Origin of the sequence: Anaeromyxobacter sp. Red801 (assembly GCF_049201065.2) — a bacterium.
Taxonomy (GTDB): domain Bacteria; phylum Myxococcota; class Myxococcia; order Myxococcales; family Anaeromyxobacteraceae; genus Anaeromyxobacter.
Genome location: NZ_CM181236.1, coordinates 1459785 through 1517455 on the forward strand (window position 1 = coordinate 1459785; position 57671 = coordinate 1517455).

Genomic DNA, 57671 nt, shown 5'->3' on the forward strand with positions numbered 1-57671 from the left:
GCCGTCAGGTCACGCGTCGAGGCATCGGAATACGTGCCGGTGGCCGTGAACTGCTGGGTGCCGCCGGCGGCAATCGACGGGTTGGCCGGCGCGACCGCGATCGACGACAGCGTCGCGGGCGTGACCGTGAAGGTCGTGGAGCCGGTGACCCCGGAGAGCGTGGCGGTGATGGTGGTGGTGCCGGCGGCGAGCGCGGACGCGAGGCCGGTCGCGCTGATCGAGGCGATCGCAGGAGCAGAGGACGTCCAGGTCACCTGCGTGGTGAGGTCACGCGTCGAGCTGTCGGAGTAGGTGCCCGTTGCAGTGAATTGCTGCGTTCCGCCAGCGGGGACGGATGGGTTGGCCGGCGTGACTGCGATCGACGCCAGCGTGGCGGGCGTGACCGTGAAGGTCGTGGAGCCGCTGATACCGGAGAGGGTGGCGGTGATCGTGGTGGTGCCCGCGACGAGCGCGGAAGCAAGGCCGTTGGCGGAGATCGTCGCGGTGGTGGGCGCAGACGACGTCCAGGCGACCTGAGTCGTCAGGTCGCGCGTCGAGTTGTCGGAGTACGTGCCGGTGGCCGTGAACTGCTGGCTGCCGCCAGCGGCGACCGACGGGCTGGCCGGCGCGACGGCGATGGATGCCAGCGTCGCGGGCGTGACCGTGAAGGTCGTGGAGCCGGTGACCCCGGAGAGCGTGGCGGTGATGGTGGTGGTGCCGGCGACGAGCGCGGACGCGAGCCCGGTCGCGGAGATGGTCGCGGTGGCAGGCACCGACGACGTCCAGGTCACCTGCGTGGTGAGGTCACGCGTCGAGCTGTCGGAGTAGGTGCCCGTTGCCGTGAACTGCTGCGTGCCGCCGGCGGCAATCGACGGGCTGGCCGGCGCGACGGTGATCGAGGAGAGCGTGGCCGGTGTGACTGTGAAGGTCGTGGAACCGCTGATGCCGGAGAGCGTGGCGGAGATGGTGCTGGTGCCGGCGACGAGCGCGGACGCGAGACCGACTGCAGAGACGGTCGCCGTGGTGGGCACCGACGACGTCCAGGTGACCTGGGTCGTCAGGTCGGCGGTGGTGCCGTTCGAGTAGGTGCCCGTTGCCGTGAACTGCTGGGTGCCGCCGGCGGCGGCGGATGCATTGGCCGGCGCGACGGCGATGGACGCCAGCGTGGCCGGCGTGACGGTGAAGGTGGTGGACCCGGTGACGCCGGAGAGCGTGGCGGTGATCGTGGTGGTGCCCGCGACGAGCGTGGACGCGAGCCCGGTCGCGGCGATGGTCGCGGTGGCGGGCACCGACGACGTCCAGGTGACCTGGGTCGTCAGGTCGGCGGTGGTGCCGTTCGAGTACGTGCCCGTTGCGGTGAACTGCTGGCTACCGCCAGCGGCGACCGACGGGTTGGCCGGCGTGACGGCGATGGACGCCAGCGTGGCGGGCGTGACGGTGAAGGTCGTGGAGCCGGTGACCCCGGACAGCGTGGCGGTGATGGTGGTGGTGCCCGCAACGAGCGCGGACGCGAGGCCGGTCGCGCTGATCGAGGCGATCGCAGGAGCAGAGGACGTCCAGGTCACCTGCGTGGTGAGGTCGCGCGTCGAGCTGTCGGAGTAGGTGCCGGTGGCCGTGAACTGCTGGCCACCGCCAGCGGCGGTGGATGGATTGGCTGGCGTGACCGCGATCGACGCCAGCGTGGCCGGCGTGACAGTGAAGGTCGTGGAACCGGTGACGCCGGAGAGCGTGGCGGAGATGGTGGCGCTCCCGGCGGCGAGCGCGGAAGCGAGGCCGTTGGCGGAGATGGTCGCGGTGGCAGGCAACGACGACGTCCAGACGATCTGAGTCGTGAGGTCGGCGGTGGTGCCGTTCGAGTAGGTGCCCGTTGCAGTGAATTGCTGCGTTCCGCCGGCGGGGACGGACGGGTTGGCCGGCGTGACTGCGATCGACGCCAGCGTGGCGGGCGTGACCGTGAAGGTCGTGGAGCCGCTGATACCGGAGAGCGTGCCGGAGATGGTGGTGCTTCCCGCGGCGAGCGCGGAAGCGAGGCCGTTGGCGGAGATAGTCGCGGTGGCAGGCAACGACGACGTCCAGACGACCTGAGTCGTGAGGTCGGCGGTGGTGCCGTTCGAGTAGGTGCCCGTTGCAGTGAATTGCTGCGTCCCGCCGGCGGGGACGGACGGGTTGGCCGGCGTGACTGCGATCGACGCCAGCGTGGCGGGCGTGACCGTGAAGGTCGTGGAGCCGGTGACCCCGGAGAGCGTGGCGGTGATGTTCGTGGTGCCCGCGGCGAGCGCGGACGCGAGGCCGGTCGCGCTGATCGAGGCGGTGGCGGCCGCAGACGACGCCCACGTTACCTGGGCTGTCAGGTCACGCGTCGAGGCATCGGAATACGTGCCGGTCGCGGTGAACTGCTGGGTCCCGCCCGCGGCAATCGACGGGTTGGCCGGCGTGACGGCGACGGACGCCAGCGTGGCCGGCGTGACGGTGAAGGTCGTGGAGCCGGTGATCCCGGAGAGCGTGGCGGAGATGGTGGTGGTGCCCGCAACGAGCGCGGACGCGAGGCCGGTCGCGCTGATCGAGGCGATCGCAGGAGCAGAGGACGTCCAGGTCACCTGCGTGGTGAGGTCGCGCGTCGAGCTGTCGGAGTAGGTGCCGGTGGCCGTGAACTGCTGGCCACCGCCAGCGGCGGTGGATGGATTGGCCGGCGTGACGGCGATGGACGCCAGCGTGGCGGGCGTGACGGTGAAGGTCGTGGAGCCGGTGACCCCGGACAGCGTGGCGGTGATGTTCGTGGTGCCCGCGGCGAGCGCGGACGCCAGGCCGGCTGCGTTGATCGAGGCCGTGGCAGGCACCGACGACGTCCAGGTGACCTGGGTCGTCAGGTCGCTAGTGCTGCCGTTCGAGTACGTGCCCGTCGCGGTGAACTGCTGGGCTCCGCCGGCGGCGACAGCCGGGCTGGCCGGCGTGACCGCGATGGACGCCAGCGTGGCCGGCGTGACCGTGAAGGTCGTGGAGCCGCTGATGCCGGAGAGCGTGGCGGTGATGGTGGTGGTGCCAGCGACGAGCGCGGACGCGAGACCGGCTGCAGAGACGGTCGCGGTGGTGGGCGCGGACGACGTCCAAGTGACCTGTGCGGTGAGGTCGGCGCTCGTGCCATTCGAGTAGGTTCCGGTCGCCGTGAACTGCTGGGTGCCGCCGGCGGCAATCGACGAATTGACCGGCGTGACTGCGATGGACGCCAGCGTGGCCGGCGTGACCGTGAAGGTCGTGGAGCCGGTGACCCCGGAGAGCGTGGCGGTGATGTTCGTGGTGCCCGCGGCGAGCGCGGACGCGAGGCCGGTCGCGCTGATCGAGGCGGTGGCAGGAGCAGAGGACGTCCAGGTGACCTGGATCGTGAGGTCGGCGGTGGTGCCGTTCGAGTAGGTGCCCGTTGCCGTGAACTGCTGGGTGCCGCCGGCGGCGGCGGATGCATTGGCCGGCGCGACTGCGATCGACGACAGCGTCGCGGGCGTGACCGTGAAGGTCGTGGAGCCGGTGACCCCGGAGAGCGTGGCGGTGATGTTCGTGGTGCCCGCGGCGAGCGCGGCGGCGAGGCCGGTCGTGCCGATCGATGCCGTGGTGGGCACCGAGGACGCCCAGGTGACCTGGATCGTCAGGTCGGCGGTGGTGCCGTTCGAGTACGTGCCCGTTGCGGTGAACTGCTGGCTACCGCCAGCGGCGACCGACGGGTTGGCCGGCGTGACTGCGATGGACGCCAGCGTGGCCGGCGTGACGGTGAAGGCCGTGGAGCCGGTGATGCCGGAGAGCGTGGCGGTGATGGTGGTGGTGCCGGCGGCGAGCGCGGACGCCAGGCCGGTCGCGTTGATCGAGGCCGTGGCAGGCACCGAGGACGTCCAGGTGACCTGGGTCGTCAGGTCGGCGGTGGTGCCGTTCGAGTACGTGCCCGTTGCCGTGAACTGCTGGCTACCGCCAGCGGCGACCGACGGGTTGGCCGGCGTGACCGCGATGGACGCCAGCGTGGCCGGCGTGACGGTGAACGTCGTCGAGCCGGTGATCCCGGAGAGCGTCGCCGAGATCGCGGTAGTTCCGGCGGCCACCGTGGTCGCGAGCCCGTACGGCGAGATCGTCGCGGCAGCCGTGTTGGACGAGGCCCAGGTGACCTGCGTCGTCAGATCCACGCTGCTGCCGTTCGAGTAGGTGCCCGTTGCCGTGAACTGTTGCGTGCCGCCGGCGGCCACGGACGCGCCGATCGGCGTCACGGCGATGGACGAGAGGGTCGGGGCGGTGACGCTCAGCGTGGCGGTGCCGGTGACGCCGGACTGGGTGGCCGAGATGGTCGCCGTGCCGGGCGAGAGGGCCGAGGCGAGCCCGCCGGCGGCAACCGTCGCGATGGAGGTGTTCGACGAGGTCCAGGTCGCCTGGCCCCCGAGGTCCTGGGTGCTGCCGTCGGAGTAGGTCCCGATCGCGGTGAACTGCTGCGTGCCGCCCGCGGGAACCGCCGGGCTGGCCGGCGTGATCGCGATCGACGTGAGCGTCGGCGCGGACCCGGTCGTGAAGACCACGTCCACCCAGTAGTTCGCGGCCAGTGCCGCATCGGAGGGGAACGCGCTCGTCGCGCCGTAGGCGAACACGCCGTTTCCGCCCGAGGTCCCGTTCGGCAGCGCGTGGAGCGGCGGGTTGTCGTACCCGGACGTCGAGAAGTAGTTGAGGTCGCGGGCGTAGTGGCCCACCGGCGCGTGGTACGACGCCACGTAGGTCGTGTTCGCCGCGATCGGCACCGGGGTCGCGAACGTCACCTGCTGCCACCCGGACGAGGTCTCGTTCGTGAACGTCGCCGTCGCGAGCCGCTGCCCGGTCCCGCTCCACAGGTTGCCGACGTGCGTGCCGGTGTTGGCGCCCGACTTGTAGAACCGGATCCCCGTGACCTGCCCGGCCACGTCGGACCGGAACTTCACGCCCAGCTCGATCGACGAGTCCGCGCCGCGGTCCGCGGTCGCCGGGGCGGCGCCGGCCGGCCAGATGCTCACGCCGCCGGCGGGCGGCGCTGCCACGGCGATGCTCAGCGCAGCGCCCGCGGTGGCCATGGCGGCGTCCGTCACGGTTGCGGTGAAGGCGAACGTGCCGCTCGCGGTGGGGGTGCCGGAGATCGCGCCGCTCGCTGCGAGCGCCAGCCCGGGCGGCAGCGCGCCCGCCGTGACCGTCCACGCGTACGGCGGCGTGCCGCCCGTCGCCTGGAGCGCGGCGGAGTAGGCCTGGTCACGCTGGCCGGAGGGCAGCGAGGAGGTCGTGACCGCCAGCGGGGCCGGCTGGACCGTGAGCGTGGCCTGACCGCTGACGCCCGCGAGCGTCGCGCCGATGGTGGCGGAGCCGGCGGAGACGGCCGTGGCCAGGCCGGTCGCGGAAACGGTTGCGACCGCCGGGCTCGAGGACGTCCAGGCGGCCTGCGCGGTCAGCTCCCGGCTGCTGCCGTCGGCGTACGTGCCGGTGGCGGTGAACTGCTGCGCTCCGCCGGCGGTGACCGTCGCGGTGGCGGGCGCGACCGCGATGGAGGTGAGCGCCGGCGCCGTCACGGTGAGCACGGTGCTGCCGGTCACGCCGGAGACCGTCGCCGAGAGCGTCGCGGTCCCCGACGCGAGCGCCGTCGCGAGGCCGGAGGCATCGACCGTCGCGACCGCGGGGGCGGAGGACGCCCAGCTGACGAGCGTGGTGAGGTCCCGGGTCGAGCCGTCGGCGTACGTGCCGGTCGCGACGAGCTGCAGGGTAGCTCCCGCGAGGAGGGCCGGGCTGGCCGGCGTCACGGCGATGGACGACAACGCCGGCGTGACCGTCAGCGTGGAGGAGCCGGTCAGGCCCCCGTAGGTCGCGGTGAGGGTCGCCGTCCCGGCGCTCACCGCGGTGGCGAGACCGCCGGCCCCGACGGTGGCGACCGCCGGGCTCGAGGAGGCCCAGGCCACGAGCGCGGTGAGGTCCTGCAGGCTCCCGTCCGAGTAGCTCCCCGTGGCCCGCAGCTGCACGGTCGCTCCCGTCTGGAGCGTGGCGCTCGCCGGCGCCACCGTGATGGCCTCCAGGATCGGCGTCGTGCCCGGCGCGAGCTGCCGGGTGATCTGCGTGCTCCCGGAGAACGCGGGGACGCCCGCCCACGCTTGCTGCACCTCGCCGGACTGCTCGGTGAAGACCATGAACTGGGTGGCGACGTCCGTCCGCCCGGTGACCACGGTGGTCAGGACCTGCGTGACCGGGTCGAAGACGCTCGAGGCGATGCGCGAGTCGTGCTTCGCGCGGAGGTACTCGCAGGCCTCGTCGAGCGTGACGTACACCGGGGTGTAGCCGGCCACGTTCCCGAGGATGGTCTGCAGCGACGTGCGCCAGTCGGTGGGCGCGAACGACTGGATGTACGGCTCGTGCGTGAACAACGTCGCGAGCGCCATCGAGTCGAGCGCGCGCCTGAGCTGCCGGGTGCCACGGCCGACCGTGCCGGGCACGTCGGTGGCGTCGGGGTACCACTCGTAGCCCGCGTCGTCCCGGATCTCGGTCAGGCAGTTGAAGAACTGGCCCGAGAGCTCCGGGTGTCCCGGGACCGTGACGTAGTCCGCGTAGGCGACGGGCGCGGCGTCGTCGGAGGCGCCCGCCTCGTAGACGCGAAACGGCTTCAGCATGAGCCAGGGCGCGCCATAGGGCTCGCCCGGCGTCATGTGGGTGGCCACCGAGCGCACGCCCCATGTCTGCAGCCACGGGAACGCGTTGGGCCCGATCTCGTAGAAGTGCGGGACGACGAGCGAGGAGATGGGGATGCCGCGCTGCTGGTGCCAGTCGGTGGCGTCCTGAAAGTACGCGGCGAGCGTGGCGTCGGAGAAGGGCGCCTGGGCGAAGTGGTCGTAGTAGAAGAACCCGGGCGCGTCGCCGTGCACCGACGCGGTGGCCTGGCCGGCGGCGGTGAGCGCGGCGAGATCGGCGGCGTTCGCCTCGGAGATGCTCTTGTAGAAGAGGCCGAGCCACGGCTTCAGCTGGAGGTCGTTCGCGATCTGCACCCACCAGAACCCGCCGATCACGTCGTCGACGCGCATGGTGAGGAAGTTCGGCAGGCCCTGCATGACGAACGGCTTCCGCGCCGCCCAGGCGAGGCTCCGCCAGACGAGGTCGTCCAGGCCGCGCAGCGGGCCGCGGATCGAGCGGGACATCCACTCGTAGCTGGTGAACTGGACGGCGCGGCCCTGGCCGTACGCGGTCGCGACCAGGAACGGGTCGTTCGAGTCCCAGTAGCGAGCGAGCACGGTCGCGCCCGGGCCCGGGATCACCGAGGCCGCCGGCATCTGCCGCGCCCACACGATCTCGCCGGCCGAGTGGCGGTTCGTCACCCACTGAGAGGGCGCGCCGCTCGGGAACAGGATGCCCTCGCCGCTGGTGTTCCAGCCGTAGCCGAAGCCGAACAGGTCGGTGACGAACTGGTAGCGCGCCGTCCGGCTCGAGGTGGCGAGGTCGAAGTCGAAGTTGACGAGCCCGCAGCCACCGCGCACCGCGGCCTCCAGCGTGGACTGCTCGCCGGCGGAGAGGTACTGGCCGGTCGGGTCGATGCTCGCGTGCCCGATCACGATGAGCGCGTGGTTCGCGACCTCGGGGCCGAGCTCGGTGGTGGCGAGGTCGAGGATGGAGTACGGCACCCCGAGGTGATCGAGGTACGGCTGGATCCGCTGCTGCGCGTCGGCGTACCGGGCGCTCGCCGAGTTCACGACGAGGACGGCATCCGCACGCTGCTGCGCTACCGCCGCGTGCGCGGAACAAAGCAAGAGCGTCGCCACGAGGACGCGGGACGAAGACACGATGGAGAACCCCCCGGTGTGCTGCAGGTAGGACATCATCGCCCGCCGGCGGACAAGGCCCCACTCCCGAGACCTCGGGACGGATGTCGGGTACGGGAGCTTCGCCCCACGCCGGGCGCGCGACGTCGTCGCGGTCGTTCGAGGGCCGGGAGGAGCCCCTACCGAAGACCGGGGCGGACGGTACTTGAGGCGTTCCTCCATCGCGCCGACAATGCGCCCCGGGTGGTCGCCGCGGGGGTGGCGCCGGGGGGAAGACAGTGATTCCGTTCAACAAGCCGGTGTGGCTGGGCACCGAGATCCAGCGCATCACCGAGGCCATCACCACGCATGGGCACGTCGCCGGCGGAGGGCCGTTCGCGCGCGCATGCGAGGAAACCCTCGCGCGAATGCTGGGGCAGCCCGCCCTGCTGGTGACGTCGTGCACGCATGCGCTCGAGATGGCGGCGCTGCTGCTCGACCTGAAGGAGGGAGACGAGTTCATCGTCCCCTCCTACACGTTCGTCTCCAGCGCGAACGCGTTCGTCCTGCGCGGCGCGCGCCCCGTGTTCGCCGACGTGGATCCGAACGGGAACCTCGACCCGCGGGAGGTCACGCGCCTCCGGACGCCGCGCACCCGCGCGGTCGTCGCGGTCCACTACGCCGGAAGCTCCTGCGACATGGACGACCTGCTGGAACGCTGCGGCCGGATCCCGGTGGTCGAAGACGCCGCCCAGGCGCTCGGGGCCACGTTCCGGGGAAGGCCGCTGGGTACGTTCGGCGTCTCCGCGGCGATCAGCTTCCACGAGACGAAGAACGTGGGCTGCGGGGAGGGCGGCGCGCTCACCGTATCGGACCCCGCGCTGCTGGAGCGGGCCGAGTACCTTCGCGACAAGGGCACCAACCGGCGCCGGTTCCTGACCGGCCTCGTGGACAAGTACACCTGGGTGGACGTGGGCTCGAGCTACGCGCTCTCCGATCTGAACGCTGCGTACCTGGCGGCGCAGCTCGACGAGCTGGAGCGCATCCAGGCGCGTCGCGCGGCGTTGCACGACCGGTACTCCCGCGAGCTGGAGCGCGCGGTCGAGCGGAAGGGTGGATACCTCGTGCACCCGCACCCGCAGAACCGTCCGAACCACCACCTCCTCGGCGTGGTGTTCCGCGCGCGCGAGCAGCGCGACCGGTTCATCGCGCACATGAAGGCGCACGGGATCATCGCGCCGTTCCACTACGTCGCGCTCCACCTCTCGCCCATGGGCAAGCGCTTCCACGGCGGCGAGCCGCTGCCGGGCGCGGAGCGGCTCACCGACTGCCTCGTCCGCCTGCCGCTGTTCTTCAACATGACGGACGCCGAGCAGGACGAGGTCATCGCGCGAACGAAGGAGTTCCTCGATGGACTCTGATGGCCTGCTCTCGGTGGTGATCCCGGTCTATCGGTCCGAGGCGTACCTCGCCGAGACGGTGCGGGCATTCGTGGCGTTCCTCGAGCCGCGCACCCGCTTCGAGGTCGTCCTGGTGAACGACGGCTCGCCGGATCGCGTGGACGACGTCATCCGCGATCTGTGCGCGGCCGACCCGCGCATCCGCGCCATCACGCTGGGCCACAACATCGGCCAGCACCGGGCCACCCTGCGCGGCTTCGCGCTGACGCGCGGCGAGGTCGTCGTGACCGTGGACGACGACGGGCAGAACCCGCCGCAGAGCGCGTGGGCGGTGGCCACCGCGCTGGTGGATCAGGATCTCGACGTGGTGTACGGGCGCTTCCAGTCGGTGGAGCAGAGCTTGCCGCGCCGGCTCGCGTCGCGCCTGAACCGCTGGCTCTCGCGCCGGACGATCCACAACGACCGCGACGTGGCGATCACCAACGTCCGCGCCCTGCGGGGCGACCTGGCGCGCGCGCTCGGGGCGGTGCAGTCGCCGTACCCCTACATCGACGCGCTCGTCTTCCGGATGACCCGGCACGTGGGCGAGGTGCCGGTCGAGCAGCGCGCGCGGGAGCGCGGGCAGTCCACGTACAGCCTCTCGAGGCTGTTCGCGCTCTGGATCTCCCACCTCACCAGCCTGACGGTGCTCCCGCTCCAGTTCGCGATGGTGGGCTCGTTCTCGGTCTCGGCACTGGGGTTCCTGATCGGGATCGCGCAGCTGGTCCGGGTCCTGGTGGAGCAGCGGGCCCCGGCAGGCTGGCTCTCGCTGTTCGTCTCGGTGACGTTCCTGTTCAGCGTCCTGTTCGCGTTCCTCGGGATCATCAGCGCGTACCTGGGCCGCATGTACGTGTCGCTCAACGAGCGCGACCTGGTCTGGACCCGCACCGTCCACCCGTCCCGGGGCGCGGCGGAGCTGCGGCAAGGCGCGCGCCGCGACGCAGCCGGCAGCGGCGGCTGAGCCGAGCGCCGCCGAACGGAGGTCCTCATGGTCTCGCTCTCAGCCCTCGACCGCGAGCGGTTCGGCGTCGTCACCGCTCGTGATCCCTCCTTCACGGCCGAGTCGCTCGCCGGGGTCCTGCGGTTCTGCGCCGAGCACGGCGTGCAGATGCTGATCGCGCGCTGCGCCGCCGAGGATCTGCGCGCGGCGCAGGCCATGGAGGCGGCGGGCGGCCGGATCATGGACACGCTCGTCTACTACGCCCGCGTGCTCGACCGGCCCTTCCCGGACGATCGCCCGGCGACCCCGGTCCGCGCGCTCCGGACGGAGGACGTGCCGGCGGTGCGCCGGGTCGCGACCGAGTCGTTCCGGGGCTACTTCGGCCACTACCACGCGGATCCGCGCCTCGACCGCGCCAGGTGCGACGAGACCTACGCGTCCTGGGCGGAGCGCTCGTGCGTGGACGTGACCGCCGCCTCGAAGGTCCTGGTGGCCGAGCACGAGGGGCGGGTGGCCGGGTTCCTCACGCTGCTCGCGCACGGCCCGGAGGAGCAGGAGATCGTGCTGAACGGCGTGGACCCCGCGGTGCAGCGCCACGGCATCTACCGCGCCCTGGTGCTCGCCGCGATGCACGAGGCGCGCGGCGCCGGCGCGCGGCGGCTCATCGTCTCGACCCAGCTCATCAACCTGGGCGTGCAGAAGACCTGGACGCGGCTCGGGTTCGAGCTGGCGCGCTCGTACTATACGTTCCACCGCTGGGCCGACGCCGCGCCCGCGAGCTAGCGCCTGAGGTAGAGGCCCGACTCGCCCACCGTGCGCACGCGGCGGTAGTGCTCCCCCAGGTAGCGCTCCAGGAACGTGATCGACGGCGGCACGGGCGGCGTCCCGTCCAGCTCGCCCTCGTTCACCACGCAGGCCTGCGGCGCGTGCGCGGTGACCTCGTCGCGGAACCAGCCGTTCCACTTGTCGGCGAGCCGCGCAGGCAGGTAGCGGCGCATGATGGTCACGTTGTGGTGGAAGCGCGTCGGCTGCGGACGCTCGGCCAGGAAGTTCACGACGTTCGCGCGGCCCCACACCAGGATGGTCCCGCCGGGCGGGATGGCCGCCTTGAGCTCCGCCGCGAGCGCCATCGCCTGCGCCGCGCTCATGCCGTCGCCCGCCCCGAACGCGCCATAGTGCGTGGCCGCGTCGATGCGACCGGTGAGCCACGCGACCGACGAGCGGAACTCGCCGGTCCACTTCTTGGCGGTGCCGAGCACCGGGACGGCGAGGAGCGCGGCCACCGCGACGGCGCGCCCCCTCGGCATCCCCGGCGAGAGCGACAGCAGGCCCAGGCCGGAGCAGAGGATGGGCACGGTCGCCGCGTAGGCGACGCCCAGCGTGTACCCGAGGGCCTGGCCCTGCGCGAGGTAGGTGACGATGCCGGTCGCCCAGAGCGTGGGGAAGAGCAGGTTGCGCGCGGCGCCCTCCGGCTCGCGCCGCGCCAGCCGGGCGGCGAGCCCGGCGATCGCCCCGGCGGTGATGAAGTGCCAGCTGCGCAGGAAGTTCTGGAGCGCCATCGACAGGAAGGTCGCCCCGCCGACGGTGTCGCTGCCGTACCGGATCACCACCGACTGCACCGCGAGCTCCCAGAACTGGCGGAGGTCGGCGCCCTCGGCGATCAGCGCCGCGAAGCCCGCCAGCACGCCCCCGACCGCCGCCGCGCCGGCGACCGCCACGTGCGCGATCCGCTCCCGGAGCGGGCGCATCGACCCCGGCACCGCGCCCAGGCAGTGGAGCGCGAGCAGCGGGCCGAAGGCGGCGAAGGTCGGCTTCACCAGCGCGGCGAGCGCGATGAGCGCGCCCGTGCCGAGCTGCCAGCGGGCCCGGCCGCGCACCAGCCCGCTCCAGTAGAACCAGATCGCCACGAACAGCAGGTGGGCGCCGACGATGTCGCGCTCGCCGGCGAACCAGCGCCCGAGCACCACGTAGAGCGGCGGATAGAGCCCGAGCAGCCAGCGACCCGCCCTCGGGCCCCAGAGGCTCCGCGCGGTGGCGGCCGCGAACGCGACCGCGATCACCATCAGGGCGAAGTCGAACACGCGCCAGGTGTACGCGGTGTTGCCGAGCAGGAGCACCGAGAGGGCGTGGAGCCAGTGGCTGCCCGGCCAGTTGCCGTCGGCGAACCCGGTGTACGGCACGTCGCCCTCGGCGAGGCGCCACCCGGTGTAGCCCAGGAACCACTGGTCCGGGCTGGGCGGCAGGGTGGCGTAGAGCACGCCGCTCGCCAGCGTCACGACCGCGATGGCCGCCCATGCGAGCGTGGCGGGGCGGGTGCGCGCGCCGCTCATCCGGTCGCCCCGGCGGCCAGCGCGGCCGGCGGCGCCGCGATCGCGACGCGATCCGGCGAGAGCGGCGGGGCCGCGCGCTCGCCGCGGCACTGGGCCAGGAAGTGGCGCAGGCTGAGGAGCACGCCGACCAGCTTCGCACGCCCGTCGGCACCGGCCTGCAGCTCCCGCCAGATCCGCTCGCCGGATCGACGGTCGAAGACCTCCCAGTGCGGACCGTCGCCGTCGAAGAGGGCCGCGCGGATCGACGGCGCGAGCGGGCCGCGGAACGCCCTGGCCAGGCGGGCCACCGGGTAGGGGCTGCGCAGCCTGCCGCGGGAGAGCCGCTCGACCGCCCCGAGCCCGCGCCGGAGGACGACGCCCGCGGGTCGGAAGACCTGCGGCGGCCACGACGCCGGGAACCCGGTGGTCTGCCAGCCCACGCGGGCGACGTCCGGGAACGTGCCGAGGAGCACCTTGCGATAGAAGCGATGCTCGGTGCGGGCGTCCGGCCGCACCGAGGCGACCAGATCGAAGAAGTCGTTGTCGTAGAACGGAGCGCGCGAGACGAGGCGCGCGCGCAGGAGCTGGGTGCCGAAGCTCGTCCACCGGCGGATGCGCGAGTCGAGCAGGAACGCGTCCAGGGTCCCGAGCGGATCCTCCTGGCGGTGCGCCTCGAAGCACGCCGCGAACGAGGCCGGCAGGTCCCGGGCGACCTCGCGCGTCGGCCCGTGCGCGATGGCGTCGAGCTCGCCGAGCGGCAGCGCGTCGTTGCGCTTCGCGAACGTCCCGGCCGCGAGCCCGTCCGGCGAGAGCCCCCTGACGCGCCGCCAGTGGAAGTTGCCGCCGAGCAGCGCGTCGCCGGCGAAGCCGTTCAGGATCACGTCGGAGCCCGCCGCGAGATCCTCGAGGAAGGGCAGGATGTGGAAGTCGGTGGCGCCGGCCAGGCCGTCGGTGATCCACGCGCCGCGCGCCGCGCTCGCCACGAGGGCGTCGTAGCGGTAGTCGAGGTCGACGTGGCGGACGCCGCAGCGGCGCGCCGCGTCGGCGGCGAACGCGCGGTCGAGACAGCCGCGGTCACCCCAGGTGTACGTGGTCACGTCGTCCCGGCGTGCGGCGGGGACCGCCGCCATGCACAGGCGCGAGTCGAGCCCGCCGGAGAGCGGGATGCCGATCCGCGGCGTCCCCGCCGTCTGCCGGTCCACCGCGCGGACGAAGCGCCGCCCGGCCTCGCGGGCCGCCCGTCCTCGCCGTCCGGCGGGACGGCGCACGTGTAGCGGACCTGCCACCAGCGCTCGATCCGCGGCGGTCCCCCGGACGACCGGAGCAGCGCGGCCGCGGGCGCGACCCGCGCGTCGGCGAGGAGCGTGGTGTCGGAGAAGTGCTCGCCGAGGAGCAGGAACGTCGCGAGGCCCTCCGGATCGAGGGCGCGCCCCGCCCCCGGGACGGCCAGCAGCGCCTTCAGCTCGGAGGCGAACGCGAACAGCCCGTCGCGCTGCGTCCAGTAGAGGGCGTGGAGGCCGTACCGGTCGCAGGCGAGCGTGGCCTCCCCGCTGGCGGGATCGACGGCCGCGGCGGCGAACTGGCCGTTGGCCCGGGCCAGCCGGGCCGGGTCGCCCGCCGCGAGCGCGGCGAGGAACGCGGGCCGCGGGGAGGCAGGCGGGACCGTGGCTGCGTCGCCCGACGGATACACCTCCCCCGTCACGACCGACCAGGCCCCCGAGGCCTTCGCGGGCTCGGGGTCCTGCTGGAGGCCCGGCGTCCAGGTGGCGCCCAGCGCCCATCGCGGGCCGACGACGGCGCTGGCCCGCTGCCCCTCGTGCGACGAGAGCAGCGCGCCCATGGCGCGCGCCAGCGCCGCGCCGTCGGCGAGCGGCCGTTCGGAGACGAAGCCGAAGATCCCGGGCACGTCGATCCCCCTCAGCCCGCGGCGCGCCGGCGCGCCAGGTACTGCACCGCGCCGACGAACAGCGGGAGCCGCAGGAACGAGAGATGTGCGAGGTACAGCGTCCGCAGGCGCGCGCTCGGGATCCGGCGCCGGAGCGCGCCGAACTTCCAGGCGAGCCGCGCCGCCGCGAGCGCCGCCAGCACCGCCAGCCCCGTGGCGCCGAACGCCAGGCCCACCGCGACGGCGAGGAGCAGGGCCGCCGGCAGGAACGTCAGGTTGCGGACGAGCTCCCGCAGCCACATCGGGTCGGTCGTCCGCGCGAACCGCAGCCCGATCTGCGCGTACGCGTAGCCGCTGCGGACCGCCCGCCGCCAGTAGGCGCGGAAGCCGGTCATGCCGAGATCGTGGTGGCCCATGACCGCGGCGTCGCAGACGATCCGCCAGCCCCGCTGCCGCAGCCGCCAGCAGAGGTCCGCCTCCTCGCCGGCGGCGAGCTGCTCGTCGGAGCCGCCGATGTCGCGAAGGGCCCCGAGCCGGAACAGCGCGTTGCCGCCGCACATGCGCCAGTCGCCGGGAGGGACGTACCAGTCGCAGCCACACACCTCGTTGAAGAGGCTGCCGGACGGGTTCGCCTCCCGGAGCTGGCCGAACAGGCAGGCGATGCGGTCGTCGGCCTGGATGGCGCGGGTGGCGCGCTCCAGCCAGTCGGGCTCGAGGACCGTGTCGGAGTCCACGAACTGGACGAGCGGCGTGCTCGCGGCGCGCCAGCCGGCGTTGCGGCCCTTCGCGGCGGTGGGGCGGTCGGTGCGGAGCTCGATGACCTCGGCCGACTCGCGCCGGGCGATCGCGACGCTCGCGTCGCGCGAGCCGCCGTCCACGTAGAGGACGCGGGCGGGCAGCCCGGCTCGCTCCACGGCGCGGTGCACCGATCGCAGGCAGGCCTCGAGCGTCGCAGCGGCGTTCAGGCCGATCACGACGACCGTGAGGTCGCCTGCGGCGATTCGTCCGTCCATCGTCCCCCCGGTGCTCCGGCCGGTGGACTATATCCGGCTCGGCGGCGCGCCACGGCCGCGCGAGCGAGGGACACGCGTCGGGTCACCCTCCGCCGGCCGTCACGCGCCGGTGCTGACCGCGGGCGGCGGCACGGCGGGACGCGGCGCCGCGACGCGCCGGCGGCGCTCCGACCACGCCGCCGCCTGGAACGTCAGCGTCCCGCCCGACATGGCCAGGAACACCGGGCTGGTCATGGCGTTGAACAGGCAGTCCACCGCGAACAGGACCGTCCCCAGCGCGACCGCCGCCACGGGGGCCAGCGCCGGATGGTCCCAGTGGCGCGCCGGTGCGCGCCCGAGCAGCAGCAGGGTGGGCGCCAGCAGCAGGGTCGCCACCGAGAGCAGGCCCACCAGCCCCATCGTGCCGAGCAGGATCACCCACAGGCTGTCGGTGACCGAGACGTCGCGCCCATCCTCGTCGTACACGCGCGAGCGGCCGAAGCGCCCCCAGCCCAGCCCCGGGTGCTCCATGGCCTTCTCGATCAGCATCTGCTCGTTCCGGACGCGGAACGCGAGCGAGTCGGCCCGCTCCGGCTGGATGCGCTCCGCCCCGCTGATCACCTCCGCCCCGGTCCAGCCCGAGAGGCGGGCCGCCACGAACGCGACCGGCAGGAGCGTCACCGCGAGCACGAGCGCGGGGCGGCGCAGCCACCGCGTTCCCTCCAGGATGCCGATGCCCGCCGCGAGCAGGATGATCGCGCCGGTGGACTTCACGAGCACGGTCGTCGCCACGAGCGCCGCGGTGCACCAGGAGGCGGGCAGGCCGCCGAACCGGGTCACCGCGCGCGTGCGCCACAGCCAGTACGCGACGAGGGTGCCCGTCGCCATGAACGTCCCGACCATCAGGCCGAACTGCATGAAGACGGTCGGACGGTACCCGCCGTAGCGCACCACGAAGGCGAAGCTGGAGAAGGTGTGGAACCCGTAGATCTGCCGGTGCAGCTGCGGGCTCATCCGGATCTCCCACAGGCACAGCGGCACGTACACGAGCGCGCCGCCCACCAGCCAGACGGCGAGGTCGCGCATGCCCCGGGGCTCGCCGAAGTAGACGCGGCCGACGAGGTACGGCGCGGCCCACGCGAAGAACGCCTGCAGCGCGGCCGACGCGCCCTCGTAGGCGCCGAGGCCGTTGACCATCGCGGTCGCGAAGGGGCCCGCGCAGATCGCCACGGCCGCGAGGTCCACCCAGTGGAACCGCAGCTGCAGCCAGCGCTGCGAGTCCGCCGCCAGGCTCACGATCAGGACGGTCGCGGCGACGAACGTCAGCTTCCCGGTGAGGAACGGCAGGTTCACACGGCCGTCGAACACCGGCAGGAACATCCAGCCGCCGAGCAGCGCCGCCAGGACGCCGCGGCGGGGCCCGAGCGACTGCATGAGCAGGTAGATCGCCGGGACGAACAGCGCGAGGGCGACCGGGACGAGGACGTTCGCGGAGGGCATGCGGGAGGCGGCGCGTCGCGCGCCCCGGCCACCGCGCGCGGGGAGGGACGCGCCGCCATCAGGCCACATCGCGCGCCCGGATTCCAGCGAGCGACCGGCCGCCGGCCGCCTGTCGTTGCTTCGAGGGGCAGCGGGCGTCACTTGTTCGTGGGCGCCCCATCGAGCCTCGCCGTGCGCGGCGCGGCCCGGCGCATGTTGCGCTCCCACGCGGAGGCGTGGGAAGCACGAGTGACCGGCGCCCGGCGCGGGCGCAGCGCGAGAGGAGCCGTCGGGGGATGAAGCTGCTGGTCGCGATCCTGAACTTCCGGACCACCGATCTGACCATCGACTGCCTCCGCTCGCTGGAGCCGGAGGTGGTGCGCACGCCCGGGATCCGCGTGGCGGTGCTCGAGAACGGGAGCGGCCAGGAGGATGCGTTCCCCCGCCTGCAGCGCGCGATCGCGGAGCACGCCTGGGGCGCATGGGCGGCGGTGACCGCCTCGCAGGCGAACCTCGGGTTCACGGGCGGGAACAACCTCCTCATCCGCCGCGCGCTCGCCTCGGACGATCCGCCCGAGTACGTCCTCCTGCTCAACTCCGACACGCGCGTGGAGCCGCGGGCGCTCGGCGCGCTGGTCGGTCACATGGACCGGACGCCGGCCGCCGGCATCGCCGGCAGCACGCTCCTGTCCGCCGAGGGGGAGATCCAGGCCTCGCCGTTCCGGTTCGGCAGCATCGCGGCCGAGCTGGATCGCGGCCTGCGCCTGGGCGCGGTGTCGCGCCTGCTCTCGCGCTGGGCGGTGGTGATGCCGACGCCGCCGGCGGCGTGCGCCGTGGACTGGGTGTCCGGCGCGAGCATGATCCTGCGCAGCACCATGCTCGAGGAGATCGGCCTGCTCGACGAGGGGCTGTTCACGTACTTCGACGACCTGGACCTCTGCCTGCGGGCGCGACGGGCCGGATGGGAGACGTGGTTCGTCCCGGAGAGCCGGGTGATCCACCTCGAGGGTGCGTCGAGCGGCATCGCCGATCACGTCAAGCGGCGCCCTGCCTACTGGTTCGAGGCGCGCCGTCGCTTCCTGCTCAAGAACTACGGACGGGCGTACGCCGCCCTCGCGGATGCGGCCTTCATCGGCGGCTTCGCCGCCTGGCGGGTCCGGCGCCGGCTGCAGGGGAAGCCGGACGTCGATCCGCCGCACATGCTGGCGGACGCCTTCCACCACAGCGTGTTCCGCGCCGGGTTCGCCCTGAACGAGGTGCGACGACCGTAGCTGCGGACCCGGCGGGCCTGCCCGCCCGGGCGCGGCGAGCCGGAGGGGCGCAGGCGCGGCCGGTGGCCGCTCCGGTGATCACAGGACTTCATTCCAGGGCGGCCCGGGGGTATGCATCCGGCTGCCGAGTCGGGCAGTCCGGCGGGGGATTGGCCGGGGCCCTGCGAGGGGGGAACATCGATGTACGTGCCACGCGAAGGGGATCCCGAGCGTTCGCCGCCCGTGAGCCCGGCCGGCGCCTTCGGTCGGGTCGGCTGCTCGCTGCTGACGTTCCGGGAGTGGGACCGGCTGGAGGATGCGCTCGACCGCGTTCGCGCGCACGGGTTCGATCGCGTGGACCTCGCGATCGTCCCGGGTCACTGCGACCACGTCGACCCGCTGGCGCTCGGCGACGGACGCCTCGAGGCGATCGCCGGGGCGTTCGCGGAGCGCGGCCTGTCGGTCTCGTCGGTGAACCTCCACCCCGGCGGCATGGCGTCGAGCGACTTCGCGCTCGCCGACCGCCGCATCCGCGCCACCGTCGAGCTCGCTCGCCACCTCGGGGCCCGCGTGCTCACGCTCCCGCCTGGCCCGGTGGTCGCGCCCGACCAGTGGGAGGAGGCGGCGCGCGTCGTCGCCGCGCGGATCCGCGCCTACCTGGAGGTCGCCGAGCGGGCGGGGATCACGCTCTCCCTGGAGGCGCCCCACGCGCACTCGCTCGCCGAGGACGTCGCCCAGGCGGCCCGCCTGTTCGAGCGGGTGGCCGATCCGCGCATCACGTGCACGCTCGACACGAGCCACGTCCAGCGCGGCAACCGGACGCCGCTCGTCGAGGCGCTCGCGCGCCTGGGGGTGCCGATCGCGCACGTCCACCTCCGCGATACCCTGCGCGGCGAGGTCACGGTCACGCCCGGCAAGGGAGACTGCGACTACCTCCCGCTGATGGAGGCCCTCCTGCGCGACGGCTACGCCGGCGACTTCAACTTCGAGCTGGAGTACGAGCCGTCGTCGCACGCCATCGTGGAGCGCGAGCTCGGCTTCGCCCGCGAGCACGTGCGCCGGGTGATGCAGGGCGAGCCGCTCCAGCTGGAGAGCCGCGTCCGGCGGCAGGCCTGGTTCCGCGCGGTCGACGGGGCCGCGTGGATCGCGCGCCACCCGCGCGCGTTCGTGGTGGCGCACCCGCGCCTCAAGGCGGTGCTGCGCCCACCGGTCCGGTTCGCGCGCCACGTCCGGACGAACTGGGTCCCCTATCGGCAGGTGCAGTACCGGGCCGGCTGGCAGGCCGGGTGGCGCGTCGGGCGCATGCCCAGCGACGTCCCGCCGCGGCCCATGGCTGCGCTGCCGGGCGCGGACCTGGCGGAGATCCGGGTCGCGATCCTGGGCTGCGGCTACACCGGGCGCTTCGAGCACGGCCCCGGCTTCCTGCGCCTGCCCGGCGTGAAGATCGCGGGCGTCTGCGACGTGCGCCCGGAGCGCGCCGAGCTGCTCGCCTCCAGGCTCGGCTGCCCGTCCTTCACCGACGCCGCGCGGCTCCTGCGCGAGGTCCGTCCGGCGCTGGTGGTGAACTGCACGCGCGAGTGGACCCACCACGACACGACGCTCATGTGCTTCGACGCGGGGGCCGACGTCTTCTGCGAGAAGATCCTGGCCGAGAGCCTGGCCACCGGGGAGCACATGGTCCGCGCCGCCCGGGAGAAGGGGCGGGTGCTGGGCGTCAACTACAACTGGCGCTTCCTCCCCGGCGTCCAGCGCATCCGCGAGCTCCGCGACTCCGGCGAGCTCGGCAAGCTCCGGATGATCCGCGCCCTGTCGCACGCGGGGGTCCACCACCACGTGATCGACCTGGTGCGCCACCTGGGCGGCCGGATCCGCACCGTCTCCGCCACCATCCACGACGAGCCGGGCACGCGTGGCCTCGAGGAGTGGGACGCGTACGCGCACGAGCTCCTGTACTTCCCGTCGACCTGGTGCGCGGCCACGCTCGAGACCGAGGACGGGGTGGGGGCGAGCCTGGTCAGCTCCGGGCTGCTGGATCCGAAGGGGCTGCTGCTCACGCTGGACGCGGTGTTCGACGACGGGACCGTCAACCTGAGCGGCATCCTCGACAAGGACGCGCTCGGCACGCTCACGGCGTCCACCCGCAAGAAGATCGACCTGCGGCTGCGGCGCGGCGACGCGCCGGGCGGCTTCGCCCTGTCGTTCCAGCGCTCCATCGAGGCGTTCTACTCCGCCTACCGTCGGGGCGGCGAGATCCCGGTGACCGGCGCGGACGCGCTCGAGCTCATGCGCATCGAGCACGCGCTCGTCCGCTCGAGCGAGACCGGCCAGCGGATCGTGCTCTGATGCGAAACGTGCAGCCCGCCGACGCGCCGCGGCCCCAGGCCCCCGAGGACGAGACGCCCGCGCCCGCCGCCGAGCACCTGGGACGCCGCGTCGCCCGGGGCTCGGTGTGGGTCGCGGCCGGGTACGGCGCGGCTCAGATCATCCGCTTCGGCGCGAACCTCGTGCTGGCGCGCCTGCTGTTCCCGCGCGCGTTCGGGCTGATGCTCCTCGTGAACGTCTGCCTGCAGGGGCTGCAGCTCTTCTCCGACGTGGGCATCGGCGCGTCCATCATCCAGCACCGGCGCTCCGACACGGCGTTCGTGAACACCGCCTGGACCGTGCAGGTGGTGCGCGGGTTCCTGCTGTGGCTCGCCACGTTCGCGGTGGCCTGGCCGGCCGCGCAGCTCTACGGCGAGCCCCAGCTCATGTGGATGCTGCCGGTGGCCGGGCTCGCCGCCTGCATGGACGGGTTCGTCTCCACCGCGATCCACACCGCCAACCGCGACCTGCGCATGGCGCGGCTCCAGGTGCTCGACCTCGTGGTGCAGGCCTCCGCGTCGGCGATCATGATCGCGGGCGCCTGGCTCACGCGCAGCGTCTGGGCGCTGCTCGCGGGCATGATCGCCGCGAGCGTCATCCGCACGGGCCTCAGCCACGTCGCCCTGGGGGGCGCTCGCAACCGGTTCCAGTGGGAGCGCGACGCCGCGGCGAGCCTGCTCCACTTCGGCAAGTGGGTGTTCGTCAGCTCGGTGGTGACGTTCCTGGCGCAGCAGGGCGACCGGCTGGTGTTCGGGAAGATGCTCCCGCTCGAGCGCCTGGGCGTCTACAACATCGCGCTCTCGCTGGTGGACGCGCCCACCGCGCTCATCTCCGCCATCTCGTTCCGCGTCTTCTTCCCGCTGTTCTCCGAGATGCGCCGGACCGGCCCCGACGTGGAGACCGCGTACCGGCGCGCCAGCTCGTCCATGGCGCTGCTCGCGGGCGCGGGCGCGCTCGCGCTGGTGCTGGCCGGCCCGCTCGCGGTGCAGCTGCTCTACGACGACCGCTACGCCGAGGCGAGCTGGATCGTGCGGCTGCTCGCGCTCGGCATCTGGGGCAGCTCGCTCGTGCACTTCACCGCCTCGGTCGTGCTCGCCGGGGGCCGGGTGAAGTGGCTCGCCGCCGCGAACGCCGCACGCCTGGTGTGGCTGCTCGGCGCCGTCCCGCTCGCGTTCCGCCAGTGGGGCTTCGAGGTCGCGATCGTCTGCGTCGTGCTGGCCGACCTCCCCCGCTACCTCTTCCTGGGCCTGGGCTGCCGCAAGGACGGCCTGCACATCTTCGCCGGCGACGCCTGGCGCTCGCTGAAGCTCGGGGCGGCCGCGGTCGCGGGGCTGCTGGTGCTCGAGCTGCTCGGGGCGCGCAGCGTCCCGGCGGTCGGGGCCGCGTGCGTGGTCGGCCTCGCCGTCTGGCTCGCCGGGAACCGGGAGCCCGCCCGCTGGTACCTCGACAAGGTGCGGAACGCGCTGGCGGCCCGGCGCGGCTAGGGGCGCCGCCTCGGGCTGCCGTCAGGCGCTGCGCTGGGCCCGCCCGGGCGCCTCGGCGCGGTCGCGGTCCCGGGCGTCCGCCCAGCCGAGCACCGTGTCGAGGAACTCGCGGGCGTGCTCCGGGAGCGAGAAGCCCGGATCGGCGTCCTGGATGCTCTTCGTCGAGACGCGGGCCTCGGCCCCGGGGGCGGAGGCGCGGAACCCCGGCCAGAGCTCCGAGAAGTACCAGGAGTTGCGGGTCGCGCCGAACAGGCACAGCACGGGGATCCGCCGCGCCAGGCAGCCGCGGAAGGCACCCACCAGCCCGAGGTTGGCGCGGGGGCCGAGGCGCTCCTGGAACCAGGCGTCGTCGGCCGCGACCCGGCGCGGCCAGAGGCGCCGCACCAGCGCCACCTTCAGCGACGCGAGCAGGCTGCGGTAGTCGCTCTTCATGCTGAAGAAGCGCCGCCACGCCTCGGGATCGAGCAGCTTGCGGACGTACGACCGCAGGAAGTGGTCCGCGGCCGCCTTCGCCACGGGCACCGGCGCGGCCGTCTCCTCCGCGCCGATGTGCGGCGTGAACAGGAACGGCAGCTCGGAGGCGACGATGCCGGCCACGCGGGGGTCGAGCGCCCCCACCCGGACCGAGGTGTTGGCCCCGCCGCACAGGCCGACCAGGAGCGCCGATCCGACGCCGAGCTCGGACTCCAGGAACGCGAGCGCGGCCCGCGTGTCCTCCACGAACACGCCGTCCTCGATGGCGTTGTAGAGGTCCGGGACGGAGGCGTGATCGAGCACGCCGTCGCTGTCGCCGATCCCGTGCGGATCCGGGCGGAGCGCCACCCAGCCGCGGCGGGCCAGCTCGCGCGCCAGCCGCACGTACAGCCGGTAGCGCGCGGTGCGGCAGTTGAAACCGGGCGTGACCATGAGCACCGCCGGCCGCGACCGGTCGACGGCCGCCGGCAGGTGGAGGATGCCGCGGAGCGTCCCGCCGGCGGCGGGGATCGAGACCGCCCGCTCCAGGGCGCCGTCCGCCGTCCGCCACTCCCGGGCGAGCGGCTCGGGCGCGGAGTGGACGGGGAGGGCGGCCGGCGCCGGGAGCTGCGCGATCCAGCGCAGGGTCGCCTCGAACAGCGCCGCCGGGCGCACGGTCCCCGAGTACTCGTCGTTCTGCTGCCAGGGCGGCGGCGCCTGCACCAGCTCGAGGCTGGCGTCCCCCAGCGCGGCGCGGAGCTTCTCGAGCTCCCTGCGCGGCTTCGTCTCGGCGCGCGCGGAGATCTGCGCGACGAACGCCGGCCCGTGGACCGCCGCGCCGGGCGCGGCGAGGTCGATGGCGGCGATGGAGCGGTGGATCGCGTCGGTGAGCGGGTGGCCCTCCACGATCACCTGGCCGCCCGCGGCGAGGTTCTCGCGCAGCTGGTCGCGCGTCCGGGGCGCGCGCCCGGTGTTCGTCATCTCCTTGACCATCACGGCGCGGAGCAGGCCGTCCATGTAGCGCTCGCCGCTCACGACCGGCTCCCACAGCGCCAGCGCCACCTCCAGCCCGCCGCGCGCCGCCGCCAGCGTGGCGAGCGTGGCCCCGAGGCGCAGCCCCCAGAGGCCCTGGCAGCGCACGCCCGCGCGCCGCTCCAGCTCCTGGCGCGCCGCGAGCACGTCCTCGACGTGGTCGTCCGGCGTGAACTCCTCGAACAGGCCCTCGCTGTCGCCGTACCCGCGGACGTCGAAGCGCAGCACCCAGTGGCCCGCGGCGGCGAGCGCGCGCGCCCACTCGACGCAGGTGCGCTGCGCGAAGCCCCGCTCCTCGCCGAAGGGGGCGCACAGCAGCCACCCTCCGCGGGACGCCGCCGGGTCCGGCGGCGCATGCAGCACCGCGAACAGGCGCCGCCCGGCGCTGGTGAAGTAGAATGCCTGCTCGTGCACGGCCGCCGGGGGGCGGCCCGCCATGTCCCCGTCGCTCATCGCCGAGACGAGTATCCCATGCCGGGCGGGCCCGCGCCGAGAAGCGAGGGTGCCGCATGAGGCTCCCGCGGCCGGGTGTCACGCGGCCGCGCGATGGAGCCATCCTGCCGCCCGCGCGCGGGACTTGTCCGCCCTCGCCGATGCGGTAGACGGTCGAGCCGCCACGCCATGACCACGCGAACCTACTGTGTGATCACGCCCTGCCGCGACGAGGCCCGGTTCGCGCGCCGGACCCTCGACTCCGTCATCGCCCAGACCGAGCCGCCCGCGCTGTGGGTCATCGTGGACGACGGCTCGAAGGACGAGACGCCCGCCATCCTGGCCGAGTACGCCGCGCGCGTGCCGTGGATCCGGGTGGTGCGCCGCGCCGACCGCGGCGACCGCAAGGTGGGCGGCGGGGTGATCGAGGCGTTCGACGCGGGCCTCGAGACCGTGGATCTCGAGGGCTTCGAGTACGTCTGCAAGCTCGACCTCGACCTCGACCTCCCCCCCGGCTACTTCGCCGCGCTCATGGACCGGATGGAGGCGGAGCCGCGGCTCGGCACCTGCTCCGGCAAGGCGTATTTCGTGCGGGGGGACCCGGGCACGCCCATGCCGTTTCCGCTCGGTGCGGACCCGCTGCTCGTGTCGGAGCGGATCGGCGACGACGTATCGGTCGGCGCGAGCAAGTTCTACCGGGTCTCCTGCTTCCGGCAGATCGGCGGGTTCGTGCGCGCGGTGATGTGGGACGGGATCGACACGCACCGTTGCCGCCAGCTCGGGTGGATCGCGACCTCCTGGGACGACCCCGAGCTGCGCTTCCTGCACCTCCGGCCGATGGGCACCAGCCACAAGAGCTGGTGGACCGGGCGCGCCCGGCACGGCTCCGGGCAGTACTTCATGGGCACGAGCCCGCTGTGGCTCCTGGCGAGCGCGGCGTTCCGGATGACCCGTCCGCCGCTGGTGATCGGCGGCGTCGCCATCCTCTACGGCTACCTGCGGAGCCTCCTCGCGGGCGCGCCACGGTATGGTGACGCGGCCTTCCGCAGCTTCCTCCGGCGCTACCAGCTGCAGTGCCTGCTGAAGGGCAAGCGGCGCGCGACCGCCGACCTGGACGCGCGCCAGGCCTCGGCCTGGGACCCTGGCCGGCCGGCGAGCGCGCTGCGGGCGGCGTCCTAGGTCGCGCGTGGCCCCCGGCGCCTCCCAGCGGCTGCGCCTGCTCGTCCGCGACGGCGGGGCGCGCCTCCTGTTCGGGCTCGGCCTGACGCGCCCCGGGCGCGCGGGTGCGGACCGGCTCACGGTGGTCACGCTCCACCGCGTGCTCCCGGCGGAGGCGCTCGCGAGCTACCCGCTGCCGCAGATCGCGGTGACTCCCGAGGAGCTGGCCTGGATCGTCGCGTTCCTGCGGGCGCACTTCACCTGCGACACCCTGGCCGGCGCGCACCGGCGCTGGCGCGAGGGGGAGCGCCCGGCGCGGCCGCTGCTCGCGCTCACCTTCGACGACGGCCAGCTCGACAACTTCGTCCACGCGCGCCCGGTGCTCGACGCCGCCGGGGTGAAGGCGACCTTCTTCGTGCCGGTGGAGGCGATCGACCAGGGCACGCCGCTCTGGCACGACCGGCTCGGCTTCGGGATGATGCGGCTGCTCGCGGCGGATCCGCCCGCGGCGCGGCGGCTGCTCGGCGAGGTGGGCGTGGTCCCCGGGCCGGACGCGCGCGCCACCGCCGCCGCGGCGGTGGCCGGGAGCAAGCGGCTCCGCGAGGAGGCGCGGCGCGCGCTGGCCGAGCGGGTCGCGGAGGCGGTCCCCGGCGATCCGCGGCCGGCATGGGACGGGATGATGGGCTGGGACCAGCTCCGCACCCTCGCGCACGGCGGCCACGAGATCGGCTCGCACTCGGTGACCCACGCGCTGCTCCCCGGGCTCGACGCGGTGGCGCTGGAGCGCGAGGCGGCCGGGTCGCGGGCGCGGATCCGGGCGGAGCTGGGCGTCGCCTGCGAGTCGTTCTGCTACCCGAACGGCGACCACGACGCGCGCGTGGTGGAGGCGGTGCGGCGGGCCGGATACCGGCAGGCGGTCCTCACCGCCTGGGGCCCGAACGCTGCCGGCGCCGATCCGCTCCGGCTCACCCGCTGCGACCTGCAGGGCCGGACGGTGCGCGACGGGGTGGGGCGGCTCTCGGAGGAGGTGCTGGCGCTCCGGCTCAGCCCGGCGTACGCGAGGGTGCGGGGATGACCGTCGGCGTCGTCGTCAGCCAGTACCCGGCCCCCTCGCACACCTTCATCCGGCGCGAGGTGGCGGCGCTGCGTGGCCTGGGCGTCGACGTCGAGACGTTCTCGATCCGGCCCGGCCAGCCGCTCTCCGAGGCGGATCGCGCCGAGCAGGCCCGGACGTTCACGGTGCTGGACGGCTCGCCGCTCGCCCTGGCCTGGCCCGTCCTCGCCGGCGCCCGGCGGCCGCTGCGCTGGGCGCGCGCGCTGCGCGTCTCGCTGCGCCACGCGCTCCCCGGCGCCGGCCAGCGGCTGCGCGCCCTCGCCTACTTCGCGGAGGGGCTCCGCCTGGGGGCGGAGATGGAGCGCCGCGGCGTGACCCATGTGCACAGCCACTTCGCGAACCCCGCGGCGGTGGCGGCGCTGGCGGCGAGCCGGTGGCTGGGCGCGGGCTGGAGCGTGACGGTCCACGGGCTGAGCGACTTCGCCGGCGCGATGACCCCGCGGCTGGCCGCGAAGATCGAGGACGCCGAGTTCGTGGCCAGCGCGACGGAGTGGGGGCGGGCCCGGCTCGAGAAGCTCGCCGGAGGGGACGACGCCCGGAAGCTGCACGTGGTTCGCTGCGGGGTGGACGTCGCGGCGCTGCCCGCGCCGGCGCGCACCGCGCCCGGGCCCGGCGCGCCGCTCGTCGTGCTCTCGGTGGGGCGGCTCTCGCCGGAGAAGGGGCACGTCGGGCTGGTGGAGGCGTTCGCGGCCCTCGTCCGTCGCGGCCACGACTGCCGCCTGGTGCTGATCGGCGGCGGCCCGGAGGAGCGCGCCATCCGCGCGGCGGTGGCGGCGGCCGGACTGGAGGACCGGGTCGAGCTGCGCGGGGCGCAGCCCGAGGCCGCCGTGCTCGAGGAGATGGCGCGGGCGCACGTGTTCGCGATGTCGAGCCTGATGGAGGGGCTGCCGGTCGTGCTGATGGAGGCGCTCGCGCTGGAGCTGCCGGTGGTGGCGCCGGCCATCTCGGGGATCCCGGAGCTGGTGGTCCACGGCGAGACCGGGCTGCTGTACGCTGCGGGGCGCTGGGGGGAGCTGGCCGAAGCCCTCGAGCGGCTCGCGACCGACGCCGCCCTGCGGGGCCGGACGGGGCGGGCGGGGCGTGCGCGCGTGCTGCGCGAGTTCGACGCGGTCACGGCGGCCCGGCCGCTGGCGGGGCTCCTCGGGGCGGGCGCCGGCCGGGGCCACACGGAGAACGCAGGAGAGGGGACATGATCGCCACGACACCGCCGCTCGCCGTCCACGCGCTGCTCGGGCTCGCTGCCCTGCTCGCCGCCACCGTCGCCGCGCGCGCCCGCGCCGAGCCGGGCGACCGGCGCGACCTGCAGGCGCTCGCGGAGCGCCGGGTCTTCTTCGGGCACCAGTCCGTCGGCGAGAACGTGATCGAGGGGCTCCAGGCCCTCGCGGCGCAGGAGGGCGTGCCGCTCCGGGTCGTGGAGGCCCGCGCGCCGGGCGTGGCCGCCGGCACCTTCGCGCACGAGGTCGTGGCGGAGAACGGCGACCCCTTGCGCAAGCTGCGGAGCTTCGCCGCCGCGCTCGGCCCCGGCGGCGAGGGCGCGGGCGCCGAGGTGGCGCTGCTCAAGTTCTGTTACGTGGACATCCGCGCCGACACGGACGTGGCGGCCCTGTTCGCCGCGTACCGGAAGACCATCGGGGAGCTCCAGGCGGCGAACCCGGCCACGACGTTCGTGCACGTGACCGCGCCGCTCCAGACCGTCGAGGACGGCGTGCGCGGGTGGGCGAAGGAGCTCCTCGGCAAGCCGCGGTGGGGGACGCAGCACAACGCCCGGCGCGAGGAGTTCAACGCGCTGATGCGGCGCGAGTACGGCGGCAACGCGCCGCTGTTCGACCTCGCGCGGGTGGAGTCCACGCGCCCGGACGGCAGCGTCGAGACCTCCGCCTGGCAGGGAGGCGCCGTCCCGGCGCTCGTGCCGGCGTACACGGACGACGGCGGGCACCTGAACGCCGAGGGGCGGGCGCGCGCCGCCCGGGCCCTGGCGGCGGTGATCGCGTCGGTGCCGCGCCAGCCCGCGCCGCCGGCGGCGCGCTGAGGCGGTCGCGGAGGCGGCTCGCGCCTGGGGGGGACACATGGGTGCACGGGGTCTGGTGCTCGGAATCGTCGGGGGTGTCGCCACGATCCTCGCGCTGCTCCTGCGCGCCGCGGAGCCCGCGCTGGCGCCGCTCCTGCGGCTCTGGCGCCTCGCGCGCCTCCGGGCGCGCGTGGACGGGACGGTGCCGGTCACCACGCAGTTCGACGGAGCGGTGGAGACGAGCGGGCGGCTGCGCCTGGAGCTCGGCGCGCACTGCCGGCTCGGCCGGCGGGTGTTCCTCGAGACCTGCGAGGGCGGGAGGATCCGGGTCGGGGACCACGTGCGCATCAACGCCGGGAGCTTCGTGGTGGCCTACTCCGAGGTCCTCATCGAGCGCGACGTGCTCATCGCGGAGTACGTCAGCATCCGGGACGCCGACCACGGGCTCTCCGCCGCCGGGCTGGTGCGCCAGCAGCCGCACACCGCGAAGCCGGTCCGCATCGGCGCGGGCGCGTGGATCGGTCGGGGGGCGGTGGTGCTGAAGGGCGTGACCATCGGCGCCGGGGCGGTGGTGGCCGCGAACAGCGTGGTCACCCGCGACGTCCGCCCCATGGCCATCGTGGCGGGCGTGCCCGCGAAGGAGATCCGCCTCCGCGACGGCGCGCCCGCGAGCCCCGGCCCGCGGGCCGGCGCGAACGAGGGGGAAACCGCCGGGGCGACCCAGCGTTGACCTTGCGGCCCGCGCGGGGCGCGGACAGGCTCCTCCGCTGTCGAGCAGGAGGGGGGAGCCATGCCAACCGCCGAGTTCCGGTCGCGCGATGCCTGCATCGCGTGCGGGGGCGGCAGCCTCGTCCGCGTCGCGGGCGGGCGCTTCGGTGCCGAGCCGCTCCGGTCGTTCATCTCGGCGGATCCGTGGGGCACCTCGCCGCTGCCGTACGTCGAGCAGGCACCCTGGGAGCTGCTCCGGTGCGGCACGTGCCGGCAGCGCTTCCATCGGTATGTCCTGGCGGCGGAGTGGGACGCGCGCCGCTTCGACGAGTGGATGGGGCCGGCGGTGCACCAGTTCGAGCAGCGCCGCGGCGTGGATCACGAGGCGGCGCTCCGCGCCGGCCGAGCGAACGCGGCGCACGTCCTCCGGATCGAGCTCCTGACCCGGCCCGTGCGCCACGGTGCCCCGGTGCGCTTCCTGGACTTCGGCTGCGGGTGGGGCCGGCTGCCGGCGATGGCGGCGCTGTTCGGGTTCGAGGCGTGGGGCGTGGACCGCGATGCGTGGCGGCGGCGGGACGCGGCCCCGGGGTTCCGTCTCTGCGCCGGGCTGGAGGAGGTCGAGGGCCGGTTCCACGCGGCCTCGCTCATGGAGGTGCTCGAGCACCTCGTGGATCCCATGGCGGTGCTGCGCGCCGTGCACGACCGCCTGGTGCCCGGGGGCATCCTGGTGGTCGAGACCCCGGACTGCACGCGGGTCCGGGGCATCGCCACGGCGGCCGAGTACCGGGCCATCCACCCCCTCGACCACGTCAACGCGTTCGATCCCCCGTCGCTCCGCCGGTTCGTGGAGCGGGCCGGGTTCCGGGTGGTGACGGCGCCCACCGCCTACCTCGCCGCCGAGCCGCTCCGGCTCGCCAGGGCCGCCGCGCGCTCGCTGCTCGCGCGCCTCCGGCCGACCACCCAGCTCTATTGCCAGCGCGTCTGACCGGGCCCCGGCGCGGGATCACGTCACGCTCGCGGTGTACCCCGGGGTTTGCCCTGGGTTCGGCCGGCGTGAGGCGCCGGCCGCGGCGCCCGCCGTGTGCGACACGGCCGTTCACGGGCTCACAAGACTCTCGCGCTAGCCAGCTCCGGTAATGGTCAGCGTCCGCGTGTCATGTTTATAAGGGACAGCCTCGAGGGGAACACCAAACAGGAGTGACCGAGTGATGCTCAAGACGCCCGCATCGAAGCAGACGGCAGCCGGCTGGATGGTGATCCTCGCCATGCTTGCCATGGGCTGCGGCGGTGGCGGTTCCGCCATCGAGAGCACGGCGGGGCAGGGCCCCGCCGTTTCCGTCTCGCCGAAGGCGGCCACCGTCTACCCGGAGCAGTCCCTGACGTTCCAGGCGACCGTCACGGGTTACGCCGACACCTCCGTCACCTGGTCGGTGGTGGAGGGCGCCTCGGGCGGCACCATCAGCTCGACCGGGGTCTACACCGCGCCGTCCACCACCGGGACGTACCGGGTCACGGCGGTGAGCGTCGCCGACCCGTCGATGAGCGGGAGCGCGACCGTGACCGTGTCCACGGCGCCTCCTCCGCCGCCGGACGGCTCGACCATGACCACGGCGCACCGCACCTCCGGCGTGGCGCCCCTCGCCGTCTTCTTCGACGCGGTGGACACGACGCCGTCGGGCACCGCCTCCCCGTTCACCTGGAGCAGCGGGGTGTACCAGCCCGCCGATCGCGAGGGGGCGCAGTACGCCTGGAACTTCGGCGATCCGGGCTCCGGCGCCTGGAGCACCAGCGGAAAGTCGAAGAACACCGCGACCGGCTACACCGCGGCGCACGTCTTCGAGAACCCGGGCACGTACACCGTGACCCTGAACATCGTGGACACGAGCGGGGCCTCGCGCTCGTACACGCAGACCATCACCGTCTCGGCCTTCAGCGGGACCACCTACTACGTGTCGGCGGCCGGGAACGACTCCAGCGCCGGCACCTCCGAGGCGGCACCGCTGCGCACGGTGGACCGCGCCATGTCGGTCGCGCTCGCGACCTCCGGGCCGGTGCGGATCCTGTTCCGCCGCGGCGACACCTTCTCGATCTCCTCCGCGTACGGCATCACCAAGCCCGGCCCGGGCATCATCGGCGCCTACGGCTCCGGCAACCGCCCGGTGTTCAACGTGGCCGAGATGGGCGACACGAACGCGTTCAGCCCGCGCGGCTCCGGCAGCGACTGGCGGATCATGGACCTCGACATGCGCGGGCCGAGCACCTCGACCGCGACCGGGCCCATCGGCCCCGACGTCTCGCACCAGGGCGTCAACATGCTGGTGCTCCGCCTCCGCGCCACGAACTGGAACGTGGGCATCGGCTGGGGCGACTGGACGCCGATCTACGCGACGCCGCACGACGGCATGTTCGTGGTCGACAGCGAGGCCCCGAACGCGGGCGCGTACGGCATGTACGTGGGCGGCCGCCGCATCGCGCTGCTCGGGAACCTCGTGACCGACCCGGGGCAGACCCACGTCTGCCGCGTGTGGCAGGCGCACAAGGGCGTCATCTCCAACAACTCGTTCCTCCGGCCGGGCGGGCAGCGCCACGCCCTGAAGCTCCACGGGCCGGAGCTCAACGACGGGCGGCCGGAGACGCGCTGGGTGTCGATCACCGACAACCACTTCCAGGCCAGTTCCACCTCGCAGTGGACCGTCTCGATGGGCTCGCAGAGCAACGCCGCGGGTGAGAACGATCCCGTCTCGCACCTCGTCTTCGAGCGCAACCGCTTCACCGGCTCGCCGTCGCTCGTCGCGGACATCGAGAGCGAGGCGAGCTACGCCATGATCCGGAACAACGTGTTCGACGACACCCTGTCGCCGGACGCGGTGTCCATCATCTGGGAGCAGCGCAACACCGGCGTCCCGGCCCCGAACGACGTGCGCATCTACAACAACACCACGTACGTGGGCGCGTCCGCCGCGGGCGGGCTCCTCCAGACCAACTCGACCGCCACCAACCTGCGCGTCCGCAACAACCTGTACGGCGCCTCGTCGGTCGCGAACGTCGCGCTCCTCATGGGCGCGGGCGGCGCCGGGTGGGCGGCGGACCACAACCTGGCCACCGCGTCGCCCGGGTTCGCCAACCCCGGCGGCGGCGACTTCTCGCTCTCTTCCGGGTCGCCCGCCGTGGACGCCGGGGTGACGCTCCCCGACGTGGCCGCGGACATCCTGCAGGCGGCGCGGCCCCGGGGCGCCGGGCAGGATCTCGGCGCGTACGAGTCGCACTGACGCCGCGCGCGCGGGCGGCCCGGGCACCCGGGCCGCCCGTCACGCGTGCGCGTGCAGCCCCGCCGCCACCGGCTCCCGGCGCCCGCGCGCCGGCGCGGCCGCCGCCTCGAAGCTTCGCCGCCAGCGGCTCACCAGATCGCCGAACGTGGTGGTGCACTCCACCCGTGCGAACGCCTCGGCCGTGGACGCGGAGAGCCGCGAGTACTCCGCCGGATGCCCGAGGACCGCCTCCACCGCCGCGGCGAGCGACGCCGGCGCGCGGGCCCGGAAGAAGCGCAGGCCCGTCCCGTCCACCAGCGCCTCGGCCATGACCGGGTGATCCGAGGCGACGACCGGGGTCCGGCTGGCGAGCGCCTCGGTGAGCGTCATGGGCATGCCCTCCGTGAACTCGTGCCGCGAGGGCACGCACACGGCGGAGCAGGCGCGCATCATGCGGAACACCTCGTCGTTGCCGACCCGGCCGGTGAACGTGACGGCCCCGTCCGGCAGGGCCGCCGCCCGGCGCCGGAGCGCCTCGAGGTCGCGGCCGGTCCCGACGGCGGTGAGCCGGACGGGCCGGCCCCGTCGACGGAGCAGGCCCACCGCGTCGATCAGGTCGCCGACGCCCTTGGCCTCGGACATCGCCCCGACGTAGAGCAGGCTCCAGGCGGCCTCCGGCGCGAGGGCCTTCGTCGGCCAGTCGCGGGGGTGGCGCGCTCCCGGCCAGTCCCAGGCGGCCGCCTTCCGCACGTCCAGGCCGCAGCGGACCATGCTGGCGGTGGCCGGGTGCTTGTGGTTGCCCGCCAGGAACACGCAGGGATCGTTCAGGAGGCGCGCGACCCGGCGGCTCACGAACCGGTTCTTCGGGTCGGGGTCGTCGAAGGTGTTCGCGAAGATCGCGAGCGTCGAGATGCGGCGGGCCACGCAGTGGCGCAGCACGTGCCAGGCGAGGATCCCGCCGGTGCGGAGCAGCACGTGCGTGGGCTGGAAGCGCTCCAGCTCGCGCACCACGCGGCGGGCCCACAGGACCATCGCCACGGTCTCGGGGACCGGCGCCGGCAGGCGCCCGCGCGGCAGCCCCACCGCCTCCCCTCGGCCCACGCGCTCGCGGCCGGGCGCCGCGTTCAGGCTCACGACGAGGTACGGACGGTCCGCGAACAGCGCCTCCAGCGTCCGGAGCGTGTACGCCATGCCGAAGTAGGGCTCGGGCTCGCCGCGCGCGATGAGTCGCACCGCGCCCGCGTAGTCGCCGTGACCGACCATTGCCATCCGCCTCATGCCGCCTCCTCGTGGTGCCGCGTGAAGGGGCCCGGAGCGGCGCGCCGCGCCGGCACCGGTCGAGCTGCAGTGGAGCGCGTCCCCCGAGTGCTGCGCGGAGGATACGTTCAGGTACGGCCTGGCCGCAGTCATCCGACCGCATGACCGTTGACGGAGGGTCAACGAGGCGCGCAGGCCCATTGGGATGCGGCGGCGGGTCGCGCGGGCCGGGCCTCAGCCCGCGCGCGCCGCCAGCTCGGCGCGCAGCAGCTTCCCCGACTCGTTCCGCGGCAGCGCGTCCACGAACGTGAAGCGCACCGGCACCTGGTACGCGGGCATGTGCTCGCGGCAGAAGCGGCGCAGGTCGTCCTCGGTGGGCGATGCGCCCGCGCGCCGCACCACGAACGCCACCGGCAGCTCGCCCATGAGCGCGTCCTTCACGCCGATGACGGCCGCTTCCGCGAGATCGGGGTGGCGCGCCACCGCGTGCTCGATCTCGATCGGGCTCACCCGGTGCCCGCCGATCTTCAGGATCTCCTTCGAGCGGCCGCGGTGGAAGAAGTAGCCGTCGGCGTCGCGCGAGGCGAGGTCGCCGGTCCACAGCCAGCCGTCGTGCAGGATCGCGGCGGTCTCCTCCGGCTCGTCGAGGTAGCCCAGCGTGACGTTCTCGCCGCGCGCCACCAGGTTGCCCGTCTCGTCGGTGCGCAGCTCGCGCCCGGCGTCGTCCACCACCCGGAGCTCGACGCCGGGGATGGCGATGCCCATCGAGCCGAGCTTCTCCTCGCCTCGCTCGGGCGGCAGGTACGCGAGCCGCGCGGTCGCCTCGGTCTGCCCGTACATCACGAAGAGCCGCGCTGGATGGAACGCCTTCCGCACCCAGGCGACCGTGTCCGGCGCCATGGCCCCGCCGGCCTGCGTCAGGTAGCGCAGGGCGGGGAAGCGCATGGAGGCGACCTCGACCTGGCGGCGGATGATCTCGAACGTGAGCGGGACGCCTGCGAAGCCGGTGCACCCCTCGCTCGCCATGGCCTCCAGGACGACGCGTGGGAAGGCGAAGCGGCCGTCCAGGTACACGGAGCCGCCCGCGAGCAGGTGCGTCTGCAGCACGCTGCGGCCGTAGCAGTAGTAGAGGGGCAGGATCAGCAGCGCGCGGTCGCTCTCGCCGAGCTCGAGGTAGGTCACGATGGAGCGCGAGTTGGCGTCCACGTTCCGGAACGTCTGCACCACCCCGCGCGGCTGGCCGGTGCTCCCGGACGTGTACAGGATGAGCGCCGGCTGGTCGGGCGAGAGCGCGGGCGAGGACAGGGGAGGAGGCGAGCCCTCGGCTGGATCGACTCGGCCGTCCTCCATCACCCAGGTCGCCGGCGTGCCGCCGAGCGCCTCGAGGAGCGGCGGCGGCGGGGCGCCCGGGTGCACGACCCAGAGGCGCTCGAGCGGGTGCGCCTGGCTCAGCGTGCCCCAGGCGCGCGCGTCCCGTCCCCAGACCAGCGCGTGGCGGGTCCGGGTCTGCGCGAGGATCCGGCCGAGGATCTCCGGCGACCACTCTCGGTTCACCTCCACCGTGGTGGCGCCCAGCGCGTTCACGGCGAGCCCGGCCGCGACCGTCGCGGGGACGTTGGGCAGCGCGAGCATGACGCGGTCGCCGGGGCGCACCCCGCGCGCCGCCAGGTGGGCCGCCAGCGCGCGCACGCGCCCGGCGAGCTCGCCGTAGGTCACGCGCACCGCGGACGTCGCCACCGCGGGCGCCTCGGGGCGCCGCTCGGCGTGCGTGAAGAGCCAGTCGTGGAGGAAAGGAGATCTCACGCAGCGCCCACCCCTGGTCGCCCGACCCGCACCGCGGCCCCATCGGTACCGCCACTCCGGCTCCGCTGCAATGCCGCGGCGCGTCCCGTGCTCATGGAAGCCCCGCCATCCCGCGCGAGGGTCGGACGGAACGCGCCTAGAATCTCGAGCTTCGGCGCCGGGGGGCACCCGTCAACGTGGGACTGTCGTGCGCGCCCGCCGGCGCGATACTCGGGTCCGGGGGAACATGTTCACCAGAGACGTCCTGAAGATCGATGCGCCGCTCGTCGCCGAGCGGATCGAGGCGAGCATCCGCGAGCAGGTGCTGGGCACCCTGCGGCGCCGTGGCGCGGTCGTCGGGATGTCCGGCGGCATCGACAGCTCCGTGGTCGCTTCGTCGTGCGTCCGTGCGCTCGGCCCGGACCGGGTGCTCGGCCTGCTCATGCCCGAGCGCGACTCGTCCGGCGACGCGCTGCGGCTGGGCCGAATGCTGGCCTCGCACCTCGGCATCCGGCACGTGGTGGAGGACATCGCCCCGGCGCTCGAAGGCCTGGGCTGCTATGCGCGCCAGCTCGAGGCGATCCGCATGGCGGTGCCCGAGTACGGCGAAGGGTGGCGCTGCAAGCTCACGCTCCCGTCGATCCTCGAGAGCGACCGGCTGAACATCACCAGCCTCACGGTGTCGGATCCGCAGGGGAACCAGCGAACCGTGCGCATGCCGCCTGCCGCCTACCTGCAGATGGTCGCGGCGACGAACTTCAAGCAACGCTCGCGCAAGATGATGGAGTACTACCACGCCGACCGGCTCAACTACGCGGTGGCGGGGACGCCCAACCGGCTGGAATACGACCAGGGCTTCTTCGTGAAGCAGGGCGACGGCGCGGCGGACTTCAAGCCCATCGCGCACCTGTACAAGACCCAGGTCTACGCGCTGGCGGAGCACCTCGGGGTCCCCGAGGAGATCCGCCGCCGGCCGCCGACCACCGACACGTTCTCGCTCGCGCAGACGCAGGAGGAGTTCTACTTCGCGCTGCCGTACCGCGAGATGGACCTGTGCCTCTGGGCGCACGAGCACGCCACGCCCGCGGCCGAGGTGGCGCCGGTGCTCGGGCTCGCGCCGGAGCAGGTCGAGCGCGTGTACCGCGACATCGAGGCGAAGCGCCGGGTGAGCAGGTACCTGCACCAGGCACCCCTCCTCGTGGAAGTCCCGCGGGGCTGACATGTGCGGCATCGCCGGCATCGTCTCGCTGCGCGACGGGAGCCCGCCGCCGGGGCTCGACGAGCTCCAGGCGATGACCGGCGCGCTCCGGCACCGCGGCCCCGACGAGTTCGGGATCTACCGCGACGCCCGCGCCGGTCTCGGGCACGCGCGCCTCTCGATCATCGACCTCGCCACCGGGCAGCAGCCGCTCTCGAACGAGGACGGCACGCTCTGGATCGCGTTCAACGGCGAGATCTTCAACTACCTGGAGCTGCGCGAGGAGCTCGTCGCCCTCGGGCACCGCTTCCGCACTCGCAGCGACACCGAGGTGATCGTCCACGCGTTCGAGGCCTGGGGCGAGGCTGCGTTCGCGCGCTTCAACGGGCAGTTCGCGGTGGCGCTGTGGGACGCGGCGCGGGAGCGGCTGGTGCTGGCGCGCGACCGGCTCGGGGTCCGGCCGCTCTACCTCTGCGAGCACGCCGGCCGGCTGTGGTTCGCCTCCGAGGTGCGCGCGCTGTTCGCGGGCGCGCCGGACCTCCCGCGCGCGCTGGATCCGGTGGGGCTGGCGGAGACGTTCACGTTCTGGACGGTGGTGCCGCCGCAGTCGGTGTTCGCCGGGGTGACCGAGCTCGAGCCCGGCCACGTGCGCACCGTGACGCGGCAGGGGACCACCGATCGCGCCTTCTGGGAGCCGTCCTACCCGGCGGGCGAGGGCGGGTTCCGCGGGCCGCTCGACGAGGCGGTCGAGCGCGTGCGGGCGTCGCTCGAGCAGGCGGTCCGGCTCCGCATGCTGCGCGCAGACGTGCCCGTGGGCAGCTACCTCTCCGGCGGGCTGGACAGCTCGCTGGTCGCGGCGCTGGGCCGGCGGGTGAAGGGCGACCGCTTCTGCACCTACTCGATCCGCTTCGAGGACGCGGAGTACGACGAGACCGCGTTCCAGCGCGCGGTGGCGGTCCGGATCGAGAGCGACCACCGCGAGATCGTCGTCCGCCGGGCCGACATCGCCGAGGCGTTCCCCGACGTCGTCGCGCACGCCGAGCGCCCGCTGCTCCGGACCGCGCCCGCGCCGCTGTTCCTGCTCTCGCGCCTGGTGCGCGACTCGGGGATCAAGGTCGTCCTCACCGGCGAGGGCGCCGACGAGATGTTCGCCGGCTACGACCTGTTCCGCGAGGGCAAGGTGCGTCGGTTCTGGGGCCGCCAGCCCGCGTCGGCGCTCCGGCCGCGGCTGCTCGAGCGGCTCTACCCGTACCTCGCCCGCTCGCCGGTGGCCCAGCGCGCCATGGCCCGGGAGTTCTTCGGCAAGGGCCGCGAGCAGCCCGGGGTGCCCGGCTTCGCCCACCAGACGCGCTGGCAGTCTGCGGCGGCGCTTCAGCGCCTCTTCACGCCCGGGCTCCGCGCGGCGACGCGTTCGGTGGACGTCGTGGCGCGCCTGCTCGGCGATCTGCCGCCCGCGTTCGGCGCGTGGGCGCCGCTCTCGCAGGACCAGTACCTGGAGGTGCGCACGCTGCTCTCCGGGTACCTGCTCTCCTCGCAGGGCGACCGGATGCTGATGGCGCACTCGGTGGAGGGGCGCTTCCCGTTCCTCGACGCGGACGTGGTCGAGCTCGCGAACGCGCTGCCGCCCTCGTACAAGCTCCGCGTCCTCGACGAGAAGCACGCGCTGAAACGGGCCGCCGAGGGGCTGGTGCCGCCGCAGATCGTGCGCCGGCCCAAGCAGCCCTACCGCGCGCCCGACGCGCTCAGCTTCGTGGGGCCCGACGCGCCGGGATGGGCTGCGGAGCTGATGAGCCCGGACGGCGTTGCCCGCGTCGGCGTGTTCGAGCCGCGGGCGGTGGAGCGGCTCTGGCGGAAGTGCCAGGCGTCCGCCGGCGGGGAGCAGTTCTCGAACGCCGACAACATGGCGGTGGTGGGCGTGCTGTCCACGGGGCTGCTCCACGAACGCCTGGTGCGGCGCGCGCCGGAGCGGGGCGGGCGGCTCGAGCTCACGACGCTGGTGGATCGCCTGGGCGAGCGCCCGGGTCTGGCGAACGCAGTCCAGGAGAGGCACGCGACATGACGACCCAGCAGACCATCCGGAAGTTCATCCTCGAGAACTTCTACGTGAGCGATCCTTCCGAGGTCGCGGACGACACCCTGCTCGTGAGCACCGGTCTGGTGGACTCCACCGGCATGCTCGAGGTGATCGCCTTCCTCGAGGAGGAGTTCGACATCCGCATCGCCGATCACGAGACGACGCCGGAGAACCTGGAGTCCGTCGAGCGCATGGCGGCGTTCGTCGCCCGCAAGCAGCAGGGCGGGCTCGGCGCGACCGGCTAGCGGGGCGGGGCTCGCATGTCACGGCCGCAGCAGGATGCTGCCCACGAAGCGCTCGCGCCCGACGAGCTCGATGGTCTTGCGCGCGGACTTCATCCGGGCCTGGCCCATCCGAACGCAGAGCACCGCCGCGTCCACCACGTGCGCCACGGCCACGCCGAGCGGATCGTCGAGCACCGGCGGGATCGCGACGATGATCTGCAGGTTCTGCGGGACGCCCTCGCCGCGCCCGGCGGCCGCGATCGCGTCCGCGATGCCGGACGCCGTGATGTAGTCGAGGTGAGGGAGGTTCAGCGCGGTCACCGCGCCGTCCCGGAGCTGCCGGCCCACCTCGGCGAGCGAGGCGGCCAGCTCGGCCGTGGAGCCGCCCTCCTCGGCGGGAACGAGGGCCAGCGAACGCCACCGGCTCTTGGCCAGCATGAACCAGAGCTGCTGGCACTCCTTGCTGGGGGGCGCCTCGGGCAGGAGCACCCGGTCACCCATCTTCTTCGCCAGCTCCGGCAGCACGGATTCCGCCATCACGCCCCCTGCGCCCGCCGGGCGCGAGAGCTCGAGCGTAGCACGGGGGGGGGCCGGGCGCCGCGCGGCGGCTGTCCCGAGGCCGCTTGACGCGAGGAGAGGGGGATGCCGATGCCGATCGCCGGGGGGAGCGTGGGCGCGTACGCGCAGGACGGGGCGGGTGGCGGCATCCGCCGGGTCCGGGTCGGCCAGCTGTGGCTGGACGCGCTGACCGCGGCCGAGGCGCTCGACCGGATCGACGCGCTGGTGGCCCGGGGGGCTGGCGGATGCGTCTTCACGCCCAACGTCGATCACGTGGTCACGGCGGAGGACGATCCCGCCTTCCGGGCCGCGTACGCCATGGCCAGCCTGTCCCTCGCCGACGGGCAGGCGCTCGTATGGGCGACGCGGCTCCTCGGCACGCCCGTGCCGGAGAAGGTGTCGGGCTCGGATCTGGTCTGGCCTCTCATGCGGCGCGCTGCGGCGGCGCGGTGGGGCGTGTACCTGCTGGGCGGCGCGCCGGGGTCCGTCGAGGCGGCCGCATCCCGCCTCGAGCGCGAGCTGGGGGTGCGCATCGCCGGCGTGGACGCGCCGCGCATCGCCGTGGACGGCGACGCCGGCGAGGGGGCGGTGGTGGAACGGGTGCGCCGCTCCGGGGCCGAGGTGGTGGTGGTCGGGCTGGGCGCGCCGAAGCAGGAGCGCTTCATCCATCGGGCCGCGCCGGAGCTGGGGAGGACCGTCGCCTTCGGGCTCGGGGCGTCCATCGACTTCCTGGCCGGCCGCGTGCGGCGCGCGCCGCGGTGGGTCTCGCGCGCCGGGTTCGAGTGGGCCTTCCGGCTGGCGCTGGAGCCGCGGCGCCTCTCCCGCCGCTACCTGGTGAAGGATCCGCGCTTCCTGGGCGTGCTGGCGCGGACCGCGCGGCTGCCCGCCGCCGAGCGCCAGGCGCGGCGTCCGGCGGACGCCGCCGAGCCCAGCGTCCCGAGCACCGGCGTCGCGCCATGACCGCCGCCGCCCTGCGCGGACGGATCAGGGACTGAGCGTGGGACCGGCGAGGTCCAGGGAGAGGAACGCGCCGGACTCGTCGAACGACGGGAGGGACGGGACTGCGGCGCGCTGCCAGCTCGCGTACACGCCGAGCCCGAGGTGCACCGCCGAGGTCGCTGCCCACTGCACCTGCGACTCCAGGCGGGCCCGCCGGGTGTCGCTGCCCGACTGGCGCGCGACGGCCCCCACGGCCGCGCCCGAGAGCGACCAGCGCGTGGTCACCGGCCAGGTCAGGTCGAGCGTTCCCTCGAGCTGAGGATCGGCGGCACCGGTGGCCCGGTCGATCGCGGGCGCGAGGCGGACGACGAGCCGGGTGGAGAGCGCCGTGGTCGGCGTGGCCCGGACCGGCTCCTCCCCCTCGGCGCCGGGCGCCGCCGGGGCGACCGGGGTGTGGGAGATGCCGACCTCGCCGCTCGGGAGCAGATCGCGGCTGGCGGTGTCTCCGCGCGGATCCTCGTAGGCGCCGGCCACGCCCCCGCCCGCCCAGGCGTCGACCGCGCGCGCCAGGCGTCGGCGCCAGATCGCGTCCGCGGTGGCGATGGCGGAGGTGGGGCCGCGATCCAGTCGCGCTCCGCGACCGGTGAGGCGGAGCCCCAGGCGGTCGAGGCGGGTGAGCGCCCACGTGAGGGTGGCCTCGGCGCGCGCACCGCGCTGGATGGGGAGCGTCGCCTCCGCGGCCGCGCCCTCGCCACCGTCCAGGAACGCGCCGGCCAGCACCCGCAGCTCCGTGCGCGGCCCGGCGCGCCCCTCCAGGCCGAGCTCGGCGCGCGCGGCCTGGTAGCGAAGCCGGCGGGTGGTGGTGATGGTCTGGAGCTCCGTCCCGATGGTGCGGCTCTCGGTGAGCAGGTCGGTGGTGCCGCGCTCGCCGCTCGCGACCGCCGAGAGGCGCCAGGCGGCGTCGGGGCGGAGCTCGGCGCGGGCCTCGCCGGTGTGGAGCAGCACCACGTCGGAGGAGCGGGTGAGGTCGGGCGCGCGGAACCGCGGGGCATAGGAGCCCCCGAGGCGCAGGCGCGGAGCGGCGAGCCACAGCAGCGCGGCGCGCGGGGTCGCGAACGCCTCGAGCGTCCGATCGTCGGCGCCGTCGCGGGGCGAGAGCTGGCGGCCGCGGCCCTCGAGCCGTAGCCCGGGCTCCAGCCGCAGCTCGCCGGCCCCGGCCAGGAGCGACGCGAGCGCGAGGGCCGCCGCGGCCGTCACCGTCACTCCACCACGACGACGTCGCCCGGCTGGAGCCGGAATCCGGCGGAGCGCTTGTCGGCGCGGACGAGCGCGTCGTACTCGAAGCGGATGCGGGTCACCGGGTCGCCCGGCGCCGGCCCATGGCGCAGCACGAAGACGCGGTCACGGTGGGCGAACTCCGTGAAGCTGCCGGCCGCGGCGAGCGCGGAGAGCACACCCGCGCCGCGGTCCATCTCGTACACGCCGGGCCGCATCACCTCGCCGGTGACGGAGACGCGCAGCGGCTGCATCTCGACGACCGTCACCGTGACGACCGGGTTCACCACGTACGTCTTCAGCTGCGTCTGGATCCGCTGCGAGAGCTCGGTCGGAGTGCTCCCTGCCGCGGGGACGTCCTGGAGGAATGGCATCGACACGCGCCCGTCCTCTCGGACCCGGGTCCGCTCCACGGACATGTTGTCCTGGTTCCAGACGCGGATCCCGATGACGTCGCCGCGGGCGACCCGATATTCCGCGTCGCCCTGCGTGGGCGGGAGGTCCTCGGCGCGGACGTATCGGCCGGTCGGGCCGCAGGAGGCGACGAGGAGGGCGGCCAGCGCGAGGACGCTGCACGAGAGGAGGCGCCCGGAGGCGGCAAGCTGTTCGGACATGGTGGACACGATCCGCGGCGCGACCGCGGCTCCCCTGACGTCTCGGCCGCCCGGCGCCGGGCGGCTGCGAGGCAGGATGCTACGGCCGGTGCAGATCCCCGGCTATCCATTGTTCGGGTGACCGCCCTCCGGAGCGCCGCCGCGCGCCCGTCCGGCGGCGCGCGCCGGGTCGCACGCGTTCCGCCGACGCGTCGCGGGACACGGGGTCCGCGCCACCGCAGCGATCCCGGGGCGATACCCGTGACGCCCGCGCGCGCCCCACGTGCGACCGTCACGCGGCGGCAGCGCGCCGTTCTCGACCGCGTCAGCGGAACGCACCGCAAAGGTGCGCTCGCGGGTGATGCGGCGTCCCGCGTCGACTCGACGCGCACGGGGGCGAGTCGTGGCGCTGCGCGGAGGTTCGAGGGCGCGACCGTGGAGATCGTCCACGGACGTGCCATGCGCATGCGACGAACGGTGCGTGTCACACGGTCACTCGACCACGTTTTGGGCCGAGCAACCACAGGTGCCGCTGATGTAGAACGCGGACTGAAGGCGTTCCGGGGGGAGTTCGATGTTTCACCACAAGTCACGGTCGGGGGACGCAGCGGTGCGTCTCATCGATCTCGCTGCGCTCGCGCTCGCGCTGCCGCTTGCGTTCGAGGTCTACCGGGAGCTCTTTCGCCCCGACGCGCTCGAGGTGGTCTCGCTCGATCGCTACTGGCTCGCGCTCGTCGTCGTGATGCTGCTGTGGTCGGCCGGAGCCTGGATCTACCAGGTATACGAGGCGGGCCCGGGCTCGCTCTCCGACGATCTCCGGCGCGTCGCCCGCGCGCTCATGGCGGTCGCCCTCGTGATGTTCACGCTGGTGTTCCTGGCCAAGCAGCAGGAGTCGGTCTCGCGCCTCCTGGCGGTGCTCTACTTCGCGCTCGCGTTCCCGATCCTGGCCGTCGCGAGGGCCGTCCATCGCGCGGTGGCGCGTGCGGCGGGCACGCGGAACGGGCGCGTCCGTTACTATGCCGTGGTCGGCTCGGGCGACGTGGCCGAGGAGATCATCGAGACGATCCGCGCGCACCCGGAGTGGGGCATGCGGCTCGCGGGCTACGTGCTCGAGGAGGGCGCGGTCGCGGCCAGCCCGGACTGCGTGATCCTGGGCCGCCTGGGCAACCTGGCCCGCATCCTCGAGGACCACGTGCTCGACGACGTGGTGTTCGCGGTGCCGCGCGAGCGGCTGAGCGCGGTCGAGGACGCGGTCCGCACCTGCGAGGAGCAGGGCGTGGGCGCGCTCATCTCGCTCGACGTGCTCCGGTTCGGCTACTCGCGCATGGCGGTCGGCGACATGGACGGCCTGCCCATGCTGGCGCTGTCGCGCACGCCGTCCGACCAGCTCGCGCTGGCGGCGAAGCGCGCGTTCGACCTCGTGGTGAGCGCGTCGGTGCTGCTGCTGCTGTCCCCGCTGCTCCTGGGGGTCATGGTCGCCATCCGGCTGGACTCGCGCGGCCCCATCTTCTTCCGGCAGCGCCGCGTCGGCGTGCACGGGCGGGTCTTCAACATCCTCAAGTTCCGCAGCATGTACGTGGACGCGGAGGCGCGCCTCGAGGCGCTCCGTGCGCACAACGAGATGTCCGGCCCGGTCTTCAAGATGAAGAACGATCCGCGGGTGACGCGCATCGGCCGGTTCATCCGCCGGACCTCCCTCGACGAGTTCCCGCAGTTCTGGAACGTGCTGCGCGGCGAGATGAGCGTGGTGGGCCCGCGCCCGCCGCTCCCCTCGGAGGTGCGCCAGTACAAGCGCTGGCAGCGGCGCCGCCTCTCCGTGAAGCCGGGGATCACCTGCATCTGGCAGATCAGCGGCCGGAACGACATCGACTTCGACCGGTGGATGGAGCTCGACCTCCAGTACATCGACGAGTGGTCGCTCTGGAACGACGTGCGGATCTGCCTGAAGACCATCCCGGCCGTGCTCGGCGCCCGCGGCGCCCAGTAGCGCGGCCGGTCGTGGGGGGCCCGGAGGCGTCCGGCAGGGCCGGGCGCGCCCGGGCCCTCGTCGATCGGGGCCTCACGCGGTGCCGGCGATGAGCCGGGGCACGCGCCAGCCGGCGAGCTCCTCGTAGAGCGCGTCGTAGCCGAGCCGCATCTGCCCGAGCTCGAACTCGCGCTCCACCAGCGCCCGCCCGCGCGCGCCCATGCGCCGGGCGCGCTCCCGGTCGGCGAGCGCGTCGCAGAGGCGGCGCGCCAGCGCGCCGGGGGAGCCGGGCGGCACGAGCCAGCCGGTCGTCCCGTCGCGCACCAGCTCCGGCGAGCCGCCCACGGCGGTGGCCACCACCGGCAGCCGCATGGCCATCGCCTCGAGGACCGCGTTGGAGATCCCCTCGGCGTGGCTGGAGGACGCCGCGGCGGCGCAGCGCGCGAGCACGGCCGGCGCGTCGCGGCGGAAGCCCAGGAAGTGGACGCGCGCCGCGACGCCGAGCTGGCCGGCGAGCCGCTCCAGCAGCGGCCGCCGCACGCCGTCGCCCACCAGCGCGAGCCGGGCCGAGGGGTGCTCGCGGAGCACCTCCCGGAAGGCGACCAGCAGGTCGGTCTGGCCCTTCACCGGATGGTGCATGTTCGCGACGTTCGCGATCCAGGCGCCGTCGGGCAGGCCGGGATCGGGCAGCTCGCGCGCGGCGCGGTCGAGCTCGCGCAGGTCCACGCCGTTGCGCACCACGGCCACGCGGTCCGGCTCGACGCCCTCCCGGATCACGAGGTCGCGGATGCACATGGCGTTCACGAGCACCCGGTCGGCGCGCAGGCAGGCGAGGCGGGTGAGCGGGCGGCGGTACCCGGTGATGTGGTGCCCGAGGTCCACGCGCGTCACGATCACCGGCACGCCGGCCAGCCGCGCGGCGAGCGAGCCGAGCACGTTCGTGTAGATGTCCTGCGCGTGCACCAGCGCGATGCCCTGCTCGCGCACGAAGCGCGCGATGCGCGAGACCTGCCAGGCGGTGTTGGGGCGGAGCATCCGCCGCCCCACGTCGAACAGCACCGGCCGGATGCCCGCCCGCGCCAGGTCGTCGAGGTGCTCGCCCTCGAGGTGCAGGCACGCGACCACCGGCTCCCAGCGCCCCCGGTCCATGGTCCGGACGTTCAGGACGGTCTGCCGCTCCTGCCCGCCGAGCAGGAACCGGTTCTGGAACACCAGCACCTTCGCGGCGCTCACGGCGCCACCTCCGCCGCGGCCCCGCCCGCCGCCGGGGCGCGCGCGCCGGCCGGGCGCGGGCGCGGCAGCGACACGGGCCGTTCCGGCGCGGCGGCGAGCGCCGCGAAGGTGCGGTCGAGCGCCTCGCGCATGGCGACGCGCGGCGCCCAGCCCAGCACGGCGCGGGCCCGCGCGTTGGAGTAGCGCTGGCGCTTCCAGGTGCTCGCGACCTTGTACGGCGTCAGCAGCGCGGGCAGGTGGCCCTGGGTCCGGTCGGCGTACCACGCGTTGGCGCGGGCGAGCACGCGCAGCAGCGGGTAGGGCACCCGCAGGACGCGCAGCGGCGCGACCTCGCGGCGGTAGCGGTCGAGCAGCGCGCCGGCGGTCGGGAGGTCGTCGTCCACCACGCACAGGGCGCGGCCCGCGGCGCCGGGCGCGGTGCCGGCCAGCGCGATGGCGTCGGCGCAGTTCTCCACCCAGGTGAGCGGGACCGGGTTGCGGCCGCCGAGGTGCAGGTACAGCCCGAGCACCGGGAGCCCGATCCGCGTCCCGAGGATCTCCTGGCCGGGGCCGATGACGACGCCGGGCCGGATCACCGCGAGCGGCAGGCCGTCGCGCCGTGCGTACCGCCACGCCAGCGCCTCCTGCCGCTGCTTGGCGAACGAGTACGCGTCGCGCGCCTCCGGCGCGGGCTCGAGCGGCGCGTCCTCGTCCACCACCGCGCCCCTCGGCAGCGCCGCGACGCCCATGGCGCCGAACGAGCTCACCAGCACCACGCGCTCGACCCGCGCCTCCAGGGCGGCGCGGAACACGTGGTCGGAGGCGACCACGGTGGCCTGCACCAGGGCCGCGGGCGCCCCCTTCTTCGCGGCGGCGGCGTGGTAGAGGACGCGCACGCCCGCGAGCGCCTGCCGCAGGGCGGCGGGATCGTCGAGCCGGCACGGGACCACCTCGATGACCGCGCCGCGCGCCTCGGCCTCCGGGATCGCCACCCGCGCGGCCGCGGTGCCGGGCCGCACCAGGCAGCGGATCCGGTCCACGCCCTGCCGCAGCAGGCTCCGCACGATCTCCCGCCCCAGGAACCCGGCCGCGCCGGTGACCGCCCTCACGCGCACGCCTCCTGCGCGGCGACGTCCGCCCGCCGGCACGCCGCGGCCGCGGCGTCGATCACCTGCGCGACGGCGCGCGCGTCCGCGAGCGGCACGGGCGCCTCGCCGCCGGTCCGGGCCGCCCGGTAGAAGGCGGCGAAGAGCTGGCGCATGCCCTCGAAGTAGTGCAGCCGCGCGAGCGCGAGGTCGGCGCTGCGCCGCAGCAGCTCCGCGCCCGCCGCCGACGCGTCGCGCCGCGCCCAGTCCACCTTCTGGAACGGGCCGGGCAGGTGGGAGCCCTCCACCACGCGCAGCGTGCGCGCGTCGAGCGACGCGTGCACGGCCCGCCGCGTGCCGTACACGGTCAGCGCGAGCTGGGCCGGGCGGATGCGGCAGGAGAAGAGCACCGACGCGGTGGCGCGCGCGCCCTCCAGGAGAATCCGCAGCTCGTCGTGGAACGCGTCGCGCGCGTCGCCGAAGCGCTCGGGCCGCAGGCGGCGCCCGAGCGCGTGCGCCACCGCGGGCGTCCCCGGCCCGAGGAGCGGCAGCACGAGCGAGAGCGGGTGCGAGAGGTTGTTGTGCGCGAGGCCGGCGGGGAGGCGGTGGATCCAGTGGCCGGGGTCCCCGGTGAGCAGGGCGCCGAACGGGCCGCCGAGGTCGTAGCCCATCACCGCGTCCGCGTGCACCACCTCGCCGAGCGCGCCCGCCTCCACCAGCGCGCGGAGCCGGTGGATCACCGGGTCGAAGAGCAGGTTGTGGCCGGCGCACGCCAGCCGACCGTGGCGCGCCGCGGCCTGCTCGAGCGCGACGGCCTCGGCCGCGTCCACCGTGACCGGCTTCTCCACGTACACGTGCGCGCCCGCGGCGAGCGCGCGCGTGGCGAGCGGGAGGTGGCTCGCCGGCGGGGTGGTGACGTGCACCACCTCCGGACGCGCCTCCGCCAGCATCGCGTCCACGGCGTCCGGCCCCTCGTAGAACGCCGGCACGCGCCAGCGCGCCGCGGCCTGCTCCGCCATGTGCCGGGTGGCGTCGCACACCGCCACCACCTCGGCGCCCGCCCGGCGCGCCTGCGCGAGGTGCGCGTCGGCGATCTGCCCGCACCCGATCACCGCCACCCGGACCGCGGTCCCGTCTCGCTCCGCCATCGTCCCCTTTCCCCGGCCGCGGGGCGGCCGCCTTGGAGGTCCTCACCGCGCCCCGGCCCGGCCAGCGCCGCGGCGGGGCACCCGCCGCGCGGGATCACCGCGCCGGGGCGGCCGCCTCGCCCGGCGCGCCGCGCGCGCGCGTCCAAAGCACCCGGTAGACGGCGAAGATGGCGTCGAACGGGTCGTCGTCGCGGAGGCGGGCGGCCGGGCGGGCGCCGGCCAGCGCGTCCTCGAGCCGCGCCCCGAGCGCGGCTGCGTCGCCGGGCGGGAAGAGCAGGCAGCCGGCCGGCCGGTGGCCGACGGTGCTCGCGACCACCGCGCGGCCGAGCGCGAGCGCCTCGCGCACGGTCACCGCGTCGCCGTCGGCGCGGGTGGGGCGGGCGAACACGTCCGCCGCCTCCAGCACGGCCAGCGCGGCGGGGTGGTCGAGCTCGCCGAGCCCGAGCACGCCGTCGCCGGTGAGCGCCTCGGTGCCCTCGCCGAACGCGACCAGGCCGGCGCGCGGATGTCGCGCCCGCAGCGCGCGGAACGCCGGCAGGAGCAGGTCGGCGCCGTAGATCCGCCCGGGCGGGAGCGCGGCGGCGATCAGCGGCGCGTGCCCGGCCCGGAACGCGGCCAGGGCCGGCGGCGGCCGGCGCGGCTCGAGCAGGGCAGGGGAGTACGGGGGCACGACCGCGATGCGCGCCCGCGGCACGCCGCTCGCGCCCAGCGCGCTCGCGATCTCGTCGTTGACCGCCAGGATCCGCCCGAAGCCGGCGCAGGCGGCCGCGGCGAGCGCGCGCCGCGCCGGGCCGCCGCGCAGCCACGCGGGGGCCGAGCCGGAGTGCAGCGTGAGCACGCCGAGCGGCGCGGCGCCCCGGCGCGCGCGCGACGCGGCCAGGGCGACCAGCCAGCTCTTCACGTTCGCGCCGCTGGTGTGCACGTGCAGCAGCCGGCCCTCCGCCGCGGCGCCCCCGAGCGCGGCGGCGTAGCGGAGCGCGCCGCGCGCCGGCCGGACGCCGTCGCCCGAGTGGTCGCCGTGGCCGATGTCGAGCACCTGCACGTCCACGCCGCGCGCGCGGGCGGCGCGGGCCAGCGCGGCCACGTGCACCGCCACGCCGCCGTACGGCCGCGGCCAGTTGCCGACGAGCGCCAGCCGCACTCAGCTCACCGCCCGCGCGTCCGCGGGCGCCTCCGCGGCGTCCGCGCGCGCCGTCCGGGTCGCGGGCTCGGCGGGCGGATCCGGCCGCTCCCCGGGGACGGGCCGCGCCAGGCCCAGCGTGGAGAACACGCCCCCGAGGTTGCAGGTCGCCACCACGCCGCTCCAGCCGACCGCGCCGAGCGTGGTGTTCTCCCAGAGGACCTTGCGCTTCAGCCCGTAGGGCGAGCCGCCGTGGCGGTTCTCCTCGTCCTCGATGGTCACCGCCGCCTCGAAGCCGGCCTCGGCCACCGCGCGCTGGACCGCCGGCGTGTAGTAGCCGTTCGGATAGGCGAAGTGCCGCGGGGCGCGGCCGATCCGCTCGCCCAGCTGATCGCGGCAGCCGGCCAGCTCGCGGCGGGCCTCGACGAGCGGCAGGTTCGCGAGCACAGCGTGGTTCACCGTGTGGCCGCCCACGTCCACGCCGGCGGCGTCGAGCGCGCGCACCTCGTCCCAGGTCATGAGGCGCGTCGAGGCCGGGAGGTCCTGCTCGGCCGTGCCGAGCCGGCGCTCCAGCCCCGCCGCCAGCGCCACCAGCCGCTCGTGCGGGAGGCGCGCGATGAGCCGGTCGAGCGTGGCGGCCGGACCGCCCTCGGCGCAGGCGGAGAGCAGCGCCTGCAGCGGGGGCGGGAGGCCGGCGCGCTCGAAGGGGATGCGCCGCCGCGCCAGCGCGGCGAGCGCCGCGTGCAGCCGGTCGTGCGGGAGGCGGCGGGCGGTGCCGACGTAGCCGGTCGGCACGAACACGGTGGCCGGGACGCGCAGGGCGCGCAGCACGGGCAGCGCGTGCTGCGCCACGTCGGCGTAGCCGTCGTCGATCGTCACCGCGACGACGTCGGCGCGGCGGCCGCCCGCGGGCTCCGCCAGGATGCGTCGCGCGTCGGCGAGCGAGACGATCTCGTTCCGCCGGCCCACGTGCTCGAGCTGCCGCCGCAGCGTCTCGGTGGACACGAGCAGCGAGGCGAGCGTCTGCCTGGATTCGGCGCCGAAGTCCGGCGTCACGCGGTGGTACGAGAGGATGAGCACGCGGGAGCCGCCCGCCTGCCGCCGGCGCACCAGCCGGACCGCGTGGTGGATCCCCACCGCGGTGAGCGCCCCCGCCACGGCCGCCTTCGCGGCCCGCTTCAGGATCCACCGCGCGCTGAAGTCGGCCCGCTCCGGCATGCCCCCTCCTCCTCGGCGAGAAGGTGTGCACGCGCTCCGGCGGCGAGCGCCGGTCCCGGCGGGTGCGCTGCGTACGGGGGCGCTGCCGCCCGGGGCGCGTGCGGCCGCGCCGGGACGTCAGAAGCTCCGGGACTGGCCGCCGTCCACCACCCAGCACGCACCGTTCACCCAGCTCGCGCGCGGCGAGGCGAGGAACGCGACCACCGCCGCGACCTCCTCGGGCGTGCCGAAGCGTCCGCCCGGGAGCTCGCGCCGGACGAAGTCGGCGATGCCCTCCGGGTCCGCCTGCCGGCGCCGCTCCCAGCCGCCGCCCGGGAACGCGATGGACCCCGGCGCGACCGAGTTCACGCGGATGCCGTCGGCGGCGAGCTCGCGCCCGAGCGCCTTCGCCAGGCTCTGCTCGGCCGCCTTGGCGACGTTGTACGACGGGCCGCCGCCGGCCTCGCGCCCCCAGATCGACGTGATCATCACGATCGACCCGCCGCCGCGGCGCCGCAGCGCCGGGATGGCCCGCAGGCTGGCGCGGAGGGCGGGGAACAGGTTGCGGTCGAGCACCGCGCGGAAGTCGGCCTCGTCGGCGTCCGCGACGCTGCGCGCGCCCGAGCCGCCCACGTTGTTCACGAGCACGTCCACGCCGCCCAGCGCCGAGACGGCCTCGCCCACCAGCCGGTCCACGCCCTCCGCGGTGACGAGGTCGGCGGCGACCGTCAGGTGCGGGCCGGGCCCGGCCTGGTCGAGCGCCGCGCGGACCTCCGCGAGCGCCTCCGCGCCGCGCGCGCCGACCGCCACCCGCGCGCCCTCCCGCGCCAGCGCCACCGCGATGGCGCGGCCGATGCCGCGGCTGCCACCGGTGACGACCGCGACCTTGCCGTCGAGCCCGAGGTCCATGCGCGGATCCTAGCGCCGGCGCCGCCGGCGCGCGGCCGCCCGCTCCACCAGCGCGAGCTTCTCGGTCCGGCGCAGCCGCTTCAGCGCCGCCTCGCGCCGCAGCGCCGCGCCGCGGTCGGCGGCGCGCTCGCGCCAGACCAGCTCCACCGGGAGCCGCGAGCGCGTGTAGCGGGCGCCGCGCCCGGCGGCGTGGCGGGCCACCCGCGCGGCGAGGTCGTTCGTGGCGCCGGCGTACAGCGAGCCGTCCCCGCAGCGCAGGAGGTACACCCACCAGCGCGCCGCCCCCGCGGCGGGGCCGCGACCGGGCGCCGCCGCGGGCACTACCGGCCGCGCTGCGAGGCGCGCCGCGTCTGCTGGGCGACGAAGGGGTTGGAGGGACGGCCGACGGTCCGGGGCTGCGGGGCCGCGGGGGCGCCCTCCGGCCCGTGCGCGTGCTCGGGGTGCTGCTCGGGCGGCGCGGTCCGCTGGACCGGCTTCCCGCCCTTCTTCCGCTTCTTGCTGACCGGCATCTCGTTCCACCTCTCCGCTCGCGAGGAACGGCGAGCGCGACCAGAACCTAGCGCGAACCCGGGCGGACGCCCAGTGAGCCGCGCCACGAGAAAGCCCCGGCCCTGGGCGTGCCAGGACCGGGGCTCGGGGAGCGCGCGATACAGGATTCGAACCTGTGGCCTTCGGCTCCGGAGGCCGACGCTCTATCCAGCTGAGCTAATCGCGCTCGAGGGGCGGTATCTAGTGCAGGCCACCCCGAAAGGCAAGAAGGTTCGCGGGACTTCGGCGCTCCGGCCGGTCCGGCGCGGCCGGCGCCGGGCGGGCTCCGTTCACCGTCCGCGAATCCGGTGGGTCGCGGCGACACCACCGTGGAAACCCCCTGCGCGCCCGCGCGCCTGCGCGCCAGCGCGCAGGTAGGGGTTGAGGCATTCGGTCGCACATGCTAGGCACCCAAACGTGCCCCAGATAAACACGCTCGAGCAGCTGCTCAAGGCCACCGCCCTCGTCGCCGCGGCCATCGCGGTCCTCATCCTCGCCTGGTACCTGGTCCGGCGCCCGCCGCTCAACCGGACGACCAAGGTCCTGCTCCTGTTCGGTCTCGGCGTCATGCCGATCGGCGTCGCGCTCACCGGCAACATCGCCGGGTTCGAGTACACGCTGAAGCGTCCGTTCTGCGGCTCCTGCCACGTGATGCTGCCCTACACGGAGGACGCGGCGGACCCGGCCTCCACCAGCCTCGCCGCGATCCACAGCCGCAACCACGCGTTCGGCGAGGAGAGCTGCTACACGTGCCACGCCGACTACCAGATGTTCGGCGCGATGACGACGAAGCTGAACGGCCTCAAGCACCTGTACTTCTACGTCACGGAGTACGCGAACACCGGGCCGTACGGCGAGGGCGGGCCGAAGATCCACATGTACAAGGCGTTCCAGAACGGCATGTGCACCCGCTGCCACTCCACCACCGCGCCGCGGTGGCTCGCGAACGAGGAGCACTCCGGCATGATCGAGGAGATCCGCTCGGGCGACGCGAAGTGCGTGGACTGCCACGGCGGCGAGAAGGTCCACCCGCGCGCGTTCGCGCACGGCGGCAATGGCCGCGGCCCCGCGGCCTCCACCGGGAAGGGGGAGTAGCGATGATCTCCAAGTTCACCATCCGCCGGCTGGTGCTGGTCTCGGCCGTCCTGTCGCTCGTGTCGCTCGCCCTGATGATCGCGGGCATCGTGTTCCCGAACCCGTTCCTGCTCGTCGCGGCGATGAGCCTCGGCCAGCTCTTCGGCACCACCTCGCTCGCGCTCTACCTGCTCGCCATCGCGCTCGACCTGCAGGGCGTGGGCGAGCACGAGGAGCTGGGCGGCCGCCTCGGCGGCGGCCAGCAGTAGCGCAGGGCGGGGCGCGCGGCGCCCCCTGGAACGCCGAAGGCCCCGGCGCCCTTCGCGGGCGGCCGGGGCCTTCTCACGTCCGGTCCGGGGACCGGCGGGCCGCTAGCCCGGGTTGATGCAGCTGCAGCTGGTGGTGCCGTCGCAGAGGTCGAACGAGCCGGCCTTCGCGCAGGTCCCGGTGCAGCAGGTCTGCGTCGGCGAGCACGACGCGCCGATGTCGGCGCAGCTCTGCGGCGGCGTGCAGAAGCAGCCGGTGGCGGTGGTGCACGGCACCCCGTTGTTCAGGCAGGTGGTGTTCTCGCCCGGGCAGCAGGGGTTGGTCGGCGAGCAGGACGGCAGCGGCTGGCCCTGGACGTAGTGGCCGCAGGTGGCCGCCGGGACCTCGCAGGTGCACGAGGTGTCGCCCGGCGCGCAGTCCACCTGGCCGGTCGTGCCCTGCGTCTTGCACGCGAGGCCGGTGCAGCAGGCGGCGCCGCCGGCGGTGCAGGCCTGGCCCACGTCCACGCAGGTCTGGGCCGACTGGCAGGTGCCGTTCGTCCCGCAGGTCAGGCCCGAGCAGCAGGTCGTACCGGCGCCGCAGGCCTGGCCCTGGTCGGCGCAGGAGCTCTGGTCGGTGACGCAGGTGCCGTGCGTCGCGCCGGCCGGGACCGCGCAGGACAGGCCCGAGCAGCAGTCGGCGGAGACGGTGCACGCCTCGCTCTGGCGCTGGCAGACCGGCTGGCAGGCGTGCGTGTCGGGGTCGCAGAAGCCGGAGCAGCACGCCGAGTCGGTGCTGCAGGTGGTGCCCACCGCGCCGCAGGCGGCCGGGGCGCACTTGCCGGAGGTGCAGGTCCCGCTGCAGCAGTCGGCGTTGCTCGTGCAGGTGCCGGTGGTCGGGATGCACGAGCCGCCGCAGCGGAGCACGCCCTGCGCGTCGGGCACGCACGGCGCGAGCCCGCAGCACTGGTCGCGGAACTGGCAGACGTCGCCCTGCGGGATGCAGCACTTCGGATCGTTGCCGTCGTAGCCGGTCGGGCAGGTCCCGCCGGTCTCGCCGGGGGGCGCGCCGTAGCAGCGCATGATGTTGTTCGAGTCCGGCTTGCAGGCCGGCTTGCCGCTGCCGTTCCAGGTGCTCGGCATGCAGCAGTTCTGCGACGCGTTCACGTCGGTCGAGGCGCCGCAGATGTTGCCCGGCGGGTTGCAGCCGCCGCCGTTGTCGCAGGTGTGCTCGGCGCCGTCGCAGAGGATCGCCTTCGACGGATCCACCTGGTCGTTGATGTTGCAGCAGGCGTCGGTCGAGTCGCAGAAGTCGCCGGTCATGCGGCAGCCGCCGGCGGGCTGGCAGACCTTGGCGCCGCTGCCCGGGTCCACGCACAGGCGCGAGCAGCAGTTGGACGGCCCGGCGCAGGGGTTGCCGCCCTGGACGCAGCCGCCCGGCGGATCCACGCAGCGGCCCGGGGTGCCGGCGCTGGTGTCGCAGAGGCCGGAGCAGCAGTCGGTGCCCTGGTAGCAGAGGTCGCCGTAGGCGCTGCACGAGTACGCCGGGACGCAGGCGCCGCCCTGGCAGTTGGTGGAGCAGCAGTCGTACGGCTGCGAGCAGGCCTCACCCAGCGTGCGGCAGGACGCGCCGGTGCCGCCGCTCGGCACGGCCACGCAGGAGCCGGACTGGGTGGCGTTGCAGGTGCCGGTGCCGGAGCAGCACTCCGACTCGTTCGAGCACGCGCTCCCGATCTGCTTGCACGTTTCGTTGCGGCAGAGCCCGCCCACGCAGCTCAGCGAGCAGCAGTCGGCGGCCGCGTTGCAGGCCTCGCCGGCGGGCGCGCAGAACTCGCTCGTCCCGCACACGGCCTGGCCGCCGCCGGCCGGCGGGGCGCAGGTCGGCGAGCAGCACTCCGCGGCCGAGCTGCAGGCGGTCCCGTCGGCCTTGCAGGTGGTGGAGCCCTGGGTGCAGGTGCCGCCCTCGCAGAAGCCGGTGCAGCACGGCTTCCCGGCGCCGCAGCTCCCGCCGTCGGGCGCGCAGAGCGTCTCCTGGATGCAGGTGGCGCTGCCGGTCGCGCCGAAGCAGGTCAGGCCGGTGCAGCAGTCGGCCTGCGTGGTGCACGCGCCGTTCTGCGGCCTGCAGGCGGGCGGCGGCGGGTCGACGGGACCCGAGGATCCGCCACCGCCTCCGCTGGAGCACGCCGCGAGCGCGGCGAGCAGGGAGGCGGTGAGCGCGAGCCGAAGGCGGGCGGGGCGGCTGGGCATGGTCGGTTGGCTCCTCGTGTCCCCGACGAGCGGGACAGCGAGCAGTTACCCCAAAACGCCTTGCGTCTACCAGGGGTTTGCTGTGCGCGCCGGTGCGCTCTGTGCGTGCCGGCGTACCGTCCGGCAGGGGGCGCGCATCCTTGACCCTCCCTGCCCCGGGCTGCTACGTATGGCAGTGATTTTGCGGGGGTGCGTACGCACTCCCCAGGGGGGCGCGCTTCCATGGCAATCCGGGCGATCGCGGTCGAGGACGACGAGGCGGTGTCGAAGCTCATCGCCCAGGTCTTGACCGCGCACGGATTCGAGGTCTGCGGGACCGCAGCGACGGGCGAGGACGGGGTGGCGCTGGCCCGTCGCGAGCGGCCGGACGTGGCGCTCGTGGATCTCGGGCTGCCGAAGATGAGCGGCGAGGACGTCATCGCCACCATCCGGCAGGAGCTGCCCAAAACCGCGTGCATCGCGCTCACCGCGGTGGACATCCCTGCCCGCGTGCTGAACGCGATGCGGGCCGGCGCGTCGGGCTACATCCTGAAGCCGTTCCACGCCGCCGATCTCACCAAGGCGGTGGAGGACGTGCTCTCCGGCGAGGCCGCGCCCATCAGCCCGCGCGCGGCCAAGGTGCTGCTGCAGGAGTTCCGCGGCGATCCGCCGGACCAGCGCGCGAAGGACGGCCCGGCGCTCTCGAAGCGCGAGCTCGAGGTGCTGCAGCTGCTCGTGCACGGTCACACCTACGCGGACGTGGCGACGGCGCTCGGCATCGCCGAGGGCACCGTCCAGACGTACGTGAAGCGCATCTACGAGAAGATGGACGTCTCGACGAAGGCCGAGGCCGCGCTGCTCGCGGTCGCGCGCGGGCTCGTGAAGCCGTAGGCGCCGGCGCCGCCTCGCGGGGTCGCGAGGGGCCGCCTCGAGCGCCCGGGTCCCTCCCGGGTTCGAGGAGGCTTACATCCCTGGGGAGTCCGGCGCGCGCGGGCGACGGCCCGGCGCGCCTTGACTTCGCGGGATCGACCCCTATAATGAGGCCCTTTTTCGCCTCGGAAAGCCGTATAAATGCGCGTCAATATTGACGAAATCAAGGAGGCAGGCCTCCGCCGGAGCTGGGACGTCGCCCGCGAGCAGGTGGACGACATCCTCCAGGGCGACAAGGCCGGCTACCGCGCGCGCGGCCCGCTTCACGTCGAGGCGAAGCTGGAGAAGATCGACCGCCGGGTGCGGGTGGACGGGCACGGCAAGGCGGAGCTGACGGTGCCGTGCGGCCGGTGCCTCCAGCCGGTGTCGCTGGACCAGCCGGTGGATTTCGAGTTGACGCTCGTCCCCTCGGACGAGTACGTGGACGAGCCCCGAGGCGAGAAGGACTCGAGCACCGGCCCGACCGGCGGCAGCTTCGAGGCCGAGCGGGCGGACGAGGAGGTCTACACGGGCAAGGTCGTCGACCTCGACCCGATCCTCCGCGAGCAGCTGGTCCTGGCGCTGCCGGGCTACCCGGTGTGCAAGGACGACTGCAAGGGACTCTGCCCCGTGTGCGGGGCCAACCTGAACGATCGCGAGTGCGGCTGCGATCGCCACGTTCCGGACCCGCGCTGGGCGGGCCTCAAGAACGTGAAGCTGTAGTGAGCGCGCCGCGGCTGCGGCGCGCGGAAGGAGCACGACGTGGGCGTTCCCAAGAAGCGGACGAGCAGCATGCGGCGCGATCGGCGCCGCGCCGCGAACTTCAAGCTGAAGCCGGTCAACGTGGTGAAGTGCCCGAAGTGCAAGGAGCCGGTGCTCCCGCACCGCGCGTGCCCGTCCTGCGGGACGTACAAGGGCGAGCAGATCACCGAGGCGTCATAGGCGCGATGGTCGGGAAGATCGCGCCCATCGCCGTCGATGCGATGGGGGGCGACCACGCCCCCGCCGCGATCGTACAAGGTGCCGTTAACGCAGCGCGTAAGGGGCTGCCGGTCATCCTGGTCGGCCCCGAGGCGCGCGTGCGGGAGGAGCTCGCGCGCCACCGCGCCGGGAGCTCCCTGCCGCTCGAGGTGCACCCTGCGACGGAGGTGGTCGAGATGCACGACCACCCCGGCCAGGCGATGCGGCGGAAGCGGGACAACTCCATCCGCGTCTGCTTCGACCTGGTCGCGTCGGGCCGGGCGGCGGGGATGGTGTCCGCGGGCAACTCCGGCGCGGTGATGGCGGGCGCCATCCTGGTCCTCGGCCGTCCCGAGGGCGTGGAGCGGCCCGCGATCGTCTCGGTCCTCCCCGCGCTCAAGGGCTCGCCGCTCATGCTCGACATGGGCGCGGTGGTGGACTGCCGGCCCATCCACCTGGTGCAGTTCGCGCTGATGGGCGAGGTCTACTCGCGGCGCGTGCACGGGGTGGCCCGGCCGCGCGTGGCCATCCTCTCCAACGGGGAGGAGGACACGAAGGGCACCGACCTCACCCGCGCCGCCGCCGCGGCGCTGCGGCGCGCGCCCATCGACTTCGTGGGCTACTGCGAGGGGCGCGACCTGCTCACCGGCGAGGTCGACGTCATCGTGACCGACGGCTTCACCGGCAACGTGGCCCTGAAGACGATGGAGGGCACGGCCAAGGTGGTCGGCGAGTACCTCAAGCGCGCGCTGCGCAGCACCACCGTCTCGAAGATCGGCGGGCTGCTCTCCAAGGCCGCGCTGGAGGGGATGAAGAAGCGCATCGACTGGCGCGAGGTGGGGGGCGCGCCGCTGGTGGGCGTGAACGGGGTCGGGTTCATCTCGCACGGGCGCTCCGACGCGCTCGCCGTCGAGAACGCGATCCGCCGCGCGGGCGACGCCGCGCGCGCCCACTTCATCGACGAGATCGCGCGGGCCGTCGCGCCGTCGCACGCGCTGCTGGAGGTCCCCGCCAACGGCGCGGCCGCCCAGCAGGGCCCCACGCCGCGGCGCACCGCGCCGCCCCAACCCTGACCAGGAGATCCATGCGCTCCCTCATCGCCGGCACCGGGTCGTACGCGCCCGAGAAGGTCGTCACCAACGCCGATCTGGAGAAGCTGGT

General features: G+C 74.5%; 46 protein-coding genes and 1 tRNA gene (2 of these 47 cut by a window edge). 25 read left to right on the forward strand and 22 right to left on the reverse strand.

Annotated elements, in window-relative coordinates; translation table 11 throughout:
- Nucleotides 1-7691: the 5' portion of an Ig-like domain-containing protein gene (locus tag ACOQFB_RS06625; protein ID WP_494492510.1), read on the reverse strand. It extends 1543 nt beyond the left edge of the window; the window shows 7691 of its 9234 coding nt (coding positions 1-7691); the start codon lies at nt 7689-7691; its stop codon lies beyond the left edge, outside the window.
- A gap of 347 nt (nt 7692-8038) precedes the next feature.
- Between ACOQFB_RS06625 and rffA the strand changes: the two genes are divergently transcribed.
- From rffA to ACOQFB_RS06640, 3 genes are read left to right on the forward strand one after another with little or no spacing between them, the layout of a single operon-like run.
- Nucleotides 8039-9160, forward strand: a complete 1122-nt coding sequence (rffA, locus tag ACOQFB_RS06630; protein WP_059437673.1) for a dTDP-4-amino-4,6-dideoxygalactose transaminase — start codon at nt 8039-8041, stop codon at nt 9158-9160.
- On the forward strand, nt 9150-10139 hold the full coding sequence (locus tag ACOQFB_RS06635) for a glycosyltransferase (protein ID WP_421610608.1): 990 nt from the start codon (nt 9150-9152) through the stop codon (nt 10137-10139). The genes rffA and ACOQFB_RS06635 overlap by 11 nt, the downstream gene beginning before the upstream one ends.
- 27 nt (nt 10140-10166) lie before the next feature.
- Nucleotides 10167-10901 (forward strand): GNAT family N-acetyltransferase, encoded by a 735-nt coding sequence (locus ACOQFB_RS06640; protein WP_059437671.1) that lies wholly within the window; start codon nt 10167-10169, stop codon nt 10899-10901.
- Here ACOQFB_RS06640 and ACOQFB_RS06645 read toward each other — a convergent pair.
- The 5 genes from ACOQFB_RS06645 to ACOQFB_RS06665 form a co-directional block, all read right to left on the reverse strand.
- Nucleotides 10898-12448, reverse strand: a complete 1551-nt coding sequence (locus ACOQFB_RS06645; RefSeq protein WP_421610609.1) for an ArnT family glycosyltransferase — start codon at nt 12446-12448, stop codon at nt 10898-10900. The genes ACOQFB_RS06640 and ACOQFB_RS06645 overlap by 4 nt on opposite strands.
- Nucleotides 12445-13629: an asparagine synthase-related protein gene (locus ACOQFB_RS06650; protein WP_494492511.1), complete on the reverse strand. Its 1185-nt coding sequence runs from the start codon at nt 13627-13629 to the stop codon at nt 12445-12447. The genes ACOQFB_RS06645 and ACOQFB_RS06650 overlap by 4 nt, the downstream gene beginning before the upstream one ends.
- On the reverse strand, nt 13521-14333 hold the full coding sequence (locus tag ACOQFB_RS06655; RefSeq protein ID WP_494492512.1) for a class II glutamine amidotransferase domain-containing protein: 813 nt from the start codon (nt 14331-14333) through the stop codon (nt 13521-13523). Before ACOQFB_RS06655 ends, ACOQFB_RS06650 begins: the two co-directional genes overlap by 109 nt.
- A gap of 11 nt (nt 14334-14344) precedes the next feature.
- A complete protein-coding gene (locus ACOQFB_RS06660; RefSeq protein ID WP_421610611.1) occupies nt 14345-15325 on the reverse strand; it encodes a glycosyltransferase in 981 nt (326 codons plus the stop codon).
- 99 nt (nt 15326-15424) lie between these two features.
- Nucleotides 15425-16804 carry a hypothetical protein gene (locus tag ACOQFB_RS06665; RefSeq protein WP_421610612.1) on the reverse strand — a complete coding sequence of 460 codons (1380 nt, stop codon included), beginning with the start codon at nt 16802-16804 and terminating at the stop codon, nt 15425-15427.
- 275 nt (nt 16805-17079) lie between these two features.
- Here ACOQFB_RS06665 and ACOQFB_RS06670 point away from each other — a divergent pair, with 275 nt between their 5' ends.
- The 3 genes from ACOQFB_RS06670 (at nt 17080) to ACOQFB_RS06680 (ending at nt 21878) form a co-directional block, all read left to right on the forward strand.
- Complete coding sequence (locus tag ACOQFB_RS06670; protein WP_421610613.1) at nt 17080-18054, forward strand: glycosyltransferase; 975 nt, start codon at nt 17080-17082, stop codon at nt 18052-18054.
- 222 nt (nt 18055-18276) lie between these two features.
- Nucleotides 18277-20376, forward strand: a complete 2100-nt coding sequence (locus tag ACOQFB_RS06675) for a TIM barrel protein (protein ID WP_421610614.1) — start codon at nt 18277-18279, stop codon at nt 20374-20376.
- Nucleotides 20376-21878: an oligosaccharide flippase family protein gene (locus tag ACOQFB_RS06680; RefSeq protein WP_421610615.1), complete on the forward strand. Its 1503-nt coding sequence runs from the start codon at nt 20376-20378 to the stop codon at nt 21876-21878. Before ACOQFB_RS06675 ends, ACOQFB_RS06680 begins: the two co-directional genes overlap by 1 nt.
- A gap of 21 nt (nt 21879-21899) precedes the next feature.
- On the opposite strand, the gene ACOQFB_RS06685 is transcribed toward ACOQFB_RS06680, so the two are convergent.
- Nucleotides 21900-23816, reverse strand: coding sequence for an alpha/beta hydrolase (locus ACOQFB_RS06685; RefSeq protein ID WP_421610616.1), 1917 nt, complete (start codon nt 23814-23816; stop codon nt 21900-21902).
- A 168-nt stretch (nt 23817-23984) separates the two neighbouring features.
- Between ACOQFB_RS06685 and ACOQFB_RS06690 the strand changes: the two genes are divergently transcribed.
- From ACOQFB_RS06690 to ACOQFB_RS06720, 7 genes are all read left to right on the forward strand, one after another.
- A complete protein-coding gene (locus ACOQFB_RS06690; protein ID WP_059437662.1) occupies nt 23985-24974 on the forward strand; it encodes a glycosyltransferase family 2 protein in 990 nt (329 codons plus the stop codon).
- Nucleotides 24975-24981: 7 nt separating this feature from the next.
- Entirely contained in the window at nt 24982-26028 is a 1047-nt protein-coding gene (locus ACOQFB_RS06695) for a polysaccharide deacetylase family protein (protein ID WP_421610617.1), read from the forward strand.
- Entirely contained in the window at nt 26025-27260 is a 1236-nt protein-coding gene (locus ACOQFB_RS06700; RefSeq protein ID WP_421610618.1) for a glycosyltransferase family 4 protein, read from the forward strand. The genes ACOQFB_RS06695 and ACOQFB_RS06700 overlap by 4 nt, the downstream gene beginning before the upstream one ends.
- Nucleotides 27257-28096: a hypothetical protein gene (locus ACOQFB_RS06705; protein ID WP_421610619.1), complete on the forward strand. Its 840-nt coding sequence runs from the start codon at nt 27257-27259 to the stop codon at nt 28094-28096. Before ACOQFB_RS06700 ends, ACOQFB_RS06705 begins: the two co-directional genes overlap by 4 nt.
- Before the next feature lie 37 nt (nt 28097-28133).
- Nucleotides 28134-28805 carry an acyltransferase gene (locus ACOQFB_RS06710; RefSeq protein ID WP_237757943.1) on the forward strand — a complete coding sequence of 224 codons (672 nt, stop codon included), beginning with the start codon at nt 28134-28136 and terminating at the stop codon, nt 28803-28805.
- A 60-nt stretch (nt 28806-28865) separates the two neighbouring features.
- The gene (locus ACOQFB_RS06715) at nt 28866-29768 is read left to right on the forward strand and encodes a class I SAM-dependent methyltransferase (protein WP_059437949.1); all 903 of its coding nucleotides are present in this window, start codon (nt 28866-28868) and stop codon (nt 29766-29768) included.
- A 223-nt stretch (nt 29769-29991) separates the two neighbouring features.
- Complete coding sequence (locus tag ACOQFB_RS06720) at nt 29992-32052, forward strand: PKD domain-containing protein (protein ID WP_421610620.1); 2061 nt, start codon at nt 29992-29994, stop codon at nt 32050-32052.
- A gap of 39 nt (nt 32053-32091) precedes the next feature.
- Here the strand turns inward: ACOQFB_RS06720 and ACOQFB_RS06725 are convergent, their stop codons facing one another.
- Both ACOQFB_RS06725 and ACOQFB_RS06730 read right to left on the reverse strand, forming a co-directional pair.
- Nucleotides 32092-33309, reverse strand: a complete 1218-nt coding sequence (locus ACOQFB_RS06725; RefSeq protein WP_237757942.1) for a glycosyltransferase — start codon at nt 33307-33309, stop codon at nt 32092-32094.
- 213 nt (nt 33310-33522) lie between these two features.
- On the reverse strand, nt 33523-35091 hold the full coding sequence (locus ACOQFB_RS06730; RefSeq protein ID WP_421610621.1) for a class I adenylate-forming enzyme family protein: 1569 nt from the start codon (nt 35089-35091) through the stop codon (nt 33523-33525).
- Between the two features lie 226 nt (nt 35092-35317).
- Between ACOQFB_RS06730 and nadE the strand changes: the two genes are divergently transcribed.
- Genes nadE through ACOQFB_RS06745 form a run of 3 tightly spaced genes read left to right on the forward strand, consistent with a single transcriptional unit; the run spans nt 35318 to nt 38587 of the window.
- The gene (gene nadE / locus ACOQFB_RS06735; protein ID WP_059437946.1) at nt 35318-36289 is read left to right on the forward strand and encodes an NAD(+) synthase; all 972 of its coding nucleotides are present in this window, start codon (nt 35318-35320) and stop codon (nt 36287-36289) included.
- Nucleotide 36290: 1 nt separating this feature from the next.
- The gene (asnB, locus tag ACOQFB_RS06740) at nt 36291-38327 is read left to right on the forward strand and encodes an asparagine synthase (glutamine-hydrolyzing) (RefSeq protein WP_421610622.1); all 2037 of its coding nucleotides are present in this window, start codon (nt 36291-36293) and stop codon (nt 38325-38327) included.
- Nucleotides 38324-38587, forward strand: a complete 264-nt coding sequence (locus ACOQFB_RS06745; RefSeq protein ID WP_059437944.1) for an acyl carrier protein — start codon at nt 38324-38326, stop codon at nt 38585-38587. The genes asnB and ACOQFB_RS06745 overlap by 4 nt, the downstream gene beginning before the upstream one ends.
- Before the next feature lie 18 nt (nt 38588-38605).
- Here the strand turns inward: ACOQFB_RS06745 and ACOQFB_RS06750 are convergent, their stop codons facing one another.
- Nucleotides 38606-39103 carry a hypothetical protein gene (locus ACOQFB_RS06750; RefSeq protein WP_059437943.1) on the reverse strand — a complete coding sequence of 166 codons (498 nt, stop codon included), beginning with the start codon at nt 39101-39103 and terminating at the stop codon, nt 38606-38608.
- A gap of 105 nt (nt 39104-39208) precedes the next feature.
- Between ACOQFB_RS06750 and ACOQFB_RS06755 the strand changes: the two genes are divergently transcribed.
- Nucleotides 39209-40084 (forward strand): WecB/TagA/CpsF family glycosyltransferase, encoded by an 876-nt coding sequence (locus ACOQFB_RS06755; protein WP_421610623.1) that lies wholly within the window; start codon nt 39209-39211, stop codon nt 40082-40084.
- A 24-nt stretch (nt 40085-40108) separates the two neighbouring features.
- Here ACOQFB_RS06755 and ACOQFB_RS06760 read toward each other — a convergent pair whose 3' ends face one another.
- The gene (locus tag ACOQFB_RS06760; RefSeq protein ID WP_059437942.1) at nt 40109-41320 is read right to left on the reverse strand and encodes a TonB-dependent receptor; all 1212 of its coding nucleotides are present in this window, start codon (nt 41318-41320) and stop codon (nt 40109-40111) included.
- A gap of 2 nt (nt 41321-41322) precedes the next feature.
- Nucleotides 41323-41952: a polysaccharide biosynthesis/export family protein gene (locus tag ACOQFB_RS06765; protein WP_059437941.1), complete on the reverse strand. Its 630-nt coding sequence runs from the start codon at nt 41950-41952 to the stop codon at nt 41323-41325.
- 589 nt (nt 41953-42541) lie between these two features.
- Between ACOQFB_RS06765 and ACOQFB_RS06770 the strand changes: the two genes are divergently transcribed.
- Entirely contained in the window at nt 42542-43918 is a 1377-nt protein-coding gene (locus ACOQFB_RS06770) for a sugar transferase (protein ID WP_370539097.1), read from the forward strand.
- Nucleotides 43919-43990: 72 nt separating this feature from the next.
- Here the strand turns inward: ACOQFB_RS06770 and ACOQFB_RS06775 are convergent, their stop codons facing one another.
- The 9 genes from ACOQFB_RS06775 to ACOQFB_RS06815 all read right to left on the reverse strand — a co-directional run bounded on the left by ACOQFB_RS06775 (nt 43991) and on the right by ACOQFB_RS06815 (nt 51283).
- Complete coding sequence (locus ACOQFB_RS06775) at nt 43991-45130, reverse strand: glycosyltransferase (RefSeq protein WP_421610624.1); 1140 nt, start codon at nt 45128-45130, stop codon at nt 43991-43993.
- Nucleotides 45127-46218: an NAD-dependent epimerase/dehydratase family protein gene (locus ACOQFB_RS06780; protein ID WP_421610625.1), complete on the reverse strand. Its 1092-nt coding sequence runs from the start codon at nt 46216-46218 to the stop codon at nt 45127-45129. The genes ACOQFB_RS06775 and ACOQFB_RS06780 overlap by 4 nt, the downstream gene beginning before the upstream one ends.
- Nucleotides 46215-47342: a Gfo/Idh/MocA family protein gene (locus ACOQFB_RS06785; protein WP_059439579.1), complete on the reverse strand. Its 1128-nt coding sequence runs from the start codon at nt 47340-47342 to the stop codon at nt 46215-46217. The genes ACOQFB_RS06780 and ACOQFB_RS06785 overlap by 4 nt, the downstream gene beginning before the upstream one ends.
- 94 nt (nt 47343-47436) lie before the next feature.
- A complete protein-coding gene (locus ACOQFB_RS06790) occupies nt 47437-48483 on the reverse strand; it encodes a glycosyltransferase (protein ID WP_421610626.1) in 1047 nt (348 codons plus the stop codon).
- Nucleotides 48484-49680: a polysaccharide deacetylase family protein gene (locus ACOQFB_RS06795; protein ID WP_421610627.1), complete on the reverse strand. Its 1197-nt coding sequence runs from the start codon at nt 49678-49680 to the stop codon at nt 48484-48486.
- A gap of 117 nt (nt 49681-49797) precedes the next feature.
- Entirely contained in the window at nt 49798-50568 is a 771-nt protein-coding gene (locus tag ACOQFB_RS06800; protein ID WP_059438516.1) for an SDR family NAD(P)-dependent oxidoreductase, read from the reverse strand.
- Nucleotides 50569-50577: 9 nt separating this feature from the next.
- On the reverse strand, nt 50578-50889 hold the full coding sequence (locus tag ACOQFB_RS06805) for a GIY-YIG nuclease family protein (protein ID WP_421610628.1): 312 nt from the start codon (nt 50887-50889) through the stop codon (nt 50578-50580).
- Entirely contained in the window at nt 50889-51077 is a 189-nt protein-coding gene (locus ACOQFB_RS06810) for a hypothetical protein (RefSeq protein WP_059438518.1), read from the reverse strand. The genes ACOQFB_RS06805 and ACOQFB_RS06810 overlap by 1 nt, the downstream gene beginning before the upstream one ends.
- Before the next feature lie 132 nt (nt 51078-51209).
- Nucleotides 51210-51283, reverse strand: a tRNA-Arg gene (locus tag ACOQFB_RS06815).
- 230 nt (nt 51284-51513) lie between these two features.
- On the opposite strand from ACOQFB_RS06815, the gene ACOQFB_RS06820 reads away from it, so the two are divergent.
- Together ACOQFB_RS06820 and ACOQFB_RS06825 are read left to right on the forward strand one after the other, a co-directional pair.
- Entirely contained in the window at nt 51514-52191 is a 678-nt protein-coding gene (locus tag ACOQFB_RS06820; RefSeq protein ID WP_059438519.1) for a NapC/NirT family cytochrome c, read from the forward strand.
- Nucleotides 52192-52193: 2 nt separating this feature from the next.
- Complete coding sequence (locus tag ACOQFB_RS06825; RefSeq protein ID WP_059438520.1) at nt 52194-52439, forward strand: hypothetical protein; 246 nt, start codon at nt 52194-52196, stop codon at nt 52437-52439.
- A 102-nt stretch (nt 52440-52541) separates the two neighbouring features.
- Here the strand turns inward: ACOQFB_RS06825 and ACOQFB_RS06830 are convergent, their stop codons facing one another.
- A complete protein-coding gene (locus tag ACOQFB_RS06830; RefSeq protein WP_059438521.1) occupies nt 52542-54662 on the reverse strand; it encodes a hypothetical protein in 2121 nt (706 codons plus the stop codon).
- A gap of 222 nt (nt 54663-54884) precedes the next feature.
- Between ACOQFB_RS06830 and ACOQFB_RS06835 the strand changes: the two genes are divergently transcribed.
- The 5 genes from ACOQFB_RS06835 to ACOQFB_RS06855 form a co-directional block, all read left to right on the forward strand.
- Nucleotides 54885-55532: a response regulator gene (locus ACOQFB_RS06835; protein WP_011421806.1), complete on the forward strand. Its 648-nt coding sequence runs from the start codon at nt 54885-54887 to the stop codon at nt 55530-55532.
- A 180-nt stretch (nt 55533-55712) separates the two neighbouring features.
- A complete protein-coding gene (locus ACOQFB_RS06840) occupies nt 55713-56273 on the forward strand; it encodes a YceD family protein (RefSeq protein WP_059438522.1) in 561 nt (186 codons plus the stop codon).
- Between the two features lie 39 nt (nt 56274-56312).
- Entirely contained in the window at nt 56313-56492 is a 180-nt protein-coding gene (gene rpmF, locus ACOQFB_RS06845) for a 50S ribosomal protein L32 (protein ID WP_011421804.1), read from the forward strand.
- A gap of 5 nt (nt 56493-56497) precedes the next feature.
- On the forward strand, nt 56498-57583 hold the full coding sequence (gene plsX, locus ACOQFB_RS06850; RefSeq protein ID WP_421610629.1) for a phosphate acyltransferase PlsX: 1086 nt from the start codon (nt 56498-56500) through the stop codon (nt 57581-57583).
- Nucleotides 57584-57594: 11 nt separating this feature from the next.
- Nucleotides 57595-57671, forward strand: the 5' end (the start) of a protein-coding gene (locus ACOQFB_RS06855; RefSeq protein ID WP_059438524.1) for a beta-ketoacyl-ACP synthase III. Its footprint extends 904 nt past the window's final position; the window shows 77 of its 981 coding nt (coding positions 1-77); the start codon lies at nt 57595-57597; its stop codon lies beyond the right edge, outside the window.

Coding starts and splice junctions, on each gene's coding strand:
- ACOQFB_RS06635 (WP_421610608.1), top strand. CDS start 9,150: ATGGACTCTGATGGCCTGCTCTCGGTGGTGATCCCGGTCTATCGGTCC.
- ACOQFB_RS06640 (WP_059437671.1), top strand. CDS start 10,167: ATGGTCTCGCTCTCAGCCCTCGACCGCGAGCGGTTCGGCGTCGTCACC.
- ACOQFB_RS06645 (WP_421610609.1), bottom strand. CDS start 12,448: ATGAGCGGCGCGCGCACCCGCCCCGCCACGCTCGCATGGGCGGCCATC.
- ACOQFB_RS06660 (WP_421610611.1), bottom strand. CDS start 15,325: ATGGACGGACGAATCGCCGCAGGCGACCTCACGGTCGTCGTGATCGGC.
- ACOQFB_RS06665 (WP_421610612.1), bottom strand. CDS start 16,804: ATGCCCTCCGCGAACGTCCTCGTCCCGGTCGCCCTCGCGCTGTTCGTC.
- ACOQFB_RS06670 (WP_421610613.1), top strand. CDS start 17,080: ATGAAGCTGCTGGTCGCGATCCTGAACTTCCGGACCACCGATCTGACC.
- ACOQFB_RS06680 (WP_421610615.1), top strand. CDS start 20,376: ATGCGAAACGTGCAGCCCGCCGACGCGCCGCGGCCCCAGGCCCCCGAG.
- ACOQFB_RS06685 (WP_421610616.1), bottom strand. CDS start 23,816: ATGAGCGACGGGGACATGGCGGGCCGCCCCCCGGCGGCCGTGCACGAG.
- ACOQFB_RS06690 (WP_059437662.1), top strand. CDS start 23,985: ATGACCACGCGAACCTACTGTGTGATCACGCCCTGCCGCGACGAGGCC.
- ACOQFB_RS06700 (WP_421610618.1), top strand. CDS start 26,025: ATGACCGTCGGCGTCGTCGTCAGCCAGTACCCGGCCCCCTCGCACACC.
- ACOQFB_RS06705 (WP_421610619.1), top strand. CDS start 27,257: ATGATCGCCACGACACCGCCGCTCGCCGTCCACGCGCTGCTCGGGCTC.
- ACOQFB_RS06710 (WP_237757943.1), top strand. CDS start 28,134: ATGGGTGCACGGGGTCTGGTGCTCGGAATCGTCGGGGGTGTCGCCACG.
- ACOQFB_RS06715 (WP_059437949.1), top strand. CDS start 28,866: ATGCCAACCGCCGAGTTCCGGTCGCGCGATGCCTGCATCGCGTGCGGG.
- ACOQFB_RS06720 (WP_421610620.1), top strand. CDS start 29,992: ATGCTCAAGACGCCCGCATCGAAGCAGACGGCAGCCGGCTGGATGGTG.
- ACOQFB_RS06725 (WP_237757942.1), bottom strand. CDS start 33,309: ATGAGGCGGATGGCAATGGTCGGTCACGGCGACTACGCGGGCGCGGTG.
- nadE (WP_059437946.1), top strand. CDS start 35,318: ATGTTCACCAGAGACGTCCTGAAGATCGATGCGCCGCTCGTCGCCGAG.
- asnB (WP_421610622.1), top strand. CDS start 36,291: ATGTGCGGCATCGCCGGCATCGTCTCGCTGCGCGACGGGAGCCCGCCG.
- ACOQFB_RS06745 (WP_059437944.1), top strand. CDS start 38,324: ATGACGACCCAGCAGACCATCCGGAAGTTCATCCTCGAGAACTTCTAC.
- ACOQFB_RS06750 (WP_059437943.1), bottom strand. CDS start 39,103: ATGGCGGAATCCGTGCTGCCGGAGCTGGCGAAGAAGATGGGTGACCGG.
- ACOQFB_RS06755 (WP_421610623.1), top strand. CDS start 39,209: ATGCCGATGCCGATCGCCGGGGGGAGCGTGGGCGCGTACGCGCAGGAC.
- ACOQFB_RS06765 (WP_059437941.1), bottom strand. CDS start 41,952: ATGTCCGAACAGCTTGCCGCCTCCGGGCGCCTCCTCTCGTGCAGCGTC.
- ACOQFB_RS06785 (WP_059439579.1), bottom strand. CDS start 47,342: ATGGCGGAGCGAGACGGGACCGCGGTCCGGGTGGCGGTGATCGGGTGC.
- ACOQFB_RS06795 (WP_421610627.1), bottom strand. CDS start 49,680: ATGCCGGAGCGGGCCGACTTCAGCGCGCGGTGGATCCTGAAGCGGGCC.
- ACOQFB_RS06800 (WP_059438516.1), bottom strand. CDS start 50,568: ATGGACCTCGGGCTCGACGGCAAGGTCGCGGTCGTCACCGGTGGCAGC.
- ACOQFB_RS06810 (WP_059438518.1), bottom strand. CDS start 51,077: ATGCCGGTCAGCAAGAAGCGGAAGAAGGGCGGGAAGCCGGTCCAGCGG.
- ACOQFB_RS06825 (WP_059438520.1), top strand. CDS start 52,194: ATGATCTCCAAGTTCACCATCCGCCGGCTGGTGCTGGTCTCGGCCGTC.
- ACOQFB_RS06830 (WP_059438521.1), bottom strand. CDS start 54,662: ATGCCCAGCCGCCCCGCCCGCCTTCGGCTCGCGCTCACCGCCTCCCTG.
- ACOQFB_RS06835 (WP_011421806.1), top strand. CDS start 54,885: ATGGCAATCCGGGCGATCGCGGTCGAGGACGACGAGGCGGTGTCGAAG.
- ACOQFB_RS06840 (WP_059438522.1), top strand. CDS start 55,713: ATGCGCGTCAATATTGACGAAATCAAGGAGGCAGGCCTCCGCCGGAGC.
- plsX (WP_421610629.1), top strand. CDS start 56,498: ATGGTCGGGAAGATCGCGCCCATCGCCGTCGATGCGATGGGGGGCGAC.